The sequence below is a fragment of the Pseudoduganella sp. OTU4001 genome (genome assembly GCF_038440195.1).
Lineage (GTDB): Bacteria > Pseudomonadota > Gammaproteobacteria > Burkholderiales > Burkholderiaceae_D > Rugamonas.
In genome coordinates, this window is sequence record NZ_JASATG010000020.1 from 1 (window position 1) to 57,671 (window position 57,671).

The window sequence follows — 57,671 nt, forward strand, 5'->3', positions numbered from 1 at the left end:
GAACCTGTTTTCGCCCGGCTTATGCCGGGCTTTTTTTATTATCGGGCGGTAATAATATTTAATTCGTTTCCAACTGACAATTTATTAATAACAATTCCTGTGCAACATTAGTTAACTCTTTGATTTGACTAAAGAATATTAGTGACTACAATAACCGAAGCCAACTTTGCACAAATAATCAGATTGATTTGTATCAGGACGTAACTTTCGGGGAAATTCATTTGCCACACGGTAAAACCTGATTTACTATCGATTCAGAAGTCTGACAAAGGCAAACCACGTGAAAGCGTGGGACGCAAAGTCAACGGTCTAAGGACGCTTCGGCGCCTATGACGGCTGGACTGCCAGATACGCAGGAGACACCGAAGTCCCCGACGTAATTTTCAACCGCCCCTTGCGGGGTGGGAGGCAGTCCCTTTTTTCTGCAACCTTGAAAACAGGACTACCTCTTCAATGAAGAACCTTCGCAATACCGCTCTGATCTTCGCCGCAGCAACCCCACTCGCTTTCGCCGCACCAAACCAAGCTGATCCACAATTTATCGCCGGCCGCCTCATCGTTGAGACCCAAGCGGGCCTGACTGCCGACGAGTTCGCTAAAGAAATGAAGGTCCACGGCGCTGGCAAAGCCCGCAAGCTGGGCCAGAGCAACATCCACGTCATCGATGTGCCGCATGGCTCCGAGAAGGCCATCGCAAACAAGCTCAAGCACAATCCTCATTTCAAGTTCGCCGAGCTGGATCAGGTTGTGGAAATTGCCGCTACCAGCAACGACCCGTACTTTGGCAGCGAATGGCATCTCAGCAAAATTGGCGCAGGCACAGCGTGGGACAAGAGCCAGGGTGCGGGCGTCATCATTGCCATCATTGACTCGGGTGTCGATTCCAGCCACCCTGACCTGGTGGGCAACATCGTGCCAGGCTACAACACCATCGACAACAACACCAATAGCGCCGATGTCTGCGGCCACGGCACCCAGGTCGCCGGCACCGCCGCTGCCGCCATGAACAACGCCATCGGCGTGGCCGGTGTGGCCGGCAAGGCCAAGATCATGCCCGTGCGTACCGGTTCCCTGACGGCCAGCGGCTGCCAGGGCTCCTACTCGGCCATCGCCGCCGGCATCACCTGGGCCGCCGACCACGGCGCCCGCATCGCCAACGCCAGCTACGCCTACCTGCCAAGCAGCGCGGCCGTGATCAGCGCCTCGAACTACATGAAGAGCAAGGGCGGCCTGGTGTTCGTTGGCGCCGGCAACTACAACCGTGACGAAGGCTTCACCCCGACCGATTCCATGATCGCCGTGTCGGCCACCGACACCGTGGACGGCAAGGCCAGTTTCTCCAGCTACGGCTCCTTCGTCCAGCTGTCGGCCCCAGGCACCAACATCTACACCACCACCCGTGGTGGCGGCTACGGCATGAATGCTGGCACCTCGTTCTCCAGCCCGGTAGCTGCCGCGGTCGGCGCGCTGGTGATGGCAGCCAACCCATCGCTGACCAATACCCAGGTGCAAAACATCCTGTTCACCACCGCCACCGACCTGGGCGCGGCTGGCCGCGACATCTACTTCGGCTACGGCCGTGTGAACGCTGCTGCTGCGGTTGCAGCAGCTGGCACTGCACCGACCGCGCCAGTGGCTGATACCACCCGTCCGACGGTAGCGATTTCGAGCCCCGGCGCCAGCAGCACGGTTTCCGGAACTGCAACCGTTACCGCCAATGCGTCTGACAATGTCGGCGTGACCCGCGTGGAACTCAAAGTGAACAGCACCGTGGTGGCGACCGATACTGTGGCGCCATATAGCTTTGCGTGGGATACCAAGGGCGTGGTCAACGGCATGTCAACCCTGACGGCTGTCGCCTACGACGCGGCTGGTAACGTGGCATCGTCCACCCCAGTGTCGGTGAATGTGGCCAACGCGACCAACGTGCAGCCGACCGCTGACACGGCTGCACCGGTTGTCCGCATTACCAACCCGGTGGCGGGTTCGGTCCGTGGCAGTGTTGCCGTAGCGGTCAATGCCTCGGACAATAGCGGCAGCGCAGGTATTTCGATGTCGCTTTATATTGATGGTGGCCTGGTGGCGTCGGGCGCTGGTTCCAGCCTGTCGTACAACTGGAATACCAACAAGCTGGCGCGCGGCAACCATACGCTGCAAGCCGTTGCGCGGGATAAGGCGGGCAATACTTCCACTTCTTCGGTCACAGTAAGCCGCTAAACCGGCGAAAAAAAACGGCAGCCTCGGCTGCCGTTTTTCATTTGGGCTGTATCAAATCCACTTGTTCCGCCGACGGCGTGCGAGCGCCATGCCAAGCAGGCCGGTACCGATGATCGCCAGGCTGCCTGGCTCAGGAAGTGCGATACATGCTGGATCGGTCGGGAATTCGTCGCAGAATTCAATTACTGGAGGACCGCAGTCTTCAACAGCAGGGTCGCAAGTGCCGCCACCTAGCCAGACACTCTTACCCTGCGGCAGGCCTTGCACGTGCACCGCGCCAAGGAAGCCGCCGTCAGCTTTCGGAGGATTGTGCGACGAAATAGACTCGGCATCGAAATCGGAGGCGGAGCAACCGATGCATGTCAGGTCATACACTGCATGCAGTCCAGGAGGGATGTTATTGTTCACCGGTCCGTTATATTGGAAGAACAAGTCAAACATGCCACCCACACCGTCAGCCTTGTAGCTGTCGAGAGCAAAACCTACATCATTAACCAGATCAACCGATGGAGCCGTGCTATCTGCAGCCATGTAGGCAACATTCGAAACTTGCTTACCTGCTTTCAGCGAAAAATACCATAGCGCTACAAACTGCCCAGCGTCGAGGTTAGAAGAAACGTCCAGGGTCAGCTTGACGTGGCCAGCAGCCATGCCTGCGGTATCAAATGTCGCGGTAGCAAACAAAGTCCCGGAGATCATATCGATTGTCTGGCTACCCGAGATCAGCGGTCCATCACTATGGAACTCGATGGAAAAGACGTCGGCCATTGCTGGTCCGGCCACCCCCAGTGTCATCGCCGCAGCGGCAGCGAGCGATGCGCAGTATTTTTTAATTGACTTCATTTTCAGGCCCCCCTGAGGTTGTTATGCATGTAAAGGAGCAGAATCCGTGCCTGAAACTTCAAATTACATAAAATCAACAACTTAATCTCATCCATAATGACTGCGCAGTCAAATGCTGTAAAAATTTTCGACAGAAAATCTTTTAAAATCAAGAATTTATATGTTCCATTTAGACACTTAGGTTACCCTTAGGTCACAAACATTGCACGTGAGGCTGCGATACAATGCGGGTGTCATGAGTGCTAATACTTTCCCCTTCAAGAATTCCTTTGCCGGCCTGCCGCCAGCTTTCTACACCCACCTGATGCCGACGCCGCTACCAGCGCCGTATCTGGTCGCTGTCAGCCCCTCCGCCGCCCGCCTGATCGGCACGGACCAGTCGGCCCTGGCGCTCCAGGACAGCGTTGAAGTCCTGGTTGGCAATCGGGTCGCCGAACAATCGCAGCCTTTGGCGGCGGTGTACTCCGGTCACCAGTTTGGCGTCTGGGCCGGCCAGCTTGGCGACGGCCGCGCCATCCTGCTCGGTGAGATTGATACAGCTGAGGGGCCGGTTGAACTGCAGCTGAAAGGCGCCGGCATGACGCCCTACTCCCGTATGGGCGATGGCCGTGCGGTCCTGCGCTCTTCGATTCGCGAATTCCTGTGTTCGGAAGCCATGCACGGTCTTGGCATCCCAACCACGCGCGCACTTTCCGTGGTCGGCTCCGACCATGGTGTGGTGCGTGAGTCGATCGAGACCGCAGCGGTAGTGGTGCGGATGGCGCCGACCTTCATCCGCTTCGGTTCGTTCGAGCATTGGTATTACAACCGCAAGCCCGATGAGCTCAAACAACTGGCCGACTATGTCATCGACCGCTTTTACCCTGAACTGCGCGCAGAAGAGAATCCCTACGCCGCGCTGCTCGAAGAAGTGACCCGCCGCACCGCGCGCATGATTGCGCACTGGCAGGCGGTCGGCTTTATGCACGGTGTGATGAACACGGACAATATGTCGATCCTGGGCCAGACCCTCGACTACGGTCCTTTCGGCTTTATGGAAGGCTTCGACGCCAACCATATCTGCAACCACAGCGATGATCGTGGCCGCTATTCCTACGCCAATCAGCCGCAAATCGGCCACTGGAATTGCTACGCCCTGGCGCAAGCCCTGCTGCCGCTGATCGGCGAAGTCGAATTGACGCAGGAAGCGCTGGACATATACCAGCCCGAGTTCGCCAAACAGATCGACCAGCTGCTGCATGCCAAGCTCGGCCTCACGACCGTGCAGGACGGCGACCGCGAACTGCTCGACAGGCTGTTCGCCATCCTGCAAGCCAGCCATGCAGACTTCACCATCTTCTTCCGGCGCCTGAGCGGTTTGCGGGCCGGTGGGCCGGAAGGCGACGAACCGCTGCGCGACCTCTTCATTGACCGCCCGGCCTTTGACCAGTGGGCCGAAAGCTACAGAGCCCGTCTGCGCGCTGAAGACAGCAGCGATTCGGCACGTAAGCTTGCGATGGATCAGGTCAACCCCAAGTATGTGCTGCGAAACTATATGGCACAGGTCGCCATCGAAAAAGCGCAGAATAAAGACTTTTCCGAAGTCGAGCGCCTGCTGGCCTTGCTCGAACGCCCGTTCGACGAACAGCCGGAAAACGAACAATACGCAGGCTTCCCGCCGGACTGGTCGAACCAGCTGTCGGTAAGCTGCTCATCTTAAGAGAAGAAAATGGATAAAGTCGTCAAGACCGACGCCGAATGGCGCGCCCAACTCGACCCGATGGAATACCAGGTCACCCGCCACGCCGCCACAGAACGCGCCTTCACCGGTAAATTCTGGGACCATCATGAGCACGGCATCTATACCTGCGTGTGCTGCAACACGCCACTTTTCGAGTCCGACGCGAAATTCGACTCCGGTTGCGGCTGGCCGAGCTACTTCAAGGCCCTCGATCCCGCGAATATCATAGAGAAAACCGACCGCACGCATGGTATGCTGCGCACCGAAATCATCTGTGCAGTATGTGACGCCCACCTGGGCCACGTGTTCCCCGATGGTCCGCCACCGACCGGTTTGCGCTATTGCGTCAATTCCGCCTCGCTGCGATTCGATCCAAAGTCCGAATAAAAATATGAAATTTCTCTTCGACCTGTTTCCACTGATCCTGTTCTTTGGCAGCTATAAATATGCCGGCAGCAACCAGGAAGCTGCACACGCCCTGCTGAATGGCCACTTGAGCGGCCTGGTTTCCGGCGGCGCAATCCCCGCCTCGCAGGCGCCGATTATTGTTGCCACCATTGTTGGCATCCTGGCCACCGCGGCCCAGGTGCTCTACCTGCTGGCCCGCCGCAAGAAAGTGGACGGCGCGCTGTGGGTGTCGCTGGTGGTGTTTGTTGTATTCGGCGGCATGACCATTTACTTCCATGACGATAACTTCATCAAGTGGAAGCCGACGATTATTTATTGGGCACTGGCGACCGCCATGCTGGTGGCTTACCGCTTCTTCGATAAAAACCTGATCCGGCTGGCGATGGAAAAGCAGGTCCAGCTGCCGGAACACGTCTGGATCCGCCTGCATTTCATGTGGATTACCTTCTGGTTGGTGCTGGGTTTTGTAAACCTGTTTGTCGCCTTCGTCCTGTTTAAAGCCGATAACGACGCCTGGGTCAATTTCAAAGCCTTTGGCGTCACCGGCCTGATGCTGGTGTTCTTTATCGCCCAGGCTTTCTACCTGTCCAAACATATTAAGGATGAAGCATGACCGACCCGCGCCTGGCCAAGATCCGCGAGCGCCTGGAAGCAGCGCTGGCCCCGCAGGAAATCCAGCTGGATGATGAATCCGCACTGCACGCCGGCCATGCCGGCGCTGCATCCGGCGGCGGCCATTACCGGCTGAAAATCGTCTCTAATAAATTCGAAGGTGTGAAACTCGTCATGCGCCATCGTCTGGTGTATGATTCCGTGCACGATATGATGCATAAAGAAATTCATGCATTAGCCATTACCGCATTGGCACCGTCTGAAGTATGATATGCGCGGAGTTTTTGGGAAGACCCTCAAAGAAAACCTCAAATCTTAGAATAGTAGAGACATCTCGGCGAACCGCCCCAAATTCTTCCGCAATTCAGTAAACTTTCCCGTAGGAATTAAACTAAATGACTTTCAAGCCAGCCCGCTTGCTGCTCGCACTTATCGCCGTTGCTGCCGCTCCAGCTTTCGCCCAGAACGCCGCTGTCGTTAATGGCAAAGCCATCCCGTCCGCTAAAGTTGACGCCCTGGTCAAGCAAGTCGTTGCCCAAGGCCAGCAGCAGGATTCCCCGCAACTGCGCGAGATGATCAAGAAGTCCCTGATCGGCCGCGAAGTAATGCTGCAGGAAGCCGAGAAACAAGGTTTCTCCAAGAATAAAGAAGTAACCGCCGCCCTGGAACAGGCTCGTCAGGACATCCTGCTGAACGCCCTGGCTGCTGACTACGTGAAGAAGAACCCGGTGGCTGACGCCGAAATCAAGGCTGAATACGACCGCGCTGTGGCCGCAGAAGGCGACAAGGAATTCCACGTGCGCCACATCCTGGTGGAAACCGAGAAGGAAGCGAACGACATCATCGCCAAGCTGAAAGGCGGCGCCAAGTTCGAAGACCTGGCCAAGACCTCCAAGGACACCGGCTCTGCTGCCAACGGTGGCGACCTGGACTGGGGCACTCCAGCCAACTTCCCTAAAGTCTTCGCTGACGCGTTCACCAGCCTGCAAAAAGGCCAGGTTACCGAGAAGCCAGTGCAAACCCCAAGCGGTTTCCACGTGATCAAGGTAGACGACACCCGTCCAGTCAAGCTGCCGACCCTGGAAGAAGTGAAGCCGCGTATCGCTGACTCGCTGCTGCGCGCCAAGCTGCAGGCTTACCAGGAATCCCTGGTGAAGAAAGCCAAAGTACAATAATCCGTCACGGACCTGAACCGGCGCCCACGTGGCGCCGGATTTATTTCAACTAAGGAACACCAATGAAATTCAAACCAGCCTCCCTGCTGTTGGCCCTGATTGCAGTTGCTGCCGCTCCTGCCTTCGCACAGAACATTGCTACCGTGAACGGCAAGGCCATCCCTGCCGCCCAGATGGAAGCTGCCGTGAAGCAAGCTGCCGCCCAAGGCCAGCCAGACTCGCCACAGCTGCGCGAAATGATCAAGAAATCGCTGATCGGCCGCGAAGTCCTGGTGCAGGAAGCCACCAAGCAAGGCGTAGCTGCCAACAAGGAAGTGAAAGAAGCCCTGGAGCAGGCTCGCCAGGACATCATCGTCCGCGCCCTGCTGGTTGACTACGTGAAGAAGAATCCGGTGAGCGACGCTGAAATCAAGGCCGCTTACGACCAGTTCAAAGCTGGCAAAGGCGACAAGGAGTACCACGCTCGCCACATCCTGGTGAAGACCGAAAAGGAAGCAACCGACATCATCGCCAAGCTGAAAGGCGGCGCCAAGTTTGAAGAGCTGGCCAAGGCCTCCCAGGACCCAGGTTCGGCTGCCAATGGCGGCGACCTGGATTGGGCAGCTCCAGGCAACTATGTGAAGCCTTTTTCCGATGCAATGGTGGCCCTGAAAGACGGCCAGATCACCGACAAGCCAGTGCAATCGCAATTCGGCTACCACGTGATCAAGCTCGAAGGCACCCGTGCCGCCAAAGTGCCAACCCTGGAGGAAATCAAGCCTCAAATCGCCGAGTCCCTGACTCAGCGCAATGTCGCTAAATACCGCGACCAGCTGGTTTCCAAAGCCAAAGTGCAGTAATTCCAGGTTTGCCCTGATCAAGCGCCCTGCGGGGCGCTTTTTTATTATGCCGACTAGCAAAGACATTATTGCCGCCCTCGCCCCGCTGGCCGACGCCAGCCGTGCACCGGCCATGCGCGCTTATATGCGCGACCAATTTGAGTTTCTGGGAATTGGCACGCCAGACCGGCGCGCTGCAGTGCGCCCAATTGCACGAGAATTGCGTGCCGCGCCGGCCGGCGAATTAATTGCACTGGCCGGAGAATTATGGGAATTGCCGCAGCGCGAATATCAATATGCCGCGCTCGATATTCTGGCGCTGAATTGGCGTACATTATCAGCCGCCGAATTGCCGCCATTAATGGCGCTGGTGCGCAATAAATCGTGGTGGGATAGCGTGGACGGACTGGCCGGCATTATTGGCGATATTCTGCGCGGCGATCACCACGGCATGGACGAGGCGCTGGCGCACGACGATTTCTGGGTGCGCCGGATCGCCCTGCTCCACCAGCTCGGCTGGCGCGAGCGTACCGATGAGGAGCGCCTGTTCCGCTACGCGCTGGCCCAGTCGCACGAACGCGAGTTCTTCATCCAGAAGGCGATTGGCTGGGCGTTGCGCGACTATGCGCGGCATGCGCCGGACGCGGTGCGTGGCTTCCTGGCGGGTCCGGGTGAATGTCTCGCGGCACTCAGCCGCAGAGAAGCAGCCAAGCACCTGTAAGCTGCGCTTTGGCGCGATCATGCCAAACCCTGGCGTGAACCACGTACAAAAAAACCGGGACGGACCCGGTTTTTTTGCGTCGGCGATTTAGCCGATGAACTTGCGGGCATTGCCCCACATGCGCGCCCAAGGCGAATCCTCGCCCCAGCCGTCCGGGTGCCACGAGTTCTGCACCGTGCGGGAAACACGCTCTGGGTGCGGCATCATCACCGTGAAGCGGCCATCGGCCGTAGTCACGGAAGTCAGGCCCTGAGGTGCGCCATTCGGGTTATATGGATAGGTTTCGGTGGCAGCGCCCTTATTATCGATAAAGCGCAGCGCACCAATAACCTCATTAATATTCCCGGTCTGGCTGAAATCGGCATAGCCCTCGCCATGTGCAATGGCGATTGCGGTTTGGGTGCCGGCCATGCCTTGCAGGAAAATCGAAGGCGAATCCATTACTTCCACCATCGAGAAACGTGCTTCGAATTTCTCGGATTTATTGGTGGTGAATTTAGGCCATGCATGCGCACCTGGAATCAGCGATTTCAGGTTCGACATCATCTGGCAGCCATTGCAAATACCGAGGCCGAAAGTATCGGTGCGGTGGAAGAATTTCTGGAATTGCTCCGCCATTTCCGGATTAAACAGGATGGATTTAGCCCAGCCTTCACCCGCGCCCAATACGTCGCCATAAGAGAAACCACCGACGGCGATAATGCCCTGGAAATCATCCAGGGAAACACGGCGGGAAATCAGGTCGCTCATATGCACGTCGACGGCGCTAAAGCCGGCGCGGTGCATGGCCCATGCGGTTTCGATATGCGAGTTGACGCCCTGCTCACGCAGGATGGCAACACGCGGACGCACGCCGGTGGCCAGGAATGGCGCTGCGACGTTCTCCGCCATGTCGAAGGTGATTTTCGGCTGCATGCCTGGATCGGTTTCGTCCAGCAGGCGGTCGTATTCGGCATCCGCCGTGGCAGGATTCTCGCGCACGCGGGAAATACGCCAGCTGGTTTCGCTCCACAGGCGGTGCAGTTCGGCACGCGGCTTGTTGTAGATGATCTTGGCGTCGCGGGTGAACTCGATCACGCCACGGTCGTTTGGCTTGCCGATGATATGGCTGCAAGCGCCAAGGTTGAAGGAACGCAGCACGTCCATAACGGCCGATTTCTCGTCGGCGCGCACCTGGATCACCGCACCGAGTTCCTCGTTGAACAGGGCGGACAGGGTCAGCTCGTTGCGGCGCTCGGCCACCTGGCCGGCCCAGTTCTTGGCATCGCCGTGGTCCATGGTTCCTTCCTCGCCCAGGGTCAGCATGTCCAGGTTGATGGACAGGCCGGAACGGCCGGCAAAGGCCATTTCCACCAGGGTCGCGTACAGGCCGCCGTCGGAACGGTCGTGGTAAGCCAGGATCTTGCCCTCCTTGTTCAGCTGCTGGATCGCATTGAAGAAGCCTTTCAGGTCTTCCGGCGAATCCACGTCCGGAGCGGCATTGCCCAGCTGGCCCATGACCTGGGCCAGGGCGGAGGCGCCCATACGGTTCTTGCCGCGGCCCAGATCGATGACGATCAGCGAAGTTTCACCCAGATCGGTGCGGATCTGCGGAGTCAGCGACTTGCGCACGTCATACACTGGCGAGAAGCCGGAAACGATCAGGGATACCGGCGAGATAACCGCCTTGTCGGCGCCTTCATCCTTCCAGGTGGTGCGCATGGACAGGGAATCCTTGCCGACCGGGATCGACAGGCCCAGGGCCGGGCACAGTTCCATTCCAACCGCCTTGACGGTGTCGAACAGGGCCGCATCCTGGCCTGGCTGGCCGCAGGCCGCCATCCAGTTGGCCGACAGCTTGATGTCGGAGATGTCGGCGATCGGCGCTGCGGCCAAGTTGGTGACGGTCTCGCCCACTGCCATACGGCCGGAGGCTGGCGCGTCGATCACGGCCAGCGGGGTACGCTCGCCCATGGCCATCGCTTCGCCCACATAGCCTTCGTAGCTCAGGGTGGTCACCGCGCAGTCGGCCACCGGCACCTGCCATGGGCCAACCATCTGGTCGCGCACGGACATGCCGCCCACGGTACGGTCGCCGATGGTGATCAGGAAGCTCTTGTCGGCCACGGTTGGCAGCAGCAGCACGCGCCTGGCGGCTTCTTCCAGTTCGATACCGGTCAGGTCGATTGCCGGCAGGTCGTTCTGCACATGGTGCACATCGCGGTGCATCTTAGGCGGCTTGCCGAGCAGGACTTCCATCGGCATATCGACCGGATTATTGCCCATTTCCTGGTCAATTACCTTCAACTGGCGCTCTTCGGTCGCCACGCCAACCACGGCGAACGGGCAGCGCTCGCGCTCGCACAGGGCCTGGAACACGGCCAGGTCGCTCGGGGCGATCGCCAGCACATAGCGTTCCTGCGATTCGTTGGACCAAATCTCTTTCGGCGCCATGCCGGACTCTTCCAGCGGCACCTTGCGTAGGTCGAAAATCGCACCGCGCTTGGCGTCGTTGGTGATTTCCGGGAAGGCGTTGGACAGGCCACCCGCGCCCACGTCGTGGATCGAGATGATCGGATTCTTGTCAGCCAGCTGCCAGCAGCCGTTGATGACTTCCTGGGCACGGCGTTCCATTTCCGGATTGCCGCGCTGGACGGAATCAAAGTCCAGGTCGGCGGTATTGGTGCCGGTCGCCATCGAAGACGCCGCCGAACCACCCATACCAATACGCATGCCAGGGCCGCCCAGCTGGATCAGCAGGCTACCAACCGGGATGTCGTTCTTGTGGGTGTGGGAGGCCGAAATATTGCCAATACCACCAGCAATCATGATCGGCTTATGGTAGCCCATCACGGCGTCTTTGCCGCCGGCGAACTGCTGGCCGATATTCTGCTCGTAGGTACGGAAGTAGCCAGCCAGTACCGGACGGCCGAACTCGTTCGAGAACGCGGCGCCGCCCAGCGGGCCTTCAATCATGATCTGCAGCGCCGAGGCGATGCGCTCTGGCTTGCCGTACACCTGGCTTTCGTCGCGCTTGCCTACCGGAGCCGTCACATCGGCGGCATTTTCCCAGGCCTGCACCGCGCCAGGGATCATCAGGTTGGAGACGGTGAAGCCGGTCAGGCCAGCCTTCGGCTTGGAACCGCGGCCAGTCGCGCCTTCGTCGCGGATCTCGCCGCCGGCGCCGGTGGAGGCGCCTGGGAACGGGGAAATCGCGGTCGGGTGGTTGTGGGTCTCCACCTTCATCAGGGTGTGCACCAGCTCGGTCGAAGGCGCGTATTCCTGGCCTTCGCGCGGGTAGAAACGGGTAACTTCGGCGCCTTCGATGATCGACGAGTTGTCCGAGTAAGCCACCACGGTGCCGCGCGGGTTCTTCTCGTGCGTGTTCTTGATCATCTTGAACAGCGACTTGTCCTGGGCAACGCCGTCAATGGTCCAGTCGGCGTTGAAGATCTTGTGGCGGCAGTGCTCCGAGTTCGCCTGTGCGAACATCATCAGTTCCACGTCGGTCGGGTTGCGCTTGGCGTTGGTGAACGCCTCCAGCAGGTAGTCGATCTCGTCGTCCGACATCGCCAGGCCCAGGTCGGTATTCGCCTTTTCCAGCGCCATACGGCCGGCGCCCATCACGTCAATGGATTCCAGCGGCTTGGCTTCCAGGCTGCTGAACAGGCCGGCGGCCTGGTCAGGGTGACGCAGGACCGACTCGGTCATGCGGTCGTGCAGCAGTGCTGCCACGGCCTGCACCTGCTCCGCATCCAGCTTCTTGGCCGCGCCCAGGCCGGTGCCCAGGATGCCGCCCTTCAGGTTGATGCGGTAAGCCACGCCACGTTCGACGCGGTGGATATGGGCCATGCCGCAGTTGTGCACGATATCGGTGGCTTTGGAAGCCCACGGCGAAATAGTGCCGAAGCGCGGGATAACCACGAACTCTTCCACCACTCCATCGGCCTGCTCCGGCAGGGCTGGCTCACCATAGGTCAGCAGGCCGTTCATGCGGTTCAGGTCGTCTTCGGACAGGGCCGAAGCGGAATCCACGAAGTGGATAAAGCGGGCTTGGACCGACGTAATGGCCGGCAAAACTGCTTGGAGTTGGTTGAGGAGGCGTTGGCTACGGAAGGAGGACAGGGCGTTGGAACCCGGCAGAATCAACATGGTTGGGGCGTGAAGAATGCAGCGTAGCTGCGGATTAAAGGAATACTGTGCACGAGCTGACTGGTCTTGCTGTATTTCGATTTGGCGGCATTATACCACTTTCACAGATTGGCTCGAAAGCAACATTTGTCGCCTAAGTGCCTGATTTTTGTCGCCCCTTGGAGTATTCTCCCTCCTATGACAGCTTCCTGCCCAAAAAATGCAAGAATATAGCGCCCTGTCGGTCCTCATCATCGATCCCAACCAGCATATGCGCACTGGTTTGCACAATATGCTGACGCAATTGGGCATCTCGCGCATCGAACATGGCGTCACCGCCGGCACGGCGATCCGCCATCTCGAAAAGAAGTCGTTCGACCTGATCCTGTGCGAATACGACCTCGGCTCCGAACAGGGGCAGGACGGCCAGCAGTTGCTGGAGGACTTGCGCCACCATAAGCTGATCTTCCCCTCCACCATTTTCATCATGCTGACCACCGAAGGCGTCTATAGCAAGGTGGTGAGCGCAGCGGAGCTGACGCCGACCGATTACATCCTCAAGCCGTTCACCGTGGACGTGCTGGCGCAACGCATCGCGCGCGCCGTGGACCGCCGCACTGCCCTGCTGCCGGTGCACCAGATGATGGAACAGGGCCGCCTGCGCGAAGCCATCCTGGCCAGTGAAGTGTCGGCCGCTGCGAATCCGCGCTACGCCACAGAATGCGCGCGCCTGCGTGCCGAAGCCCATATGGGGCTGGGCGAAATGGACCAGGCGGCAGCCATCTACCGCGAAATCCTGGAGGTCCGGCCGCTGGGCTGGGCGCAGCTGGGGCTGGCGCGCTGCCAGTTCCAGCAGGACCAGTTTGAGGAGGCCGTTGAAACGCTGCAGCGCCTGATCGATGAGAATCCGAAATTCATGGCTGCCTATGACCTGATGGCGCGTGCGCAGCAGGCGCTTGGCCAGCCCGCCGAAGCGCGTGCCGCGCTGGAAGCGGCGGTGTCCATCTCGCCGCATATGGTGCGTCGCCTGCGCCACCTGGGCCAGGTGGCGTTCGACGCCGGCGATATCGAAGCGGCCGAGAAAACCTTCAAGCAAGTGGTGGCCAAGTCGAAGTATTCCGAATTCCGCGATCCGGAAGATCACGTCAACCTGGTGCGCGCCCTGGTGCAAAAAGGCGATGCGGCCGGTGCTGCCAACGTGCTGCGCGATCTTGAACGCTCGGCGCGGCCCGGTGCGGCCACAGACGCCTGCAAGGCCTTTTCCGCCGCACTGGTGCAGGGTTTGAATGGGAAGGACGAAGCTGCGCAAAAAGAACTGGCCAACGCACTGGCCGCCGTCAGCGAGGCCAAGGGGCTATCCAGCGGCCTGAAATTGGGACTGGCACAAAGCTGCCTGCAACACGGGATGGATGCGCAGGGCATGGAATTGCTTGATGCGCTGGCCAGCGATCCTTCCAGCGGCGTGTCGGAGGCTGACGCAAATGCCGTCTACGAACGCGCAGGGCGCGCCGAACTGGCGCAAAACGAAGGCGACAGCGTTGAACGCTACCTGGACGGCCTGGTGCGCCAGGCTGCCGCGCGCAGCGGCCAGGGCGACCAGCGCGGCGCCATCCAGGTGCTGCAAGTCGCGGTCAAGCGGCGGCCAGAGAATGCCGGCCTGCTTTCCGCCCTCGCCTCCGCCATGCTGCGCCTGATGGTCGATAGCGGCTGGGAGGCGGCTTTGGGCGAGCAATGCGCCGCCCTGCTGATCCGCATGCGCAAGGCAGATCCGCAACATCCGATGCTGGCTGCGCTATCATCACAGTATGTGGCCCTGCGTGGTAAACAATAGAGAAGGTTCAATGCAATCGTATAGCGACCTGTCGGTGCTGATCATCGACCCCAACCCGGCGATGCGGGGCAACCTGCACAATATGCTGAACCAGGCCTCGGTCACGCGGATCGAGTACGCCGTCAGCTCGGGTACGGCTATCCGCCAGCTCGCCAACAAGCGCTTCGATGTGATCCTTTGCGAGTTTGACCTTGGCAGTGGCAATGAGGATAGCGGCCAGGATGGCCAGCAGTTGCTGGAAGATTTGCGCCACAATAAGCTGATCGACCGCTCCACCATCTTTATCATGTTGACCTCCGAGGCGGTCCAGAGCAAGGTGATGGGCGCGGCTGAACTGGTGCCGACCGACTACGTCCTGAAGCCATTCACCGTCGACGCCCTGATGCAGCGCATTGCCCGCGCCGTCGACCGCCGTGCGGTGTTCATGCATATCTACCAGCTCATCGCCCAGGGCCAGCAGCGCGAAGCAATCGCCGCCTGCCAGGAAGCGGAAGCGAGCAACCCGCGCTTCGCGACCGATTTCGCGCGCCTGCGCGCCGAGATGCACGTTGAACTGGGCGAGCTGGCGGAGGCTGAACTCGTGTACCAGACCGCACTGGCGGGCCGCCATCTGGGCTGGGCGCAGCTCGGTGTGGCGCGCTGCCAGTTCGGCCTTGAGCGTTATGACGAGGCGATGCAGACGCTAGAGCGGGCGCTGGAAATCAATCCCAACCTGATGGGTGCCTACGACCTGCTGGCGCGCACCTACGAGGCGATGGGCCAGGCGCCGCAGGCCAAGAAGATCCTGGAAGACGCGGTCGCGCTGTCGCCGCACCTGGTGCAGCGTTTGCGCCACCTGGGCGAAGTGGCTTATGAGACGGGCGATATCAGCGCCGCCGAGAAGGCCTTCCGCCAGGTTGTGACAAAGGCGCGTTATTCGGAGTTCCGCGATCCGGAGGACCATGTCAACCTGGTGCGCGCCCTGGTGCGCAAGGGAGACGTCAACCAGGCTTCCAACGTGATCCGCGATATGGAGCGCACCTTGCGCGCCAGCGCCAATACGGAAGTCTGCAAGCATATTTCGTCGGCGCTGCTGCTGGACGTGACCGGGCATGCAACCGAGGCGGCGTCCGAATTGTCGAACGCCGTTACGGCGGTGGGCATGGCACGCGGGCTCTCCAACCAGCTGCGCCTTGGGCTGGTGAACTCCTGCCTCAAACACCGGCTGGACAAGGATGCGGCGGATGTCGTCATGCATATGATGAACGACAACGACAAGCCGATTACGATGGAAGAAGCGGTCGGCGTATTCGAGAAGGCCGGCCGCCACGACCTGGCGCGCGGCGTCGGCGACAAGATCGACAACGTCATGCAGGAACTGGTCACCGAGGCGGAAGCCATGGCGCGCCAGGGCGACCATCGCGCCGCTGTGGCGACCCTGCACCAGGCCCTGCGCCGTACGCCGGGCAACCTGAAGGTGCTGTACGCGGCGGTTGGCGCCATCCTGCGCCAGCTGGACGAACTGGGTTGGGAGGCGCCGCTGGGCGAACAGGCCGGCACCCTGATCAACCGTATCCGCCGCCTCGATCCGGACAGCCCTGCGCTGGAAACCCTGCTGATCCAGTACGCAGGGACCCAGCGCAAGTACGGTATTTCGACGACGGCTTAATCGGCCGGGCCGTAGCCGCCGCCACCGGGCGTCTCCACCACGAATATATCGCCGGGCTGCATATCGGTTTTGCCGATGTGGCCCAGCTGCTCGATGCTGCCGTCGGCGCGCAGCACGGAATTGCGTCCCAGCGCACCGGGGGCGCCGCCGGCCATGCCAAACGGGGCGTGGATACGGTTGTTGGACAGGATGGCGGCCGTCATCTGCTCGAGGAAGCGCACTTTGCGCACGCCGCCATTGCCGCCGTGCCAGCGCCCTGCTCCGCCGGAACCACGGCGGATCTCGTAGCTTTCCAACCGCACCGGGAAACGGAACTCCAGGATTTCCGGATCGGTCAGGCGCGAGTTGGTCATGTTCGTCTGCACCACATCGGTCCCGTTGAAGCCATCCCCGGCACCGGAGCCGCCGCTGATGGTTTCGTAGTACTGGTACCTGGCGTTACCGAAAGTGAAGTTGTTCATCGTGCCCTGCGAAGCGCCCTGCACGCCCAGCGCGCCATATAGCGCATTGGTGATGCAGGTAGAAGTTTCCACGTTGCCCGACACCACCGAGGCTGGATAGTGCGGGTTCAGCATCGAGCCGGGCGGGATGATGACGTGCAGCGGTTTCAGGCAACCTGCGTTGAGTGGGATCTCATCGTTCACCAACGTGCGGAACACGTACAGGACCGCCGCCATGCACACGGCGGACGGCGCGTTGAAGTTGTTATCGAGCTGGCCGGAGGTGCCGGTGAAATCGATTTCCGCGCTGCGGTCGGCGGCGTTGACGCGCACGGCGACATGGATCACGGCGCCGTTATCGAGTTTCAATTCGTAGCTGCCATCGCGCAGGGCGCTGATCACGCGGCGCACTGCTTCCTCGGCGTTGTCCTGCACGTGACCCATGTAGGCGCGCACCACATCCAGACCGAAATGCGCGACCATCCGGCGCAGCTCCTCGACGCCCTTCTGGTTGGCGGCCACCTGGGCACGGAAGTCGGCCATATTCTGGTCCGGATTGCGCGCCGGATAGCGCGCGCTGGCAAGCAAGGCGCGTGCTTCCGCGTCCCGCAACTGGCTGCCGCTGGCGCCATCGACCAGCTTGAAGTTGTTGATCAGTACGCCCTCTTCTTCGATGCTGCGCGAGTCGGGCGGCATCGAGCCGGGCGTGCTGCCGCCAATGTCGGCGTGGTGGCCGCGCGAGCCGACGTAGAACAAAATTTCGCTGCCAGTTTCGTCGAACACCGGCGTGATGACGGTGACGTCAGGAAGATGGGTGCCGCCGTTGTACGGGTCGTTCAGCATGTAGACGTCGCCGGGATGCATCTTGCCGGCGTTCTCGCGCATGACAGTCTTGATGCTCTCGCCCATCGAGCCAAGGTGCACCGGCATATGCGGTGCGTTGGCGATCAGGTTGCCATCGGCGTCGAAAATCGCGCAGCTGAAGTCGAGGCGCTCCTTGATGTTGACCGAGTAGGCAGTATTCTGCAGGCGCAGGCCCATTTGCTCGGCAATCGACATGAACAGGTTGTTGAAGATCTCCAGCATCACCGGATCGGCAGTCGTGCCGATGGCGCGGCGCGCCGGCAGCGCTTCAACCCGGGTCAGCACCAGGTGGTCCTGCGGCGTGACTTCGGCTTGCCAGCCTGGCTCCACAATCGTGGTGGCATTCGCTTCGGCGATGATGGCAGGACCTTTGATGATGTCGCCAATTCGCGTGGTGTCGCGCTTGAACAGGCCGGTGTCGTGCCACTGGCCGGCACTGTACATGCGCACCATCTGGCTTGGCGCCAGCGGTGTGTGGCGCGGGGCCTGTTGCGGCGCCGCTTCGGCCGGTGCGTCCGATTTGCCGATGGCCTCGACGGAGACTGCCTCCACAACCAGCGCCTTGGCAGGCATCAGGAAGGAGAAGCGCTTGCGGTAGGCGGCCTCGAACTGGGCCTTCATGCTATCCAGCGTGTCGTACAGAACGATCAACGCAGAATCGGTGCCCTCGTAACGCAAGTGGGCGCGGCGCACGACGCTGATGCGCGCGTCAGCCACGCCTTGCGCGTGCAGGGCGGCCACGGCATCGGCGCCCAGAGCCTGCAGGCGGGTTTCCAGCGTCGGCAAGGCTTCGGGCGACAGGCGGATTTCAACCGCGCTTTCGCGCATCGCGGTCTGGTCGGCGAGGCCCATGCCGTAGGCCGACAACACGCCGGCCAGGGAATGGATGAATACCGTCTTCATGCCCAGCGCATCCGCCACCAGGCAAGCGTGCTGGCCGCCAGCGCCGCCAAAGCTGGTCAGCGCGTATTCCGTCACGTCGTGGCCGCGCTGCACCGAGATCTGCTTGATGGCATTGGCCATATTGCCGACGGCGATATCGATGAAGCCCTCGGCAACCTGTTCGGGAGTGGACTGGATTTCCGTTGCCATGGCGGCGAACTTCTCGCGCACGGTGGCGGCGTCCAGCGCTTGCGCGCCATCGCTGCCAAACAATTTAGGGAAGAAGTCAGGCTGGATCTTGCCCAGCATGACGTTGCAATCGGTGACGGCCAGTGGGCCGCCGCGGCGGTAGCTGGCCGGGCCAGGGTCGGCTCCGGCGCTGTCCGGGCCGACGCGGAAACGGCTGCCGTCGAAATGCAGGATCGAGCCGCCGCCGGCTGCAACGGTGTGGATGCTCATCATCGGCGCGCGCATGCGCACCCCGGCGACCTGGGTTTCAAACACGCGCTCGAATTCGCCCGAGAAGTGCGACACGTCGGTAGACGTGCCGCCCATGTCGAAGCCAATGATTTTTTCGAATCCCGCCGCGCGGCTGGCGCGCACCATGCCAACTATACCGCCGGCCGGGCCGCTCAGGATCGAATCCTTGCCCTGGAAGGTGCGGGCATCGGTCAGGCCGCCGTTCGATTGCATGAACTGGAGGTTCACGCCGGGCAGCTCGGATGCGACCTGGTCCACATAGCGGCGCAGGATGGGCGACAGGTAGGCGTCGACCACCGTCGTGTCGCCGCGCGCGACCAGTTTCATCATCGGGCTGACCTGGTGCGATACCGAGATCTGCGTGTAGCCGATCTCGCGCGCCAATTCGGCCAGCGCAGCCTCGTGCGCGGTAAAGCGGTAACCGTGCATCAGGACGATGGCGATTGAGCGCAGTCCCTGGTCGTAATGTGCTTGCAGGCCGGCGCGGGCAGCGGCAGCGTCCAGCGCCCGCACGATTTCGCCGTGGGCGCCCATACGTTCGTCGATTTCTACGACGTGCTGGTACAACAGCTCGGGCAGGACGATATGGCGGTCAAACAGGCGTGGGCGGTTCTGGTAGGCGATGCGCAGGGCATCGCGGAAGCCGCGCGTGATGGCGAGCACGGTTGGCTCGCCCTTGCGCTCCAGCAGTGCATTGGTGGCGACCGTGGTCCCCATCTTGACCGCTTCCACCTGCTCGACGGGGATTGCCGCGCCTGAGCCGACGCCGAGCAAATGGCGGATGCCGGCGATCGCGGCGTCACGGTATTGCTCGGGGCTTTCCGACAGCAGCTTATGCGTGGTCAGGCTGCCGTCGGGGCGGCGAGCCACGATATCGGTGAAAGTGCCGCCACGGTCGATCCAGAATTGCCAATCCATTGCCTGCCTCGCGCTAGTCGTGAAGCCGCTATTGTAGTGCTAGAATTGCCGGCATGACGCCCTTGTATACGGTTGCCGAGATTCGCGCGATCGAGCACGCTGCGGCCCAGCGTTTGCCCGAGGGCGCCCTCATGCAGCGCGCCGGCCAGGCGGGCGCCAACGAGGCGCTGGACCTGCTGCCGTTCACCATCAATAAGGCCCGCGTGCTGGTGCTGGCGGGGCCTGGCAACAACGGCGGCGATGCACTGGAAACCGCCGCGCACCTTGGCCACGCCGGAGCGCAGGTCACCATCCTCCATTTCCCGCCTGCGGGGACGCCAGCGCAGGAACGCGTAGCGGCCTTGCAGCGGGCGCGCAGCTCCCCTGCCCGCTTTGCGGACGGCACCACCACCACCATCGCCGGCGCCGACTGGACGCTGGTTGTCGACGGCCTGTTCGGCATCGGACTGGCGCGGCCAATCACCGGCGATATGGCGGCGCTGGTGGAGGCGGTCAATGGCCTGCGCTGCCCGATCGTGGCACTGGACGTGCCAAGTGGGCTGGATGCCGACACTGGCGCGATCATCGGTGACAGCGGCGCAGCTTCAGGCGTCGCGGTGCGCGCGACGCACACGGTCACCTTTATTGCCGACAAGCCCGGCCTGCACACCGCCGATGGCCGCGACCACGCCGGCATCGTCATTGTCAGCAACCTCGATATTGACCGCGACCTGTTCCCGGCAGCGCGGGCGCGCCTGAACGACGTCGCCCTGTTCGCGCACTGCGCACGCCGCCGCAGGCATAGTTCGCATAAAGGCAGCCATGGCAGCGTGGCGGTCGTAGGCGGAGCGCGCGGCATGGCCGGGGCGCCAATCCTGGCCGCGCGGACGGCTTTGAACAGCGGCGCCGGGCGTGTTTATGCCTGCTTTGTCGGCGACCCGCCCGCATTCGATGCGGCGCAGCCGGAGCTGATGTGCCGCAGCGCCCAGGAATACGACTTCAACAGCGCAGTCCTGGTGGTCGGTCCCGGCATGGGCGCTTCCGCCGCCAGCGCCGAGATGCTGGCCAGCGCGCTGCACAGCCAAAGCGCCGCAGTGCTCGACGCCGACGCGCTCAACCTCCTGGCGGCCGGCGAAAACCTGCGCATGCAGCTGACGCAACGCCAGGCGCCATGCATCCTGACGCCACACCCGCTGGAAGCGGCCCGTCTGCTGGGCATCAGCGCAGCGCAGGTCCAGGCCGACCGTCCCGCGGCCGCACGGGCGCTGGCGCTGCAACTGGCGGCGACAGTCGTCCTGAAAGGCTCAGGCACAGTGATCGCCGCGCGCGACGGCAATATCGTCATCAACAGCACGGGCAATCCCGCGCTCGCCACTGCCGGCACTGGCGACGTCCTGTCCGGCCTATGCGGCAGCCTGCTGGCCCAGGGATGGCCGGAATGGGAAGCCGCGCTGGCCGCCGTCTGGCTGCACGGCATGGCGGCCGACGTGCTGGTGACCGAAGGCGCCGGCCCGATCGGCGTCAGCGCAAGCGAACTGATTCCCGCCATCCGCACCGCCGTCAACCGCCTGGCGATGCATCACGGCAGTTAGCCCTCCGCGATACGGCCGGCGGCGATGGTGATAATGCGGCCGCAACGGGCTGCGATGTGGGAGTCGTGCGTGACCAGCACCAGGGTTGAACCGTGCTCGCGGTTCAACTCGAACATCAGCTGGATCACGGATTCGCCGGTGGCGGCATCCAGGCTGCCGGTCGGTTCATCGGCCAGCAGCAAGGGCGGCTGGGGCACAAAGGCGCGCGCCAATGCCACGCGCTGCTGCTCGCCGCCAGAGAGGAATTTCGGATAGTGTTTCAGGCGGCTCGACAAACCAACCCGGCCCAGCATGGCTTCGGCCTTCTCGCGCGCAGCGCTGTCGCCAGCCAGTTCGAGCGGCAGCATCACGTTTTCGACTGCGGTCAGGTGCGGCAGCAGCTGGAATGACTGGAACACAAAACCCAGTTTTTCTTTGCGCAGGGCTGCGCGGCCATCTTCGTCCAGCGCGAAGATATCCACGCCATCCAGTACCACCTTGCCTTCGGTCGGCGTATCCAGGCCGGCCAGCAGGCCGAGCAAAGTGGACTTGCCGGAACCCGAAGCGCCCACAATCGCAAGCGTTTCAGCCTTTTGCACTGTAAAATCCACCCCATGCAGGATGGTCAGTTCGCCGCTGGCGTCGGCTACCCGTTTGCCAAGGCCCGACACGGAAATTGCCGCTTGCGCCAGTTGGCTCGAGGATTGAGGAATATCACGCATGGTCATGTTTAAGAATTTATACCGTTACCTTGCGGTGCTGCTGTTTATGTTCAGCGCCGCCACGAACGCCTATTCTGCATCAAAAACCGTCCTTGTGGTGGGCGACAGCCTGTCGGCGGAATACGGCATCTCCCGCGGTACCGGGTGGGTAGCCCTGCTGGAGCAGCGCCTGAAGGAGCAAAAAGTCCCCGCCAACGTGATCAACGCCAGCGTCAGCGGCGAAACCACCAGCGGCGGACGCACCCGGTTGCCGGCCCTGCTGAGCAAACATAAACCGGATATCGTAGTTATCGAGCTGGGAGCCAACGATGGCTTGCGCGGACTGCCGGTGCCGGCGGCCGAAGCCAACCTGCGCGCCATGATCGACGCTTCGCAAAAGGCCGGCGCGCGCGTCCTGCTGGTTGGTAACCGCATGCCGCCGAACTATGGCCGCGACTACGCCGACAAATTCTTTTCCATGTTCGGCACCGTGAGCAGGGATGTGAAAGTGCCTCTGGCGCCCTTCATGCTCGATGGCGTCGCGCAGAAACCCGAATTATTCCAGCCAGACCGCCTGCATCCCGTGGCGGAGGCCCACCCCATCATCCTGGGCAATATCTGGCCCCATTTACAGCCTATCCTTAAAGCCAAATGAAGTATCCCGAAATCCTTTCCATCGAAGACGTCCTGGCCCGCCTGGACGATTTCGATACCATCATCGACGCGCGCAGCCCGTCCGAATATGCGCTCGACCACCTGCCGAACGCGATCAACTGCCCGGTGCTGGACGACGAACAGCGCATCACCGTGGGCACCATGTACAAACAGGTCGGCTCGTTTGAGGCCAAGAAGGTCGGCGCGGCCATGGTGTCGAAGAATATCGGTTACCACATCGAGACGCTGTGGCTCGACAAGCCGCGCAGCTGGAAGCCATTGGTCTATTGCTGGCGCGGCGGCAACCGCAGCGGCTCGATGGCGACCGTGCTGGCAAAGATCGGCTGGCCGGTCGTGCAGCTGGATGGCGGCTACAAGGCCTTCCGCGCCGCAATCAATGCGGACCTGGAGAAGACACCGGAGCTGGATTTCCGCGTCATCTGCGGCACCACCGGCAGCGGCAAGACCCGCCTGCTTGACACACTGGAGGCGATTGGCGCCCAGGTCCTGGACCTGGAGCAGCTGGCGGCGCATCGCGGCTCGGTGCTGGGAAATATTCCATGCCAGCCGCAGCCTTCGCAAAAGGCTTTTGAAACCTCGATCTGGGATCGCCTGCGGCGCTTCGATCCGAAGCTGCCGGTGTTCGTCGAGTCGGAAAGCCGCAAGGTGGGCAGCCTGCGCGTGCCGGGCGCCCTGATGGAGCGCATGCGCGCTTCGCCGTGCGTCGCCATGAACGTCTCGCGCGCCGATCGCGTCAAACTGCTGATCGAGGATTACCAGCATTTCGCCTGCAATGCCCCTGCCCTGAACGCGCAGCTCGAATTCCTGGTGCAGCTGCATGGCCGCGAGCGCATTGAAGGATGGCAGAATATGGCCACCGCCGGCGATATGCCGCAGCTGGTCGATGAACTGCTGGTCGACCATTACGACCCGGCTTACCTGAAGTCGATCCACCGCAACTTCGTGCAATACGATAAAGCGATTGAGGTGACGCTGCCGGATATAACGCCGGAATCGTTTATCGCTGCCGCGCGCAAACTGCACGGTGCATAAAAAAGGCCCCTTTCGGGGCCTTTGGCTTATTCAGCTTGCTGCTTGGTGATCGTCGAGATCGGGCGGATGATCTTGATCTTCGCCTTTTGCTTCAGGGCGTCCAGGTAGTTGCTGAACTCCTGCTGCGCTGCGATCTGGCTGATGCGCTGCGCTTCCTGCTCGCGGCGGCTGTTATCCACTTCGGCTGGCTGGCCAACCTTGTTGATGCGGTACAGGCCGTAACCTGCACCCGGCACTTCCACGCCAACGTAGGCCGGCAGCTTGGAGGCGTCAGCCTTCATGACGGCAGCGAAAGCGGCTGGGTTGAAGCCTTCAGCCTTGGCGCGGGACACGGTCTTGGCTTCACCAAAGCCGGTTGCGTCGCCGGTTTTCTTCACTTCGGCCAGCTTTTCCTCGCCAGCTTTCTTGGCTGCCTTCACCGCTTCTTCCATCGCTACGCGCTGCTTGATCGCACCTTCCACTTCAGCCAGCGGCTTTTTGGAGGCAGGCTTGAATTCAACGATGCGGCCAGCAACCAGGGTTTGCGGAGCCACTTCAACAGCTTCGGTATTGCGCTTGTTCTTCAGGGCGTCTTCCGCGAACAGGGCGGTCAGGAACTTGTCGTTGTTGAATGGTGCTGCACCCAGCATTGGGTTCGGCTTGCGGCCCAGGCCTTCGGCGGTTTCGATTTTCAGCTTCAGCTTGTCGGCAACCGGTTTCAGGCTCTCGTACTGCGAATAGACGGTATCGGTGAACTGTTCGGACATTTCGGAGAACAGCTTGCCGGCCTTCTGCTTCTTCAGTTCAGCGGCCACTTCGCCCTTCACTTCATCCAGCGGCTTGACGTGCGCTGGCTTCAGCTCGGTGACGGTGATGATGTGGAAGCCGAATTCGGACTCCACCAGGCCGCTGATTTCGCCCTGCTTCAGTTTCAGGATCGCGTCTTCAACCGGTTTCACGAAGGAACCCTTGACCAGCACGTCCAGGTCGCCGCCGTTTTCTGCGGAGCCCGGGTCTTCCGACTTGGCCTTGGCGATCTTGGCGAAATCGCCTGGGTTCTTGCGCACTTCAGCCAGCGTTGCTTCGGCCTTGGCCTTGTCCTTGATCAGGATGTGCGAGGAACGGCGCGATTCTTCGGTAGCGAAACGCTTCTCGTTGGACTTGTAGTAAGCCGCGACTTCTTCGTCGCTGACGTTCACTTGCGGCGCAACGGATTCGGCGTTCAGCACGACGTATTCGATCTTTGCCGACTCAGGAATTTCGAACAGCTTGGCGTTCTTGTCGTAGAAGGCCTTCACCATTTCGTCGGTGACCTTCACGTCGGCCAGGTATTTGGTCAGCGGGAATGCCAGCTCCTGCACTTCGCGCTCTTGCGAACCGAAATCGGAAATCGCCTTGGCGACGGTGCGCGGGGTGAAGCCGCTTTGCTCCACGCCGCCCAGGATCTGGTTCACGACCATGTCGTTACGCAGTTGGCTCTGGTGCATGTCGACGCTGAAGCCCTGGTTCGCCAGGATCTGGCGATACTGTTCGGCGTCGAACTTGCCGTCGGCCTTGACCAGGGTCGGGAAATCGGCCCACACAGCGCGCTGTACGGCTTCATTGCTGACGGTCATATGCGCCTTGCGGATTTCAGCGCTCAGTGCGCGCTGGGCCAGCAGCTGGTCCAGTACGTTCTGCTTGAATTCAGGGGTGTCGAACATTTTCTGGTCGAACTGCGCGCCCATCTGGCGGCGCATGTTGTCCAGCTGGTTGCGCTGGGCGTTCTCCCATTCTTGCTGCGTCAGGGGATAGCCGGCCACTTTGGCGATCGTGTTCGGGTCTTCACCGAACAGCGTAACACCGCTGACACCTACCAGCACAAACGACGGCACAATCAGGAGCGCCAGGATAATCTGCATCAGCTTTTGATGCGTACGTACGAAATCAAACATGTCAGCTATTGTTTTCCTAGAGTGGAGGCTTTAAAACTGCTCGCGCGATTTTACAGGTCAGTTGCTCCAATAGCAAATGAAAAAGCCCCACAGTCTTGAGGACTTGTGGGGCTTTTTCGGAATTCTGGCGGAGCGGACGGGGCTCGAACCCGCGACCCCCGGCGTGACAGGCCGGTATTCTAACCAACTGAACTACCGCTCCAGGTAGTGATTGTCATGTGTTTGCTGGCGGAGCGGACGGGGCTCGAACCCGCGACCCCCGGCGTGACAGGCCGGTATTCTAACCAACTGAACTACCGCTCCAGCATTCACAACACAGGTACTACGATTTGTTTAAGTGGTGGGCGTTGAGAGGGTCGAACTCCCGACCTAATCCTTGTAAGGGATCCGCTCTACCAACTGAGCTAAACGCCCGCTTAAACTGCTTGGTAAGCATTACTGCTTACCGAAGGCCATTATTGTACAGCGTCTTTCAGCGCTTTACCAGCTTTAAATTTAGGAACTTTAGCTGCGTCGATCTTGATCTCTTCTTTGGTGCGCGGGTTGCGGCCGGTACGGGCAGCGCGCTCGCTCACGGTGAAGGTGCCAAAGCCGACCAGGGTGACGCTGTCGTTCTTGGCCAGGGTGGTGGTTACGCCGTCGATCATCGCGTCCAGGGCGCGTGCAGCAGCAGCCTTGGAGATGTCAGCGGAAGTCGCGATGTGGTCGATCAGTTCGGTCTTGTTCATTGCAGTCCCCGTCACAAAGGTTTATATCGTTTATACCGTTTTCTATGCTGCGTTTTCGTTTGCATAAAAATCTCAGGGCCGTATTAAACAGGGCGGGATTGCTTTGTGTCAAGGGTAAAAACGAAACGGGCGCCATTTCTGGCGCCCGTTTCGGGGTATGACTTCTTAATGTTTGACGACTTCAGAGCCGTCGGCGGTCGCCGCAACCGCTGGAACTTCCACCGGCGCGGCCGTTTCAACGATCGGTTCAGGCTGGCGTTCCAGTGCCACTTCCAGCACTTTATCGATCCAGCGCACCGGCACGATTTCCAGCTTGTTTTTCACATTGTCCGGAATTTCAGCCAGGTCCTTCACGTTCTGCTCAGGAATCAGCACGGTCTTGATGCCGCCGCGATGCGCCGCCAGCAGCTTCTCTTTCAGGCCGCCGATCGGCAGTACTTCGCCGCGCAGGGTGATCTCGCCGGTCATCGCCACGTCCGCACGGACTGGAATGCCGGTGAAGGTCGACACCATCGCCGTGGTCATCGCGATACCAGCCGATGGGCCATCCTTCGGCGTTGCGCCTTCCGGCACGTGGATGTGGATGTCCTGCTTCTCGAACACTTCGTTCTTGATGCCCAGGCGCGCCGCACGGCTGCGCACCACGGTGCGGGCAGCTTCGATCGACTCTTTCATCACATCGCCCAGCGTACCGGTGCGGATCACATTGCCCTTGCCCGGCATGCCGACCGACTCGATGGTCAGCAGATCGCCGCCCACTTCGGTCCACGCCAGGCCGACCACCTGGCCAACCTGGTTGGTTTTCTCGGCCACGCCGAAGTCGTAGCGGCGCACGCCCAGGAACTTGTCCAGGTTTTTCGGCGTCACTGCGACCTTCATGTCGGACTTCTTCAGCAGCAGCATCTTCACGACCTTGCGGCAGATCTTGGAGATTTCACGCTCCAGCGAACGCACGCCCGCTTCACGGGTGTAATAGCGGATGATGTCGCGCACAGCCGCTTCGCTGACCGAGATCTCGCCTTCTTTCAGGCCATTGTTCTTGACCTGTTTCGGCAGCAGGTAGCGCAGCGAGATGTTGGTCTTCTCGTCTTCCGTGTAGCCGGACAGGCGGATCACTTCCATACGGTCCAGCAGTGCCGGCGGGATGTTGTACGAATTCGACGTCGCCACGAACATCACATCGGACAGGTCGAAGTCGACTTCGATGTAGTGGTCCGAGAAGGTGTGGTTCTGTTCAGGATCCAGCACCTCCAGCAGGGCCGACGAAGGATCGCCGCGGAAGTCCGCGCCCATCTTGTCGATCTCGTCCAGCAGGAACAGCGGGTTGCGCACGCCGACTTTCGACAGCGATTGCAGCACCTTGCCCGGCATAGAGCCGATGTAGGTGCGGCGGTGGCCGCGGATCTCGGCTTCGTCGCGCACGCCGCCCAGCGCCATACGCACGTATTTGCGGTTGGTGGCCTTGGCGATCGACTGGCCGAGCGAGGTCTTACCCACGCCTGGAGGACCCACGAAGCACAGGATCGGCGCCTTCAGCTTGTCTACGCGCTGCTGGACTGCCAGATACTCGACGATGCGTTCCTTGATTTTTTCCAGGCCGTAGTGGTCGTGGTCCAGCACTTTCTCGGCGTTGGCCAGGTCGTTGTTGACCTTCGACTTTTTCTTCCATGGCAGCGACACCAGGGTGTCGATATAGTTGCGCACCACGGTCGCTTCGGCCGACATCGGCGACATCAGCTTCAGTTTCTTCAGCTCGGCCTGCGCTTTTTCGAGCGCTTCCTTCGGCATCTTGGCGGCGGCGACTTTCTTTTCGAGTTCGTCGATATCGGCGCCCTCTTCGCCCTCGCCCAGTTCCTTCTGGATGGCTTTGACTTGCTCGTTCAGGTAGTACTCGCGCTGCGACTTCTCCATCTGGCGCTTGACGCGGCCACGGATGCGCTTTTCCACCTGCAGGATATCGAGTTCGCCTTCCAGCTGGCCGAGCAGGTGCTCAAGGCGTTTGGAGACTTCGATGATTTCCAGGATCACCTGCTTTTGCTCAAGTTTGAGCGGCAGGTGGGCCGCCACGGTGTCGGCCAGACGGCCGGCATCGTCGATACCCGACAGCGAAGCCAGGATCTCAGGCGGGATCTTCTTGTTCAGTTTGACGTACTGGTCGAACTGCTGCACGATGGCGCGGCGCATCGCTTCGATTTCGGACTCGTCGCCCTGTTCGGATTCCAGCGGCACCAGGTCGGCCACAAAATGGGTTGGGCTATCGGTGATCTTCTTGATGCGGGCACGCTGTGCGCCCTCAACCAACACCTTCACGGTGCCGTCCGGCAGCTTCAACATCTGCAAGATGTTCGCTACGCAGCCGATTTCATAGATATCCGATGGCGAAGGTTCGTCCTTGGCGGCCGCCTTCTGTGCGGCGAGCATGATGCTCTTGCCCTGCTCCATGGCAGCTTCGAGCGCCTTGATGGACTTTGGTCGGCCAACGAACAACGGAATTACCATGTGCGGGAACACTACAACATCACGCAGTGGCAACAGAGGCAGTTGAGTTTGCTCAGTTAATTTGGTAGTTGTCATGGCGTACCTTATTTAAAAACCTGGTCCTTAAGTGGGCCCCAGCGGCCGAATCACAAGACCAGTACTGCAATTATATTTGCTTTGAGAAAATGCAGTGGCACTCTAATAAAAAGGTCGAATTCGGAACAAAAAAAGCCACGCGCGACCGCAATCGCGAGTGGCTTTTCGACTGAAGCCGGCGTTCTATTATTGAGATTGATTGTAACGCCTTGCCTCAGGGATTCAAAACCCTATTTAATTCTCCCCTGCTGCTTTAGGGGATTCCTGGTAAATCAGGAGGGGTTTTGCGCCACTGGTGATCGTATTTTCATCAATTACGACTTTGGTGACGTTCTGCTGGTTAGGCAGGTCGAACATAATATCCAGCAACGCGTGTTCCAAAATGGAACGCAGGCCACGGGCGCCGGTTTTACGGGCCAATGCCTTGCGCGCAATCGCGTGCAGTGCAGCAGGACGGATTTCCAGTTCGGCGCCTTCCATTTCCAGCAGCTTCGAATACTGCTTGACCAACGCATTTTTCGGCTCGACCAGGATTTCGATCAGGGCTTCCTCGGTCAGCTCAGCCAGGGTTGCTACCACCGGCAGACGGCCCACCAGTTCAGGGATCAGGCCGAACTTGATCAGGTCCTCCGGCTCAGCGTCCATCATCAGGTCGCTGTTCGAGCGCTGCTCTTTGCTCTTCACTTCCGCCGAGAAGCCGATGCCGGACTTTTCGGAACGGTTCGAAATGATCTTGGCCAGGCCGTCGAACGCGCCACCGCAAATGAACATGATGTTGGTGGTGTCGATCTGCACGAAGTCCTGGTTAGGATGCTTGCGGCCGCCCTGTGGCGGCACCGAAGCCATGGTACCTTCGATTAGTTTCAGCAGGGCCTGCTGCACACCCTCGCCCGACACGTCGCGGGTGATGGATGGGTTGTCGGACTTGCGGGAAATTTTGTCGATCTCGTCGATGTAGACGATGCCGCGCTGTGCCTTCTCAACATCATAGTTGCAGCTCTGCAACAGTTTCTGGATGATATTCTCAACGTCCTCACCCACGTAGCCGGCTTCGGTCAGGGTGGTCGCGTCGGCGATCACGAACGGCACGTTCAGCATGCGCGCCAGGGTCTGGGCCAGCAGGGTCTTGCCGGAGCCGGTTGGGCCCACCAGCAGGATGTTGGACTTGGCCAGCTCGACGTCGTCCTTTTTGCCCAGGTGCTTCAGGCGCTTGTAATGGTTGTACACCGCCACGGACAGGATGCGCTTGGCAGTCGCCTGGCCGATCACGTATTGGTTCAGCAGGTCGGTGATTTCCTGCGGGGTTGGCAGGTCCGACTTCGCCCCCGTGACAGATTCGATGCTGGAAGTTTCATCGCGGATGATGTCATTGCACAGATCAATGCATTCGTCGCAGATGAAAACCGACGGGCCGGCGATGAGCTTCTTCACCTCGTGCTGGCTTTTGCCGCAGAACGAGCAGTACAAGAGCTTTTCGCCGCTGGAAGATTTTTTCTCTGACATGGGACTATTCTATAAAGGTTGCAGTGCACGCAAGCAAGAAATCCTGCGCACAACCACATGCTACCCGAAATAAATGCAAAACGCCCGAACGTTGTAGCGTCCGGGCGTCGTATTGCTTGGACGCTTATGCGCGGCTGGTCAAGACTTTGTCGATCAGGCCATATTCCGCTGCTTCGTCCGAGGACAGGAAGCGGTCGCGGTCGGTATCTTTGGCGATCTGCTCGATGGTCTGGCCGGTGCGCTCTGCCAGGATGCTGTTCAGGCGGTGGCGCAGGTAGAGGATCTCTTTGGCCTGGATCTCGATGTCCGATGCCTGGCCTTGCGAACCACCGGACGGCTGGTGGATCATGATGCGGCTGTTCGGCAGCGAGAAACGCTTGCCCTTGGCGCCTGCGGCCAGCAAGAACGCGCCCATGGAGGCGGCCATGCCGGTGCACAGGGTCGACACATCAGGCTTGATGAACTGCATGGTGTCGAAGATCGCCAGGCCGGCGGAAACGGAACCGCCTGGAGAATTGATGTACAGCGAGATGTCCTTGTCCGGATTTTCGCTTTCCAGGAACAACAGCTGGGCGACGATCAGGTTGGCCATCTGGTCATTGACCGGACCGACCATGAAGATCACGCGTTCCTTCAGCAGGCGCGAGTAGATATCGTACGAGCGCTCACCGCGGCCGCTTTGTTCGATCACCATCGGCACCAGGCCGAGCATTTCCGTATCGAGTGCGGGATTACGATTCATTCCAATTCCTTGTGAAAACAACGCCGGCTCAGAGGCCGGCGTTGAATGATATCAAGCTATTAAGCTTGTACGCTTCCCATGAGTTCGTCGAAAGGAATTTCTTTCGAGACGTTCTTGCACAGGCCCAGGACGTAAGTAACGACGTTTTCTTCCAAAACAAGTGCTTCGACTTCAGCCAGGCGGCGGCGATCGGAGTAGTAGTACTTCAGCACTTCGCGTGGGTCTTCGTAGCTTTGTGCGAAATCTTCGATCTGCGCTTTTACCTGCTCTGGGGTGGCTTGCAGGTTCTGCTCGCTCACCAGGGCGGACAGGATCAGGCCCAGGCGTACGCGACGCTCAGCCTTGTCCTTGAACAGCTCTGGAGGGAATGGTACACCATCAACCTTCATGCCGCGCTGGGCCATGTCTTGACGGGTCATTTCAGCCAGGCGCTCGGTGTCTTGTGCGATCAGCGACTGTGGAACTTCCAGTTCGGCGGTCTTGACCAGGGTTTCCATCACGGCTTCCTTGTTGCGCGCCTTGACGCGGCCAGCAACTTCGCGCTCCAGGTTGACCTTGATGTCTTCGCGCATTTTGGCCAGGTCGCCGTCTGCCACGCCCAGGGACTTGGCGAACTCAGCGTCAACTTCCGGCAGGTGGGCCCATTCCAGTTTTTGCAGGGTGATGGTGAACGATGCGGTCTTACCGGCTACGTCCTTGCCGTGGTAATCCTCTGGGAATGCCAGTGGGAAGGTCTTGGACTCGCCCACTTTCAGGCCGACGGTAGCGGCTTCGAATTCTGGCAGCATGCGGCCTTCGCCCAGAACGAATGGGTAGCCTTCAGCTTTACCGCCCGGGAACTCAACGCCGTCGATGGAGCCGACGAAGTCTACGGTCACGCGGTCGCCGTTAGCAGCGATAGCTTCACCGCCGTCGCCGTGTTCGCCCTTCTCGCCCTTCACGTGGAAGTGCACGCGCTGCTTGCGCAGGATGTCGATGGTCTTGTCGATTTCTACGTCGGTCACGTTGGACTTGACGGTTTCGATCTCAACCTTGGTCAGGTCGCCAACCACGACTTCCGGGTACACTTCGAAGGTTGCGTCAAAGGACAGTTCGCCTTCAGCGGAGTCTTGCTTTGGCTCGATCTTTGGGAAACCTGCAACGCGCAGCTGGTTTTCGTTGGCAGCGTTGTTGAAGGCTTGGCCGACCTTGTCGTTCAGCACTTCGGTTTCGATCTGGTAGCCGTACTGCGCGGCAACCATCTTCATTGGCACTTTGCCTGGGCGGAAGCCAGGAGCACGTGCGGAGCGAGCCTGCACTTTCAGGCGCTTTTCCACCTCGGAACGTACGTCCGACAGTGGGAAGGAAATCGTCATGCGGCGTTCGAGTTTGCCCAGGGTTTCAACTGCAGTGGCCATTGTAAAAATCGTCCAATAAAAATAAGTGTACTTATGGTGCGAGGAGGGGGACTCGAACCCCCACACCATTGCTGGCGTCAGGACCTAAACCTGGTGCGTCTACCAATTTCGCCATCCTCGCGGCATATTTGCACAAAAGCAAAGGGCGACCTTAGGTGAAAACGGGGTCGCCCGGGGCTTTCAACTTCAACCCGGCATTCTATACGGTGTTTCTACCGTGCGGAAGTGGTTTTTTGCGTTATGCGCAACATTTGGGCATTACCGGGGTTTCGGCACGCGGAACCAGGCGGCGTAGAGGGCCGGCAGGAACAGCAGCGTGAGCGCCGTCGCCAAAATGAGCCCGCCCATGATCGCCACCGCCATCGGCCCCCAGAAGACGGAACGCGACAACGGAATCATCGCCAGCGCCGCCGCGGCAGCAGTCAGGATGATCGGGCGGCAGCGGCGCACCGCCGACTCCACAATCGCATCCCAGGCTGGCACGCCCGCCTTGATATCCTGCTCAATCTGATCCACCAGGATCACCGAATTCCGGATAATCATCCCAAACAGCGCAATAATCCCCAGGTTCGCCACAAAGCCCAGCGGCCGGCCCATGATCAGCAGCGCCATCGCCGCACCGGCCACGCCCAGCGGCCCGGTCAGGAACACCAGCAGCGAACGCGAGAAGCTATGCAGCTGCAGCATCAGCAAAGTGAAGATGATGAACACCGCCAGCGGCAGGTTGGCGGCAATCGACTCTTCCGCCGCACTGCTGTCGGAGGCCGCTCCCTTCACCTTGATCTCATAGCCCGGCGGCAGCTTGGCGCGCAGCTCATCCAGCTTTGGATTGATCTGGCTGGAGACCGTTGGCCCCTGCACGCCTTCGATCACGTCCGACTGCACGGTGATCGCCCATTCGCGGCCTTCGCGCCACACCACACCCGGCTCCCACACAAAGTGCACGCGCGCCAGTTGCGAAATCGGCACCGAGCGCCCGCTGTTGGTTGGAATATAAGTATCGTTCAGCACAGCGATCGTGCGGCGCTCATCCAGCGGCTGGCGCACCTGGATATCGATCAGGCGGATGCCCTCGCGGAACTGGCCAATCGGGGTGCCGGACAGGATGGTGTTCGCCGCACGCATCACGGTTTGCGAAGTAACGCCCAGGGCGCGCATCTTGTCCTGGTCCAGGTCCAGCCGCAGCACCTTGATCGACTCATTCCAGTTGTCGTTCACGCCCACCGTATTGGAATTTGCGCGCATGACATCCTTCACCTGGTCGGCAATCGCACGCACGCGGTCCACCTCGGTACCGGTCACGCGGAACTGCACCGCGTACGGCACCGGCGGCCCGTTCGGCAGCAATTGCACACGGCCGCGCACTTCCGGGAAGTCGGTCTTGAAGATGTCGGTAATCTTCTTGCGCAGCTCTTCCCTCGCCTTCAGGTCTTTCGCCAGCACCACCGCCTGCGACACGTTCGTCTGCGGGAAGATCTGGTTCAGCGGCAAATAGAAGCGCGGGCTGCCGGTGCCGACATAGGTCGTCACACTGGCCACCCCAGGTTCCTTGCGGATGAAGTCCTCGAACTTCTTGGCCTGGCGCTCGGTTTGCGCGAAGGCGGTACCTTCCGGCGACCACATTTCCACCATCAGTTCCGGACGGCTGGAATCCGGGAAGAACTGCTTCTCGATGAACTTGAAGCCGTACACGCCCAGGAAGAACACCACCAGCGTCGCCGCAATCGTGGTCTTGCGGTATTCAACGCACCAGTTCACGACCGCGCGGAATTTCCGGTAGCCCGGCGTATCGAACAACTCGTGGTGGCCGTCGCCTTCCGCATGCGGCTTCACCTTCAGTAGCACGAAGCCGATGTAAGGCGTGAATACCACCGCCACAATCCACGACGTCACCAGTGCAATCGCGTTCACCGAGAACAGCGAGAAGGTGTACTCGCCCGCCGCCGATGCAGCCAGGCCGATCGGCAGGAAGCCGGCAACCGTGATCAGGGTGCCGGTCAGCATCGGCATCGCAGTGGAGGTGTAGGCGTAGGTGGCCGCTTCCAGGCGCGAATGGCCCTCCTCCATCTTGCGCACCATCATTTCGACGGCGATGATGGCGTCGTCCACCAGCAGGCCGAGCGCGATGATCAGGGCGCCAAGAGAAATCTTGTGCAGGTCGATGTCCAGGATGCGCATGAACAGGAAGGTCACCGCCAGCACCAGTGGGATGGTCAGCGCCACCACCAGGCCCGGACGCGCATCAAGGCGCAGCTTCGGCTTCGAATGCAGGCCGAGCGAAACGAAACTCACCGCCAGCACGATCAGCACCGCTTCCACCAGGGTGCGCAGGAACTCTCCCACCGACGCGGTTACCGCGGCCGGCTGGTTCGATACGCGCTCCAGCTCAATGCCGACCGGCAGCTTGGACTTCATCGCATCGACAGTCTTCTCCAGGTCCTTGCCCATCTGGATGATGTTGCCGCCCTTCTCCATCGACACACCCAGGCCGATCACTTCCTTGCCGTTGAAGCGCATCTTGTCGCGCGGCGGATCCTGGTATTCGCGCTTGATGGTCGCGAAATCGCCCAGACGGAAGGCGGTGCTATTGGCGCGCAGTTCCAGCTCTTCCAGATCCTTCACGGTGCGCAGCGCGCCCGACACCCGCACTTGCAGGTTATCGGTCGGCGTCACCACCACACCGGTCGCTTCCACCACGTTCTGGGTCGCGATCTGGTTGGCGATCTGCTCGACGGTCAAGCCCAGCTGCGCGAACTTCTTGTGCGAGAACTCGATATTGATCTTCTCGTCCTGCACGCCGAACAGCTCGACTTTCGAGACCTTTTTCACGCCGAGCAGCTGCTGGCGCACCAGGTCCGCATAGTCTTTCAGCTCCGCATAGGTAAAGCCGTCGCCTGAGAGTGCGAAAATCGAACCATAGGTGTCGCCGTATTCGTCATTGAACACTGGCCCCTGCACACCGGCTGGCAGCGTGGCGCGGATATCGCCGATCTTTTTGCGCACCTGGTACCAGGCCTGCGTCACCTCCTTGGGTGGCGTCGATTCGCGCACGGTGACCAGAATCAGGGTCTGCCCAGGCTTTGAGTAGCTGGTGATCTCGTGCACATACGGGGTTTCCTGCAGCTTCTTTTCCAGCTTGTCGGTGACCTGCTCCGCCATTTGCAGCGCCGTGGCACCCGGCCAGAAGGCCTGCACCACCATGGCGCGGAAAGTGAACGGCGGATCTTCGTCCTGCCCCAGGTTTTTATACGCCAGCAGGCCGCCAATCAGCAGCACCGCAATCAGGTAGCGCGTGAGCGGGATATGTTCAAGCGCCCAGCGCGACAGGTTGAAGCCCTTCATTTGGCGGCTCCGAGGATGGTCACTTTCTGGCCTGGCTTCAGCAGGTTCACGCCGGCGGTCACCACGGTCTGGCCAGGCTTGACGCCGCTGCCCAGCACCAGATCATTACCCGACACACCGCTCACAGTGACCGGCACCAGGCGCACCGTACCATTCTCAACCACCCAGACCGAGGTGGCGGCCTTCTCGTGGAACAGCGCCGTCAGCGGCACTTTGATCTGCGGCTGCGGCGTGCGCGAGGCGAAAGCCACCAGCGCCGTCATGCCCAGCTTGGCCTCGGCCAGGCTGGCCGGGATCGACACGCGGAAAGCGTAGGTACGGGTGAACGGGTCCGCCACTGGCGACACCTCGCGGATCTTGCCCAGCACAGACTTGTCAGGGCTCGACCACAGACGCACATGCACGTCCGTGATGGCGCGCAGCGTGTCGACCTTATCTTCCGGCACGCCGAACACGATTTCCTTCTCGTCGGTCTTGGCAACGCGCACCACCGGCGTGCCGGGAGCGACCACTTGGCCTACTTCCGCATCCACCGCGGTCACCACGCCATCGATATCCGATTCCAGGCTGGCATAACCGGCCTGGTTCGTCATGCCGCGATACGCTGCCTGGGCCGAATCGACCTGCGCCTGGGCCGACTTGGCGGCCGACAGCTTGGCGTCCAGGATGGCCTGGCTGACGAAGTTCTTCTCCCGCAGTTCCTGGTAGCGCTTTAATTCAGCGTTGGCCAGGTCGCGCGTGGTTTCCGCCGCGCGCAGGGCTGCCATGGATTGCGCTTGCGACAGCTTCAAATCTTGCGGGTCGAGTTCCATCAGCACCTGGCCGCGCTTCACCACGCTGCCGACATCGACCTTGCGCGCCACGATCTTGCCGCCGACACGGAATCCCAGGCGCGACTCGACGCGCGCACGGACTTCGCCGGAGAACTCGGCATTCACGTCAATATCGCTCGCCTGCAGCACCATGGCACGCACCGGGCGGATATCTTCGGTCTTGGGGGCCTCTTTCGAGCAAGCGGCAAGCAGCAAGGCGCAGGCCGCAACCAGGGGTAGTTTTTTTGCTACGAACACGATGGAATTCCTTTTTAGTGGCTCTGGCAATTGCCGGGGGTGCATATTTGCCATTATTATTTCCAGTCTGGAACTAAATGACTTTCCGTTTAGTAAAAAATTATAGCCGGGTCAACCAGTCTTGCAAATGACTTTCGCGTCATTAATTTAGAACAGCACCTCTATGTCCGTTGACCACTACGAGAATTTCCCTGTCGCTTCCATCCTCATGCCGCGCCGTTTGCGCCCGGCGGTGGAGGCGATCTATGCCTTCGCCCGCAGCGCCGACGATATCGCCGATGAGGGGGAAGCCACGCCGGAACAGCGCCTGGCCGCGCTGACCGCCTATGAGGAGGCGCTTGGCCGTATCGAACGCGCCGAAGGCGGCCACGAACCGATGTTCGAGCGCCTGGCGGCCGCCATTGAACGCCACCAGCTGCCATTGCGTCCCTTCTACGACCTGCTGTCCGCCTTCAAACAGGACGTGCAAGTGACCCGCTACGCCAATTACGACAGCCTGCTCGATTACTGCGCCCGTTCGGCCAATCCGGTCGGGCTGCTGATGCTGCACCTGTATGGCGCGGCGGATGAGGAAAATGTCCGTGACTCCGACGCCATCTGCTCCGCCCTGCAGATCATCAACTTCCTGCAGGACGTGGCCATCGACGAGCACAAAGAGCGCATCTACCTGCCGATGGAGGACCTGACGCGCTACGCCCTGTCCCCGGCCCACCTGTCCCGCCCCGACAACAAGGCCAAATGGCGCGCCATGATGAAATTCCAGGTCGAACGCGCCCGTGCCCTGATGCTGCAAGGCGCGCCGCTGGCCTGCCGCCTGAAGGGCCGCATCGGACTGGAGTTGCGCATGGTGGTGCAAGGCGGCCTGCGTATTTTGGAGGCAATCGAGGAAGTCGATTACGACGTTTTCCTGCGCCGCCCAAAGCTTGAAAAGCGTGATTGGTTCAAGGTTTTCTGGCGCGCGCTTCGGATGAAGCCCCATTCGCTATAAAATAGCGCCTTTGTCAGCATTACCCACGCCATAAGAACATGTCCCCCGACGAATACTGCCAGCAGAAGGCCGCCGCCAGCGGTTCCAGTTTCTACTACAGCTTCCTGTTCCTGCCGCCGGAACGCCGCCGTGCGATCACCGCGCTGTACGCCTTCTGCCGCGAAGTCGACGATACCGTGGACGAATGCAGCGATGAATCGCTGGCCCGCATCAAGCTGGCCTGGTGGCGCAATGAGATCGCGCAGATGTACGAGGGCAAACAGAGCCATCCGGTGACCCAGGCGCTGCAGCCGCATATCGCGGTGTATGACCTGAAGCAGGAGCATATGCAGGCCATCATCGATGGCATGGAAATGGACCTGAACCAGACCCGCTACCTCGATTACGCCGGCCTGACCAAGTATTGCTGGCACGTGGCGAGCGTGGTCGGCATCCTGTCGGCGTCGATCTTTGGCGTGACCCGCCCGGAGACTTTGCAATATGCGGAAAAGCTGGGCCATGCCTTCCAGCTGACCAATATCATCCGCGACGTGGGCGAAGATGCGCGCAAGGGCCGCATCTACCTGCCAGTCAACGAACTGCAGCAGTTCAATGTCACCGCGGCGGACCTGCTGAACGCGCGCGAGACCGAGAACTTCGCAAAACTGATGCAGTTCCAGGTGGCGCGCGCGCAGAAAGCCTATGACGAGGCGTTTGCGCTGCTGCCGAAGGAAGACCGCCGCGCCCAGCGCCCGGGCCTGATCATGGCTGCGATCTACCGCACCCTGCTCAATGAAATCGAAGAGGATGGCTACCACGTCCTCAAACAGCGCATTTCCCTGACGCCGATCCGCAAGCTGTGGCTGGCCTGGAAGACCTGGGTTCGTGGCTAAGCAATTTGCGGTCGTAGGCGGCGGCTGGGCGGGCTTCAGCGCCGCCGTGGAACTGGCGCGCGCCGGCCATCAAGTCACCGTGTATGAAGCCGCGCGCACCCTGGGCGGGCGCGCGCGGCGCGTGGAAGTCAACGGCATGGCGCTGGATAACGGCCAGCACATCATGCTGGGCGCCTACCGCGAGTCGCTGCGGTTGATGCGCCTGGTTGGCGTGGACGCGCGCACCGCCCTGCTGAATCTCCCCTTGCAGATGCGCTATCCGCCTGGCGGCGAGGGCATGGACTTTGTCGCCCCGCGCCTGCCGGCGCCGTTCCACGTCGGCCTTGCCCTGCTGCGTGCGCGCGGCTTGTCGCGCGAAGACAAGCTGGCCCTGGCGCGCTTCAGCACCACCGCGCGCTGGATGGGCTGGCAGCTGAATACCGATTGCACAGTCGCCGAACTGCTGGAACGCTTTGACCAGACCCCGCGCCTGGTGCAGCTGATGTGGCGCCCGCTCTGCCTGGCCGCCCTCAATACCGCGCCGGAACGCGCCTCGGCGCAGGTTTTCCTGGCCGTGCTGCGCGACAGCCTTGGGGCGAACCGCGCCGCCTCCGACATGCTGTTGCCGCGCACCGACCTGAGCGCCCTCTTCCCCGACGCCGCCGCGCGCTGGCTCGAGAAAAACGGCCACCAGATCCACCTTGGCGCCAAAGTCTCCGCCCTACTGCCCAGCCCGTGTCCACCAAAGGGTCTGACCCCAAGGGGGACACGAGCTGGGCCGTCTTGGCGCGTCGAGGCGGCCGGGGTGGCGGAATTCGATGGCGTCGTCATTGCCGGCTCGGCGACAGCTGCGGCAGCGCTGCTGGAGCCGCACGCGGCAACCGCCGCGCTGGCGGCGCAATTGCGCGCTTTCGAGCCAGAACCGATCACGACCTGCTACCTGCAGTACGCGCCTGGCACCCGCCTGGAAACGCCGTTTTACGCCTTGATTGACGATCCGGCCAGCCAGCGCTGGGGCCAGTTCGTCTTCGACCGCGCCCAGCTTGATGCGCGCCAGGATGGCCTGCTGGCCGTGGTCATCAGCGCCGCTGGCGCAGCAGCCGGGTTGCCGCAGGACGAACTGGCGGCGGCCTTGGCCCAGCAATTGGCGGCCGACCTGGCACGCCCCGGGCTGGCCCAGCCCATCTGGAGCAAGGTCATCACCGAAAAACGGGCCACTTTCGCGTGCACGCCGGCGCTGGCGCGCCCGGACAATGCCACGCCATTGGACGGCCTGGCCCTGGCCGGCGATTACACCGCAGGCGACTACCCGGCAACCCTGGAAATGGCCGTCCGCAGCGGCATCCAGGCCGCGCGCGTCCTTACCGGCGCCCGGCGATGAGCAATCAGACGCCCGGCCTGTCCCGGGTTTTGGTCGCCTGCTCCCCCATTTCTGCATCCTGTCGCAAGCCAGTGGAGCGCCAGCGCGGCGCCCACTACAGTGACAGCATGGAGAAAAAGAAGGTTGAAATTTCTTATGAGCAAGAATGAGTACCTGGACGCATTGAAGAAGGCCCTCACCGGCTTGCCGCCCGACATTGCGGCCAAGACGATGGCTTACTACGAGCAGCGTTTTATCGACGAGCTGACCGCTGGCCGCTCGGAGGCGGAAATCGCCGCCGACCTGGACGAGCCGCGCAAGATCGCCATGACCCTGCGCGCCAGCACCCACCAGCAAGCATTCGAACAAAACCGCAGCCCCGCCAACCTGGCCCGGGTGGCGTTCTCCCTCATCGGCCTGGGCATTTTCAACCTGTTCATGGTGGTGCCGGCCGCGGTATTCTCCGCCCTGCTGGTTTCGGTCTACGCCAGCGCCTTCGCACTGTACGTGAGCGGCATTGCCATCACGGCAAGCGGCCTGGCCGGCGCCAATGAGCTGGTGCTCAACGGCCCGCTGCGCCACCTGGTGGTGTACGACGACGAAGGCGAGCAGATCGACGCCCGCATGCAGACCAAGATTTCGATCAGCGACCAGGGCGTGGACGTGTTCCAGGAACCGTCGCCCGGCTTGCGCAAGGAATGGGACGAAGCCCGCAGCAAATCGGAAAAATGGCTGGAAGGCGCCGAAGCGATGGCCGAAGGCGGCGTCCACATCACGTCCGACCTCGATAACGAATCGCGCGCCACCCAGACCGCCGTCGGCATCGGCCTGGTACTGCTGGGCATCGTGCTCAGTCTGATGAGCATTGTGATTACCAGGTACTCGCTGATTGGCCTGAAGCGCTACATCCAGATGAATGCCTCGTTGCTGCGCGGCCGCTGAAAGGAAAGCCAATGAATATCCGTTCCCTGTTCAAGATTGGCCTTGGCATGGCGTTGCTGGCAGTGCTGCTGACCGCCGTTTCCTACAGCATGCTGCGCGCCCAAGGCGCCGCCAATCCAACCAGCGTGGCCGGCCGCACCGCGCGCACGGAAGTGCGCGAAGTCAGCGCCACCATCTCCACCGTCGAACTGGTGGGTCCGATCGACCTGCGCCTGAAGCAAGGCGATGTGCCGTCGCTGAAAGTGCGCGGCGAGCAGCGTCTGCTGGGCAATATCGCCACCGTGCAGGATGGCTCCACCCTGCGCATCGGTTCCAAGGGCCTGCTGCTGCATCCGCGCCGCCCGATCGAAGTCGAACTGGTGCTGCCTTCGCTGAATGAACTGGTGGTCAACGGCAGCGGCGACAGCACCGTGAATGGCTTTAGCGGCGAGCACCTGAGCGTCCAGCTGCAAGGCTCGGGCAACCTGACCTTCAACGGACGCTACAAGCGAGTCGACGCAGGTGTGCACGGCAGCGGTGACCTGAACCTGAATACCGGCCACGGCGAACGCGTTTCGCTGGAAATGGTGGGCTCGGGTGCGATTACTTCCAGCGGCAGCTGCAAGGAGCTGACGGCGGACCTGGCTGGTTCGGGCGACCTGGATGCGCAGCACCTGGCCTCCGACAAGGTCACCGTGACGCTGCAGGGTTCCGGCACCACCAATGTGTTTGCGCGCCAGTCGGCCGACCTGACGGTCAGGGGTACCGGCGACATCCGCGTATTCGGCAACCCGGCCGACCGCAACGTGAGCCGCAGCGGCTCAGGCGGCGTGAGCTGGGTGCACTAAGCCAGGTAGCGCAGCACGTCGCGACCGGCGGCCAGGCCGCTGGCGAAACAGGCGGTCAGCAGGTAGCCGCCGGTTGGCGCCTCCCAATCCAGCATTTCGCCCGCCACGAAGGTGCCGGGCAGCGCCTTCAGCATCGTCCCGTCCAACGCTTCAAAACGCACGCCGCCGGCGCTGCTGATCGCCTCGTCGATGGGGCGCGGCGCGTGCAGTCTTACTGGCAGCGCCTTCAGCGTCGCCGCCACCCGCAACGGGTCGTGGAAGGCCTCCTTGTCCAGCACTTCGTGCAACAGGCCGGTCTTCACGCCTTTGATGTGGATACGGCTTTGCAGGAAGCTCGACATCGAGCGCGAACCGCGCGGGTGCGACAGCTCCTCCTGCAAGCGCGCCAGGCTCCAGTCCGGCAGCAGATCCAGCTCGATGGTTGCACTGCCTTCGGCGGCAATGCGGTCGCGGATCTGCGCCGACAAGGCGTAAATCAGGCTGCCTTCGACGCCGCTCGCGGTGATCACCATCTGGCCCTTGCGGCCGTTGATGGCGACGGTGGTCAAAGGCTGGCCGGCGTACTTTGCCGCAAAATGTTCGCTCCAGGAGGCGTCAAAGCCGCAGTTGGCGGGCACCAGCGGCGCCACGTCAACGCCGCGCGCGGCCAGCAGCGGCTGCCAGGCGCCATCCGAGCCGAGACGCGCCCAGCTTGCGCCGCCGAGCGCAAGCACCGTGGCCGCCGGCCGCAAGGCCAGCTCGCCCTGCGGCGATTGGACGCGCAGCGCGCCGTCCGCCGTCCAGCCCAGCCAGCGGTGGCGCTGGTGGAAATGCACGCCGCTCTCGCGCAGGCGATGCAGCCAGGCGCGCAGCATCGGCGCGGCCTTCATCTCGGTTGGGAAAACGCGGCCGGAGGTGCCGACAAAGGTTTCGATGCCCAGGCCATGCACCCAGGCCCGCAAGTGGTCCGGCGTAAAGGCATCCAGCATGGGCCGCAGCACGCCGGCACGGCTGCCATAGCGCGCGACAAACTGCTCATAAGCTTCCGAGTGCGTGATATTCATGCCGCCACGTCCCGCCAACAGGAATTTGCGGCCGACCGAAGGCATGGCGTCGTAGACGTCCACCCGTACACCGGCAGCCGCCAGGACTTCCGCTGCCATCAGGCCAGCAGGCCCGCCGCCAATGACGGCTACCCCTAATTGTTGATTGCTCTCCATAGGGGCTGCATTGTATGCGATTCATCGCCCTCCAGCTCAATTACCAGCATATTGCGTGGTAGTTGGTTGATATCCAGCATAACTTCGATATGCTCCACCAGGCCGTCCGTATGGAACTGGCGCGGCGACAGCCTGAGCGTCACCGGCGCAATCGAAAGGCCTGCGTCACGCCAGGCGCGTTGCTGGCGGCAGGCCTCGCGTACCAGCAAGGCGACCAGGGGTATCGCCAAGCCGCAGGACCCAGCCAGCGCCATGAGCTCACGATGTCCGATCAAGCCTCGCGCCGGATGGCGCCAGCACAGCTTGGCTTCAGCCCGGCCTGGGCCGTCGCAGAGCAGCTGCAGCTGCGCGTAATTGATTGCCCGGCGCAGTTCGACTTCCATGGCCATCCTGCGCGCGGCGCGCTCGTTCATTTCCTGTGCGCAGAAGCGGAAGCGGTTGCCGCCAAGTCCCGCAGCGTGAGCCGCCGCTACGTTGGCCAGGCGCAGCAGACCTGGCGCTTCCGCGCTGTCGCCGCTCATGGCGATGCCGATGCTGGCGGTGGTTCCCAATTCACGGCCCTGCCATTGCATGGGTTCCTTGACCGCGTCGAGCAATCTTGCCAGCAGGGGCAATATGTCGTCGTCCGCCACCAGTCCCGGCAAAATCAGGGCGAACTCGTTACCGAGCAGCCGCACCAGGGTATCTCCCTCGCGCAGGCAGGAGCACATGGCCGCCGTGACATGCTTGAGCAAGGCACAGCAGGCTTCCGGACCGAGGCTGGTCTTGATGCCCTGGTAATGGTCCAGGGTCAGCGCCACCACTGCGACCGGGCCGCCATCCTGCAGCGCCAGGTTCAGCCGCTCGTGAAAATAAGTGCGGTACGTTTCCATGGGCTCAGTCGAGGTAAGGGACGAAATCGAACGCACTCAGGATGCTGTTCACTTGTGCCGACAGGCAGAACGCGAAGAAGCTGCGCGCAACGCCCACCGGCGGCTCCTTGCTCGCCAGGGTCAGCGCGCGGCAGATCGGGTAGCTGCCATTGCGGATATTCGCCATGCTGGCCGAGATGCCGGAAATCGGCAGCAGGCACACCGACACGCCCTGGGCAATGGCACGCTCAGCGGCGCCGACGGAAACGAAGCCGATGCCGCCTTCGCAAGCGGCAATCACCGCCAGGCGCTCGGTATTCGACTCCACCGCCGCGTTGAGATGGAAGGTCTCCATCGTCTGCTTTAGGAAACGGGCGAACAAGGCGTTGGAGGCGCTGCCCGGCAAGGCGCCCACCGCATGGATCGAATTCCCGGCGCCACCAAGCACGCGCCATTCGCGCACCTGGCCGCTGAACACGTCCTGCAACTGTTCAAAGCTGAGCTGCTTGATGGGGTTATTCGCGTGCACCACCACGCCGACACCATCGCGCGCAATCGGAATGCCATACAAATCATGCTCGCCCGGCGCCAAGGCGCGCGACAGCATCGCAATCTGCGCCTGCCCCGTGCGCACCGCATCGAGGCCGCGCAGCGAGCCCCCAAGGTCGACATCGATGGTGACTTCCGGATGGTGCAAGCGATATTTGGCCGCGATTTCGCGCAATAGTGGCGCCATCGTGGTCGAGCCGGATATTTGCAGGCGCTGCGGCTGCAGCCGGCGCGGACTCGCCGTGCCGCTGGCAGCGGAGCCGTTCAGGCCAATGGCAGCAAAGACGAAACCCATTGCGACTCTCCTTGTTTCGAAGGAAGAAAGCCGCAGGGAAGAGGCGACAGGAATTCAGCAGGTGGAAGACGCGGCAAGGATTTGGGGCCGCGCTTGATTAAGTATATCGCGATGATGCGCCAGGTCAACTGTGCTCAGCATCGTGTTGCAGGGACGTCTTATCCGCCCGTCACAGGTGGGAAAAAGGCAACTTCGTCACCCGCGCTGACCGGCGCTTCGGCCTCACACATACGCTGGTTGCACGCCATGCGCAAGGCGCGCCCTTCGGACAGCGCGCTCGCCCATGGCTCGCCGCGCGCGATCAGCCAGGCGCGTACGGCGCCCACGGTCGCCACGCCAGCCGGCAGCGAAACCGTCTCGCCGCCGCCAAGCGCTTCGCGCACACTGGCAAAATATTTAAGATTGATCTGCATATCAGTACATCAATTCACTGAACGGGATGAAGCGCACCACGTCGCCGGCGGCAATCGGGTTGCCGGGAGGGTTGTCAATCAGGCCATCGCCCCAGACGGTGGAAGTCAGCACGGCCGAGCCCTGATTCGGGAACAGGTCCAGGCCGCCCTTGTCATTCAGTCTGGCGCGCAGGAATTCGTTGCGGCGGTCCGCCTTGGGCCAGTTGAAATCCGCCCGCAGCTGCATGCCGCGCGGCTGCCCCGGCACATCGGCGCCCTGGAGCCGCAGCAGGAATGGCCGCACGAACAGCAGGAAGGTCACAAAGCTCGACACCGGATTGCCCGGCAAACCGAGGAAGAACGCCTGCCCTACTTCGCCGAACGCCAGCGGCTTGCCCGGCTTGACGGCGATCTGCCACATATTCAGCTTGCCTTCCGCTTCCACGGCCGGCTTGATGTGGTCTTCCTCGCCGACGGAGACGCCGCCGGAGGTGATGATCAGGTCATTGCCATCGGCCGCCTGGCGCAGCACGGAACGCGTGGCTTCCAGCGAATCGGGCACGATGCCGAAGTCGCGCACCTCGCAACCCAGGTTTTCCAGCAAGGCGCGCAGGGTGAAGCGGTTGGAATTGTAGACGGCGCCCGGGGCCAGGGGCTCCCCTGGCATGGCCAGTTCGTCCCCAGTGAAGAACACTGCCACCCGCAGCTTGCGGCGCACCGCGAGGTCCGCCATGCCGATCGATGCCGCCAGCCCGAGCTCCTGGCTACGCAGCCGGGTGCCGGCAGCCAGGATCACGCTGCCGACGCTGATGTCTTCGCCGGTACGACGGATCCATTCGCCGGGTTTCGGCGTGTGGCGTACGGTCACGAGGCCATCGCTTGCTTCGCACTGCTCCTGCATGACCACCGCGTCGGCGCCTTCCGGGATCAGCGCGCCGGTGAAAATGCGCGCGGCGCAGCCAGGCAGCAAGGGCTGGCCGACGTGGCCGGCCGGGATGCGCTGCGTGACGGCCAGCGTGGCATCGCCGCTGGCGCAGTCGGCAGCGCGCACGGCGTAGCCGTCCATCTGGGTGTTGTCGTGGCCGGGCACATTCATGCCCGAGACCACGGCGCGCGCCAGCACGCGGCCATTGGCTTCCAGCGTCGGTACGTTCTCGATCTCCGCCACCGGACGGACGGCGGAGAGCAGGAACTCCAGGGCTTCGCGGACGGCGAGCATTGCCATGTTTTACAGTCCTGTGTTGGCGGCGATATACGCCTTCATCTTGGTGACGTCGGCCGGCATGACTTCAAAACGCTGCGGCAGCGCCTCGATATTCTCGAAACCGGCCGGGCGCTCGGCATCCTGGCCCAGTGCTTCGAGGATGGTCTCATTGAACTTGGCTGCCAGTGCAGTTTCCAGCACGATCATCGGCACGCCCGGCTGCATGTGTTCCTTGGCGACTTTGATGCCGTCGGCGGTGTGGGTGTCGATCACGATGCCGTAATCATCCGCCACGTCGCGGATGGTCTGTACGCGGTCGTCGTGGGTCGACTTGCCGGACTTGAAGCCGTACTTCTCCACCAGCTTGAACTCGTCGCCATCGCTGCCCGGCGCGCCGGACAGGTCGAAGCCGCCTTCGGTCTCCACTTTTTTGAACAGCTCGCGCACGCGCTTGCCGTCGCCCTTCACCAGGTCGAACACGAAGCGCTCGAAATTGGACGCCTTCGAGATGTCCATCGACGGGCTGGAGGTGTGGTAGGTCTCGGCCGATTTGCGCACGCGGTACACGCCGGTGCGGAAGAACTCGTCCAGCACGTCGTTTTCATTGGTCGCGACGATCAGTTTGTCGATCGGCAGCCCCATTTGGCGGGCGATATGGCCGGCGCAGATATTGCCGAAATTACCCGATGGGACGGTGAAGGAAACCTTCTGGTCGTTACTCTTGGTCGCTGCCAGGTAGCCGCGGAAGTAGTACACCACCTGCGCCACCACGCGCGCCCAGTTGATCGAATTGACGGTGCCGATCTTGTGGCGGGCCTTGAATTCCAGGTCGTTCGAAACGGCTTTCACCATATCCTGGCAGTCGTCGAACACGCCTTCGACGGCGATGTTGAAGATGTTCGGATCCTGCAGGGAGAACATCTGGGCGGTCTGGAACGCGCTCATCTTCTTGTGCGGCGACAGCATGAAGACCTTGATGCCTTTCTTGCCGCGCATTGCATATTCAGCCGCCGAACCGGTGTCGCCGGAGGTGGCGCCGAAGATGTTCAGCTGTGCATCCTGCTTGGCCAGCGCGTATTCGAACAGGTTGCCCAGCAACTGCATGGCCATGTCCTTGAATGCCAGGGTCGGGCCATTGGACAGCGATTGCAGCACGAGTTTCTTGCCGTCGGTTTCTTCCAGCACGCGCAGCGGCGTGATATCGGAGGCTTTCTCGCCTTCACGGACGTTGCGGTACACGTCGGCGGTGTAGGTCTTGTGCGCCAGCGCACGCAGGTCCGCTTCCGGAATGTCGCCGGCGAACTTCTTCAGTATCTCTACCGCCAGGTCGGCGTAAGACATGTAGCGCCACTTATTCAGCTCTTCGCCGGTGACTTGCGGGTACTCGACAGGCAGGTAAAGGCCGCCGTCAGGCGCCAACCCACCCAGAAGGATGTCGGAAAATTGCTGTGGGGAGTGCGATGCAGCCGACGCGTCGGCCCGGGTAGACACGTATTGCATAGAGTAGAGAATCCGGTTGGCAGGTGAAAACGGACATTTATTATAGTGCCAACCGAATATTCGTGGGGAGAACCCCCACGAAAGCCATTTTTAGCAGGCTGCGTGGTTCACGGTCACCACGTGGATTGCCAGGCCGCCCAGGGAGGTCTCCTTGTACTTGGCCTGCATGTCGGCGCCGGTCTGGCGCATGGTTTCGATCACGTTGTCGAGGGTGACGAAGTGGGTGCCGTCGCCCTTCATCGCCAGCGAAGCAGCGGTAATCGCCTTGACCGCGCCCATGCCATTGCGTTCGATGCAAGGAATCTGGACCAGGCCGCCGATCGGGTCGCAGGTCATGCCGAGGTGGTGTTCGATGCCGATCTCGGCCGCGTTTTCGATCTGCGCATTGGTGCCGCCCAATGCGGCCACCAGGCCTGCTGCGGCCATCGCACAGGCCACGCCCACTTCGCCCTGGCAGCCAATTTCAGCGCCGGAAATCGAGGCATTGCGCTTGCACAGCATGCCAATCGCAGCAGCGGTCAGCATGAACGCGCGCACGCCGGCCACCGGGTCGACTGGTTTACAGTCTTCCGCATAATATTTCAGCACAGCGGGAATGATGCCTGCAGCGCCATTTGTAGGCGCCGTTACAACACGTCCGCCTGCCGCGTTCTCCTCATTGACCGCCATCGCGTACAAAGTGACGCCGTTCAGCGCATCGTGCGGCAGCTGGTTGGCGCTGCCGCCCGACTGGGCCTGGCGCCACAAATCGGCCGCGCGGCGTTTCACATTCAGGCCGCCCGGCAGCTGGCCGGAGGTTTCCAGGCCATGCTGGATGCAGTCGCGCATGACGTGCCAGATGCGGTCCAGGCCTGCATCCAGCTCGGCTTCGGTCATGCGCTTCAGCTCATTCTCGCGCAGCATCTGCGGGATCGACTTGCCGCTGCTGACACCGTGGCCCAGCAGTTCCGCCATGGTGCTGAACGGATAACGCAGGCGCACAGGAGGCTTGTTGTCGGTGGCGTTCTGCTCGCCTTCGGCGACGATAAAGCCGCCGCCGACGGAGTAATAAACCTTGGTAACGCTGCTGCCATCGTTGCGCTTCAGGGTGAAACGCATGCCGTTCGGGTGTTCCGGCAGGTTCTCCTTCATATGGAACACCAGGTGCTCCTTGCGGGTGAACGGCACGGTCTTTTCACCCAGCAGGCGCAGTTCCCCATCTACATCGGCAGCGGCCAGCATATCGTCCACCGCATCGGGGTCAACACCCTGCGGCGTTTCGCCCATCAGACCAAGCAGCACGGCCTTGTCGGTGCCGTGGCCGACACCGGTCAGCGCCAGTGAGCCAAACAGCTCGGCAGTCACGGAGGCGACATCGTCCAATGGACTGTTCTCGACCAGGAAGCGGCGCGCCGCCACCATTGGGCCCACCGTGTGGGAGCTCGACGGGCCAATGCCAATCTTGAAAAGGTCGAAAACACTCATGTCCATTGTTACTTGTCTCTTTCTCGTTATGCGGCCTCGCTGAGGCTCACGTCAATATTCGCCAGCATGTCCTTCACCATCTCGTCCACGCCGATGCTTGCTTTCCAGCCCCAATCCGCGGTCGCCTTGGAATCGTCCAGGCTGCGCGGCCAGCTGTCTGCAATGGCCTGGCGGCTATCCGGAGTGTAGGCAATTTTGAACTCGGGCAGCGCTTTGGTGATCGCTGCGGCCAATTGTTCCGGGTTGAAGGAAACGCCGGCGACATTGTACGACGAACGGATCTTAATTTGTGAGGCCGGAGCGTCCATCAATTCAATGGTTGCGCGAATTGCGTCGGGCATGTAAATCATCGGCAGCGTGGTCTGCGGACCGAGGAAGCAATCGTAGCGCTCACCGCGCAGCGCCGCGTGGAAAATCGCGATCGCGTAGTCGGTGGTGCCGCCGCCTGGAGGCGATTTGTAGCTGATGATGCCCGGGTAGCGGATCGAGCGCACATCCACGCCATACTTCAGGAAGTAGTATTCGCACAGTCGTTCGCCGGCCAGCTTGGAAATGCCGTAAATCGTGGTCGGGTCCATCACGGTGAACTGCGGCGTATTCTCGGCCGGGGTGTTCGGGCCGAAGGCCGCGATCGACGATGGCCAGAAGATGCGCAGTGGCTTGCCCTGCTCGCCGCGGGCGCGCGCCACTTCCAGGATGTTCAGCAGGCCGTCCATGTTCAGGTCCCACGCCTTCAGCGGCGCCGCCTCGCCGGTGGCCGACAGCATCGCCGCCAGCTGGTACACCTGGGTGATGTTCTCCGATGCGATCAGCTGTTCCAGCGCCGCGCGGTCCATCACGTTCAGCAGGGAGTAGCGCTCGGCGTTGTACTTGTTGACCGGGCTGATGTCGGTGGCAATCACATTGTGGGCGCCGTGCTGTTTCGCCAGCGCTTCCACCAGTTCGCTACCAATTTGGCCGTTTGCGCCGATGACGAGGATGCGTTCCATGTTTCTGTTCCTTCTTAGTTCTTGATGATGCCGAGTTCTTTGCCTGCCTGTTCGAATGCCGCCAGGACTTTGTCCAGCTGCTCACGGGTGTGGGCGGCGGACAGCTGCACACGTACGCGCGCCTGGCCCATCGGCACGACCGGGTAGAAGAAGCCGGACAGCAGCACGCCCAGTTCGTACATGCGGGCGGCGAACTTTTGCGCTACCGGCGCTTCGAACAGCATCACCGGCACAACCGGATGGGTGCCTGGCTTGATGGTGAAGCCGATACGCTCGATCTCCTTGCGGAAGTAGGCGGTGTTTTCGTGCAGGCGGTCGCGCAGTTCGGTCGAAGCGGACAGGCGCTTCAGCACTGCCAGCGAGGCGCCGGCGATGGACGGGGCCAGGGTGTTGGAGAACAGATATGGACGCGATTTCTGGCGCAGGGTGTCGATCACTTCCTTGCGGCCGGAGGTGAAGCCGCCCATGGCGCCGCCCAGGGCCTTGCCCAGGGTGCCGGTGATGATGTCGATCTTGCCCAGCACATTGTGGTGCTCGTGGGTGCCGCGGCCGGTCTTGCCCATGAAGCCGGATGCGTGGCATTCGTCGATCATGACCAGGGCGCCATATTTCTCTGCCAGTTCAACCACCTTGTCCAGTTGGGCGATGGTGCCGTCCATCGAGAACACGCCGTCGGTCACGATGATCTTGTGGCGCTTGTCGGCTGCAGCCTGCAGCTGCTTTTCCAGGTCGGCCATATCGTTATGGGCGTAGCGGAAGCGCGCAGCCTTGCACAGGCGGATGCCGTCGATGATGGAGGCGTGGTTCAGCGCATCGGAGATGATGGCGTCGTTTTCGTCGAACAGCGGCTCGAATACGCCGCCGTTGGCGTCGAATGCCGCTGCGTACAGGATGGTGTCTTCGGTGCCGAGGAAGTCGGAAATCGCCTTCTCCAACTGCTTGTGCACGGTCTGGGTGCCGCAGATGAAGCGCACCGAGGACAGGCCGTAGCCGTACTTCTCGGTCGCGTCGATGGAGGCTTGCGCCACCCATTCCTGGCCCGACAGGCCCAGGTAGTTATTGGCGCACATATTAATCAGGGTACGACCGTCTTCCGATTGCACTTCGCTGCCCTGGCGGGAAGCAATTACGCGTTCAGGCTTGTACAGACCTTCGCTGCGCAGCTTTTCCAGGTTCTGTTGCAGGCCACTATAAAACGCATTCGTCGCTTGGCTCATGGTCGTCCTCTGAGGTAAAGTTTACTCTTATTTCACTAATCCGATTGGAATTCACTATATTGAACGTAAATTCGATATGCTGAATACTACTTTACTATATTGAACTCTGCAAGCGTGAAGCCGACCCTGTCCACCAATGCTCCGCCGGAAGTCGGCGCCGCCCTGCAACGTTTGCGTCTGGCGCGCGGCCTGACGCTGGAAGACCTGTCCCGCATTGCGGGGGTTTCCAAATCCATGCTATCGCAGATTGAGCGCGAAAAAGCCAATCCGACCATCGCCATTACCTGGCGCCTGGCCAATGCCCTGGGCGTGCAGATCGGGGAGTTGCTGTCTGACGTCGAAAAAGATGTCGAAACGATAAAGCTGATAGATGCACACGAAACGCCTACCCTGCCGGGCGCGCATGCCGGTTATGTGCTGCGTATCCTGGGACCGATGGAGCTGGCAGGTAAGTTCGAGTGGTATGAGCTGACGCTGGCCCCAGGCGGCGAACTGGTGTCGCAGCCGCACGACCCAGGCACCACCGAACACCTGACCATCCTGCACGGTTCGATGGAGCTGGAGGTCGGGTCGAACAAGAAGAAGATCAAGATCGGCGGCACGGCACGCTATGCCGCCGATATCCACCACGCCATCCGCAACCCGGGCAAGGCCGAGGCGAAAGCGCTACTGGTGGTGATGCACCGTTAAGGGTGACGCTCCGCCCCCGGTGGAGGAGCGACCCACGAATGCATGCGCTCTTCATAAACCGAGACGCCCGGCGCCGGGAACGATGGGTCGGCGAACGCACCGACCGGGATACCGACGAAGTCCGGCAACGCCTCCGGTTCGTAATACACCGTGGCGCCGCAAGTCGGGCAGAAATGGAAGTTCGCACCGTTGCCCGAGTCGCCGACGATGCGGTACACGGTCGAAGTTCCCGACACCTTCACATTCTCGCGCGGAAAACGCGCTTGTTCGCCAAACGGACCGCCTGTGCGTCGTTGGCAATTCAGGCAATGGCAGATCGAAATCCGCACCGGCTCACCGCTTACTTCGGCTTTCAGCTGGCCGCAGCTGCACGCGGCAACACGTTTTGTCATGATTGATTCTTCCCTTTGACTTTGCACGGCGGAGCGCCCAGTACGCGCGGGGCTGCCGTGGGAAATCGCTCCAGCACGCATCGCTCTACGTCGGTTTGGCGGCCGGAAGATACGAATCGCAGGCTGCGCAGGCCACCGCCCTTTGCGTATTCAATATGCATGCGGGTCTGGCTATCCGCTGCGGGCAACTCCGGAATGACGCCGTCCGGGCGCAGGCTCAGGATTCTATCCCTGTGCGCCAGGGCGGGCGCCGCCAGGAGCGAAAGGACGAAAAAAAGACCGGCCCGTTTCATCGCCACTATCAGATCGGGGCGCCCGGCGGGATTTCCGGCATGGGGCGTAGTTTGACGCTGCGCGGGTCGGCCAGGTAGCGCGTGACATGGTCGGCGGCCTGGGCGCGGCTGGAGGCGGTGGTGCCTTTGCCGGGGTTGGCCTTCAACCATGCGACGAGGCTGCGCAGGTGCTGGCGCAGGTCGGCGTCGACGTTGGCGTGCAACTTGCCGCCTTCCAGGGCTTGCAGCAATCCGTCGAGCACTACCCAGTTGGCCGCCAACTGGACGGCTTCGCCGCCGGCGACGCTGGACGGGACGGCGGCGCGCTTCCAGGTGGCGGCCAGTGCGGCGTCGAGCACGTCGCCGGTGCCTGGCATGGCGGCGTCGCGCGCGTGCTGCCAGTACAGGCGGTTCAGGCGGCTGGCGTCGAACAGGAAGCCGGCGGTCTGTGCGGCGCCGGATTCGGCGGCGGAGAGCGCGTCGAACACGGCGTTCATGCGGGTGCTGAAGTATTCCTTGCTGCGCTCAAAGCCTGCGGAGGGTGGGGAAAGCTGGTCCAGTACGCCGGACGGCAGCGCGAGGTATTCGGCGCGCAGGGTGTCGGCCAGCCGAGCCAGTGCGGCACGCTGGGTTGCTGCGGGAATTGCCTTGACGCCTGCGGCGGCCCGGCCGGCACGGATGTCGGCGCTGATGGCGGATTCGTACTCGCCGCCGGCCAGCAGCCGCGCGACTGCTTCGCCCTGGTAGCGCTGCAGCAGGTAGACCGGCACCAGGCGGGCCTCCAGTTCGCCAGTCTGGCGCTCATCCGGCAAGACATCGAGCGAGAAGCTGTCCAGCGCACGGCGGCGGATCGCGCCCAGCTGGTCCCAGGTCTTGAGCGTGTCGGGACCAAAATCCCACAGCAGGCCATTCGGGTGCGCGGCGCCCGGCGCGCGGGAGTCGCCGTCGGAGACGTACTGCAGGCCGGCGCCGCGGGCGTCGCTGCGCAGTTTGGCCAGCGCTTCGGCCTCGGCGCCTGGATCGCTGCCGAAATCGCCGTAGACGTGTTTGACGATGTAGTCGTCCCACGCACCCACGCCGACGCCATAGGCATCCTGCAGGTCGATGCCGCCGTTTGCGCTTAGCTTCAGCACGGGATGCGGGTAGTCCATGACGGAGCCGTTGCCATGCCGGCTGGCGGCGAAGTTGTGGGCGAAGCCGAGCGTATGGCCGACTTCGTGGGCAGACAACTGGCGCAGGCGCGCCAGCGCCATTTGCTCGGCAAGCTTGCGGCGCTCGGCGGGGGCGGATTTGCCGTACGGCGCCAGCAGCGCCTCGGCGATCAGGATATCCTGCCGCACGCGCTGCGAGCCAAGTGTGACCGCGCCGCGGATGATCTGGCCGGTGCGGGGATCGGTGATTGCATTGCCATACGACCAGCCGCGCGTGGCGCGATGCACCCAGGTGATCATGTTGTAGCGCACATCGGCGGGGTCGGCGCCTTCCGGCATCAGCTCAACACGGAAGCCATCCTTGAAGCCCGCCTTTTCGAACGCAGCGGACCACCAGCGCGCCCCCTCCAGCAAGGCGGAACGAACCGGCTCGGGCGCGCCGCGATCGAGATAGTAGACAATCGGCTTGCCGCCCTTTTCCAAGCGGTGCCGGACCTGCCAGCGCACATCAAGGCTGCTGGCCAGCGGCGTGGCGAAGTCGTAGTAGCCGGTGTCAAAGCCACCGGAGAATGGATGGTAGCGGCGCGGCTTGTAGCCGTTGTCCGGCAACCGCACCATGGAAATATGCTGGCGCATGGTCAGGCTGGCCGGATCGGCAGCCACCTGGCGCACGTACTCGCCGCTGCCAGGTCCGGCGAAGGTTAGCAGCGCCTCGAGTTCAACGTTATCGGGAAACGCCTTCGCCTCGGCCGGAAGGACCGCGCTGCGCTTCTCGTCAACACGGTAAGCGCCCTGCTTCGTGTCGGCCAGCCGCTGCACCACGCCATGCTGGTCGGCCAGCAGGAAGCTGGAAAAATCGACCAGGTGGCGGCCGCCATCGCTGGCGATGATATCGCCTGACCACAGCACGGCGCCGGCAAACGACTCGGCTACCGCATTGCGTTCATCGGCATCGGCCGAACGCGCAACGAAGCGCGTGTTCTCCTGCACCAGGAACAGGCGCGGGCCGAACTTCCGGAAACGCACCAGGCGCGCTTCGCCGGCCTGCGCGCGGTCCAGGCCAACGTCGTTCGATCCCAAAGCATACGGCAAGGAAGTCGTCAGCAGGAACGGCTGGTCCAGCTCACGCACGGACAGCAGCACCTTGCCCTGCTCCGCATCGCGCCACAGCTCGATGAAACCGGGCTGCGACACGAGGGAACGGGTATGGTCGGCGAAAGTCTTCGGCGCCTCTGCTGCCGTGGCCGGCGCAATCAGGGCAGCCCACAGCAGCAGCGCGCGCATGGCTTACTGCCCGCCGGTGGTGGATGCAGCCGGTGCGGCAGGCTGCATATCCAGGGCGCGCGACAGGAAGCCCCAACGGTCCGCCACTTCCTCGATCTGCTTCGCGGTCGGCTTGCCGGCGCCGTGGCCGGCTTTGGAATCGATGCGGATCAGAATCGGTGCGGCGCCGGATTGTGCAGCCTGGGCGGCGGCAGCGAACTTGAAACTGTGTGCTGGGACTACGCGGTCATCGTGGTCGGCAGTCAGCACCATGGTCGCCGGATAGCAGCCGCCCTTCTTCAGGTTATGCAGCGGCGAGTACTTCACCAGCGCCTTGAACTCCTCGGCGTTGTCGGACGAACCGTAGTCCGAAGTCCATGCCCAGCCGATGGTGAATTTCTGGAAGCGCAGCATGTCCATCACGCCTACAGCCGGCAGCGCGGCGCCGAACAGTTCCGGACGCTGGGTCATCGCAGCACCCACCAGCAGGCCGCCATTGGAGCCGCCGCCGATCGACAGCTTGGCTGGCGAAGTCACCTTGTTGGCGACCAGCCATTCAGCCGCGCCGATAAAGTCGTCGAACACGTTCTGCTTTTGCAGCTTAGTGCCGGCCTTGTGCCATGCTTCGCCGTATTCGCCGCCGCCGCGCAGGTTGGCTACGACATAGACGCCGCCCATTTCAACCCATGCCAGGTTGGATACGGAGAAGCTTGGGGTCAGCGAGACGTTGAAGCCACCGTAGCCGTACAGGTAGGTCGGGTTGCTGCCATCCAGCTTCATGCCCTTTTTGGACACGATGAACATCGGCACCTTGGTGCCATCCTTGGAGGTGTAGAACTGCTGGCGCACGTCGAACGCGTTCGGGTCGAAGTCGACCTTAGGCTGGCGGTAGATGCTCGACTTGCCGGTCTTCATATCCAGGCGGTAGATGGTGGTCGGCGTGGTGAAGCTGGTGTACGAGTAGAAGGTCTCGGTGTCGGTTGCCTTGCCGCCAAAGCCGCCGGCGGAGCCCAGGCCCGGCAGTGCGATCTCGCGTACCGGCTTGCCTTTCAGGTCGACGATCTTGACGGCGCTGTGCGCGTCGCTCAGGTAGTTCAGTACCAGCTGCTTGTTGACGATGCTGGCGCCGGTCAGGGTTTGCGCCGACTCGGCCACGATTTCTTTCCAGTTTTCGCTGCCTGGCTTGCGGATATCGATCGCAATCACGCGCGAGCGCGGTGCGTTCTTGTCGGTCAGGAAGTAGAACACCGGGCCATCATTGTCGATGAAGTTGTAGGAAGCGTCGAACTGCTCCAGCAGGCCAACCACTTGCGCGTCCTTGGCTTTCAGGTCCTTGATGAAGACGCGGTTTTTCTGCTCGGTGCCGTGGGAGCCGTTCACGATCAGGTAGCGGCCGTCGTCGGTCACTTCGGCACCGAAGCCCCATTCCTTCTGGTCTGGGCGGTGGTAAACCAGCACGTCGGCATCCTGCGCGGTGCCCAGCTTGTGGAAGTAGACCTTCTGAAAGTAGTTCACGCCGGACAGCTTGGCGCCTTCGGCCGGCGCATCGTAGCGGCTGTAGTAGAAACCGGAGCCGTCGGCGGCCCAGGCGGTGTTGGAGAACTTGACCCACTTGATGTGGTCGGCCATGTCCTTGCCGGTTTCAATGTCGCGCACCTTGATCTCGTTCCAGTCGGAGCCGGAGGCAGCGGTGCTGTAGGCCAGGAACTTGCCGTTAGGGCTGACGGCCATGCCGGCCAGCGCCACGGTGCCGTCGGCAGCCAGGGTGTTCGGGTCGAGCAGCACGCGCGGGGTTTCGCCCAGGGACTTGGCGGTGTACAGGACTGCCTGGTTCTGCAGGCCGTCATTGCGGCTGTAGAAGTAGCGGCCGCCCTTCTTCGAAGGCACGCTGTAACGCTCGTAGTTCCACAGCTTGGTCAGGCGCGCCTTGATCGCTTCGCGCTGCGGGATCTGCGCCAGCCAGGCTTGCGTCACCTTGTTCTGTTCCGCCACCCAGGACTTGGTCTCGGCGCTGTTGTCGTCTTCCAGCCAGCGGTATGGGTCGGCGACCATGGTGCCGTGGTAGTTGTCCTGCTGCTCAACGACCTTCGAGATCGGGTAGGTCACAGGGGCGGAGCCTGCCGGGCAGGTCTGGGCCAGGGCTTGGCCGCTGAAGGCGGCGATCAGGGAAATTGCGAGGGTGGCGCGCTTGAATGGCATTTGTCGTCCATAGAGTAGTTATGAATGCGGCAGCGATCATAACGTGGATTTTGACAAATAAGTAACTATCCGAAGCACCCCACGCCAAGTATTATTCGGCCAATGCCGGTGCGCGCCACTTCTCGACCCACGCAGCCATGTCGGAAGCCGGCATCGGACGGC

At 61.7% G+C, this 57,671-nt stretch carries 44 protein-coding genes, 4 tRNA genes and 1 riboswitch (1 of these 49 running past the window's edge); of the genes, 19 read left to right on the forward strand and 29 right to left on the reverse strand.

Annotated elements, in window-relative coordinates:
- Positions 1-260 precede the first annotated feature (260 nt).
- Positions 261-349: riboswitch (cyclic di-GMP riboswitch) on the forward strand.
- 104 nt (positions 350-453) lie between these two features.
- Positions 454-2,217, forward strand: a complete 1,764-nt coding sequence (locus tag AAHE99_RS17640; RefSeq protein ID WP_342118652.1) for a S8 family serine peptidase — start codon at positions 454-456, stop codon at positions 2,215-2,217.
- Between the two features lie 51 nt (positions 2,218-2,268).
- On the opposite strand, the gene AAHE99_RS17645 is transcribed toward AAHE99_RS17640, so the two are convergent.
- On the reverse strand, positions 2,269-3,060 hold the full coding sequence (locus tag AAHE99_RS17645; RefSeq protein WP_342118653.1) for a PEP-CTERM sorting domain-containing protein: 792 nt from the start codon (positions 3,058-3,060) through the stop codon (positions 2,269-2,271).
- Between the two features lie 235 nt (positions 3,061-3,295).
- Between AAHE99_RS17645 and AAHE99_RS17650 the strand changes: the two genes are divergently transcribed.
- The 7 genes from AAHE99_RS17650 (at position 3,296) to AAHE99_RS17680 (ending at position 8,514) form a co-directional block, all read left to right on the forward strand.
- Entirely contained in the window at positions 3,296-4,759 is a 1,464-nt protein-coding gene (locus AAHE99_RS17650) for a protein adenylyltransferase SelO (RefSeq protein ID WP_342118654.1), read from the forward strand.
- Between the two features lie 9 nt (positions 4,760-4,768).
- On the forward strand, positions 4,769-5,167 hold the full coding sequence (gene msrB / locus AAHE99_RS17655) for a peptide-methionine (R)-S-oxide reductase MsrB (RefSeq protein ID WP_342118655.1): 399 nt from the start codon (positions 4,769-4,771) through the stop codon (positions 5,165-5,167).
- A 4-nt stretch (positions 5,168-5,171) separates the two neighbouring features.
- Positions 5,172-5,801 carry a septation protein A gene (locus tag AAHE99_RS17660; protein WP_342118656.1) on the forward strand — a complete coding sequence of 210 codons (630 nt, stop codon included), beginning with the start codon at positions 5,172-5,174 and terminating at the stop codon, positions 5,799-5,801.
- On the forward strand, positions 5,798-6,070 hold the full coding sequence (locus AAHE99_RS17665) for a BolA family protein (protein ID WP_342118657.1): 273 nt from the start codon (positions 5,798-5,800) through the stop codon (positions 6,068-6,070). Before AAHE99_RS17660 ends, AAHE99_RS17665 begins: the two co-directional genes overlap by 4 nt.
- A gap of 125 nt (positions 6,071-6,195) precedes the next feature.
- Complete coding sequence (locus AAHE99_RS17670; RefSeq protein ID WP_342118658.1) at positions 6,196-6,975, forward strand: peptidylprolyl isomerase; 780 nt, start codon at positions 6,196-6,198, stop codon at positions 6,973-6,975.
- Between the two features lie 62 nt (positions 6,976-7,037).
- Positions 7,038-7,814, forward strand: a complete 777-nt coding sequence (locus AAHE99_RS17675) for a peptidylprolyl isomerase (protein ID WP_342118659.1) — start codon at positions 7,038-7,040, stop codon at positions 7,812-7,814.
- A gap of 46 nt (positions 7,815-7,860) precedes the next feature.
- Positions 7,861-8,514, forward strand: a complete 654-nt coding sequence (locus AAHE99_RS17680; protein ID WP_342118660.1) for a DNA alkylation repair protein — start codon at positions 7,861-7,863, stop codon at positions 8,512-8,514.
- A gap of 87 nt (positions 8,515-8,601) precedes the next feature.
- On the opposite strand, the gene purL is transcribed toward AAHE99_RS17680, so the two are convergent.
- Positions 8,602-12,645 carry a phosphoribosylformylglycinamidine synthase gene (purL, locus tag AAHE99_RS17685; RefSeq protein WP_342118661.1) on the reverse strand — a complete coding sequence of 1,348 codons (4,044 nt, stop codon included), beginning with the start codon at positions 12,643-12,645 and terminating at the stop codon, positions 8,602-8,604.
- Between the two features lie 199 nt (positions 12,646-12,844).
- Here purL and AAHE99_RS17690 point away from each other — a divergent pair, with 199 nt between their 5' ends.
- Both AAHE99_RS17690 and AAHE99_RS17695 read left to right on the forward strand, forming a co-directional pair.
- Positions 12,845-14,455, forward strand: a complete 1,611-nt coding sequence (locus tag AAHE99_RS17690; RefSeq protein WP_342118662.1) for a tetratricopeptide repeat protein — start codon at positions 12,845-12,847, stop codon at positions 14,453-14,455.
- Between the two features lie 10 nt (positions 14,456-14,465).
- The gene (locus AAHE99_RS17695; RefSeq protein WP_342118663.1) at positions 14,466-16,103 is read left to right on the forward strand and encodes a tetratricopeptide repeat protein; all 1,638 of its coding nucleotides are present in this window, start codon (positions 14,466-14,468) and stop codon (positions 16,101-16,103) included.
- On the opposite strand, the gene AAHE99_RS17700 is transcribed toward AAHE99_RS17695, so the two are convergent.
- Entirely contained in the window at positions 16,100-19,687 is a 3,588-nt protein-coding gene (locus tag AAHE99_RS17700; protein ID WP_342118664.1) for a hydantoinase B/oxoprolinase family protein, read from the reverse strand. The two genes, AAHE99_RS17695 and AAHE99_RS17700, sit on opposite strands and share 4 nt — an antisense overlap.
- A gap of 53 nt (positions 19,688-19,740) precedes the next feature.
- Here AAHE99_RS17700 and AAHE99_RS17705 point away from each other — a divergent pair, with 53 nt between their 5' ends.
- Entirely contained in the window at positions 19,741-21,258 is a 1,518-nt protein-coding gene (locus AAHE99_RS17705) for an NAD(P)H-hydrate dehydratase (RefSeq protein ID WP_342118665.1), read from the forward strand.
- On the opposite strand, the gene AAHE99_RS17710 is transcribed toward AAHE99_RS17705, so the two are convergent.
- Complete coding sequence (locus AAHE99_RS17710; protein WP_342118666.1) at positions 21,255-21,959, reverse strand: ABC transporter ATP-binding protein; 705 nt, start codon at positions 21,957-21,959, stop codon at positions 21,255-21,257. The genes AAHE99_RS17705 and AAHE99_RS17710 overlap by 4 nt on opposite strands.
- A 4-nt stretch (positions 21,960-21,963) precedes the next feature.
- Here AAHE99_RS17710 and AAHE99_RS17715 point away from each other — a divergent pair, with 4 nt between their 5' ends.
- Together AAHE99_RS17715 and mnmH are read left to right on the forward strand one after the other, a co-directional pair.
- The gene (locus tag AAHE99_RS17715; RefSeq protein WP_342118667.1) at positions 21,964-22,593 is read left to right on the forward strand and encodes an arylesterase; all 630 of its coding nucleotides are present in this window, start codon (positions 21,964-21,966) and stop codon (positions 22,591-22,593) included.
- The gene (gene mnmH / locus AAHE99_RS17720) at positions 22,590-23,645 is read left to right on the forward strand and encodes a tRNA 2-selenouridine(34) synthase MnmH (protein WP_342118668.1); all 1,056 of its coding nucleotides are present in this window, start codon (positions 22,590-22,592) and stop codon (positions 23,643-23,645) included. Before AAHE99_RS17715 ends, mnmH begins: the two co-directional genes overlap by 4 nt.
- Positions 23,646-23,671: 26 nt before the next feature.
- Here mnmH and AAHE99_RS17725 read toward each other — a convergent pair whose 3' ends face one another.
- The 12 genes from AAHE99_RS17725 to AAHE99_RS17780 all read right to left on the reverse strand — a co-directional run bounded on the left by AAHE99_RS17725 (position 23,672) and on the right by AAHE99_RS17780 (position 36,959).
- A complete protein-coding gene (locus tag AAHE99_RS17725; RefSeq protein ID WP_342118669.1) occupies positions 23,672-25,558 on the reverse strand; it encodes a SurA N-terminal domain-containing protein in 1,887 nt (628 codons plus the stop codon).
- Between the two features lie 125 nt (positions 25,559-25,683).
- Positions 25,684-25,760 (reverse strand) — tRNA-Asp (locus AAHE99_RS17730).
- A 24-nt stretch (positions 25,761-25,784) separates the two neighbouring features.
- Positions 25,785-25,861: transfer RNA gene (locus AAHE99_RS17735), tRNA-Asp, on the reverse strand.
- 35 nt (positions 25,862-25,896) lie between these two features.
- Positions 25,897-25,972, reverse strand: a tRNA-Val gene (locus tag AAHE99_RS17740).
- A 41-nt stretch (positions 25,973-26,013) separates the two neighbouring features.
- The gene (locus tag AAHE99_RS17745) at positions 26,014-26,286 is read right to left on the reverse strand and encodes an HU family DNA-binding protein (RefSeq protein ID WP_342118670.1); all 273 of its coding nucleotides are present in this window, start codon (positions 26,284-26,286) and stop codon (positions 26,014-26,016) included.
- Between the two features lie 165 nt (positions 26,287-26,451).
- Positions 26,452-28,860, reverse strand: a complete 2,409-nt coding sequence (lon, locus tag AAHE99_RS17750) for an endopeptidase La (RefSeq protein WP_342118671.1) — start codon at positions 28,858-28,860, stop codon at positions 26,452-26,454.
- 234 nt (positions 28,861-29,094) lie between these two features.
- Entirely contained in the window at positions 29,095-30,363 is a 1,269-nt protein-coding gene (clpX, locus tag AAHE99_RS17755) for an ATP-dependent Clp protease ATP-binding subunit ClpX (RefSeq protein ID WP_342118672.1), read from the reverse strand.
- A gap of 124 nt (positions 30,364-30,487) precedes the next feature.
- A complete protein-coding gene (gene clpP / locus AAHE99_RS17760; RefSeq protein ID WP_342118673.1) occupies positions 30,488-31,105 on the reverse strand; it encodes an ATP-dependent Clp endopeptidase proteolytic subunit ClpP in 618 nt (205 codons plus the stop codon).
- Between the two features lie 59 nt (positions 31,106-31,164).
- Positions 31,165-32,502, reverse strand: a complete 1,338-nt coding sequence (gene tig / locus AAHE99_RS17765) for a trigger factor (RefSeq protein WP_342118674.1) — start codon at positions 32,500-32,502, stop codon at positions 31,165-31,167.
- 34 nt (positions 32,503-32,536) lie between these two features.
- Positions 32,537-32,623: transfer RNA gene (locus AAHE99_RS17770), tRNA-Leu, on the reverse strand.
- Positions 32,624-32,760: 137 nt separating this feature from the next.
- Entirely contained in the window at positions 32,761-35,844 is a 3,084-nt protein-coding gene (locus AAHE99_RS17775; protein WP_342118675.1) for an efflux RND transporter permease subunit, read from the reverse strand.
- Entirely contained in the window at positions 35,841-36,959 is a 1,119-nt protein-coding gene (locus AAHE99_RS17780; RefSeq protein ID WP_446728936.1) for an efflux RND transporter periplasmic adaptor subunit, read from the reverse strand. The genes AAHE99_RS17775 and AAHE99_RS17780 overlap by 4 nt, the downstream gene beginning before the upstream one ends.
- Before the next feature lie 118 nt (positions 36,960-37,077).
- Between AAHE99_RS17780 and hpnC the strand changes: the two genes are divergently transcribed.
- The 5 genes from hpnC (at position 37,078) to AAHE99_RS17805 (ending at position 41,882) form a co-directional block, all read left to right on the forward strand.
- Positions 37,078-37,902, forward strand: coding sequence for a squalene synthase HpnC (gene hpnC, locus AAHE99_RS17785; protein ID WP_342118677.1), 825 nt, complete (start codon positions 37,078-37,080; stop codon positions 37,900-37,902).
- Between the two features lie 38 nt (positions 37,903-37,940).
- Positions 37,941-38,774, forward strand: coding sequence for a presqualene diphosphate synthase HpnD (gene hpnD, locus AAHE99_RS17790; protein WP_342118678.1), 834 nt, complete (start codon positions 37,941-37,943; stop codon positions 38,772-38,774).
- Positions 38,767-40,134, forward strand: a complete 1,368-nt coding sequence (hpnE, locus tag AAHE99_RS17795) for a hydroxysqualene dehydroxylase HpnE (protein ID WP_342118679.1) — start codon at positions 38,767-38,769, stop codon at positions 40,132-40,134. The genes hpnD and hpnE overlap by 8 nt, the downstream gene beginning before the upstream one ends.
- A 135-nt stretch (positions 40,135-40,269) precedes the next feature.
- Positions 40,270-41,055, forward strand: a complete 786-nt coding sequence (locus tag AAHE99_RS17800; RefSeq protein WP_342118680.1) for a DUF1700 domain-containing protein — start codon at positions 40,270-40,272, stop codon at positions 41,053-41,055.
- Positions 41,056-41,066: 11 nt separating this feature from the next.
- Positions 41,067-41,882 (forward strand): head GIN domain-containing protein, encoded by an 816-nt coding sequence (locus AAHE99_RS17805; RefSeq protein WP_342118681.1) that lies wholly within the window; start codon positions 41,067-41,069, stop codon positions 41,880-41,882.
- Here the strand turns inward: AAHE99_RS17805 and AAHE99_RS17810 are convergent.
- From AAHE99_RS17810 to kbl, 9 genes are all read right to left on the reverse strand, one after another.
- Positions 41,879-43,081: an NAD(P)/FAD-dependent oxidoreductase gene (locus AAHE99_RS17810; RefSeq protein WP_342118682.1), complete on the reverse strand. Its 1,203-nt coding sequence runs from the start codon at positions 43,079-43,081 to the stop codon at positions 41,879-41,881. The genes AAHE99_RS17805 and AAHE99_RS17810 overlap by 4 nt on opposite strands.
- Positions 43,060-43,953, reverse strand: a complete 894-nt coding sequence (locus tag AAHE99_RS17815; RefSeq protein ID WP_342118683.1) for a diguanylate cyclase domain-containing protein — start codon at positions 43,951-43,953, stop codon at positions 43,060-43,062. The genes AAHE99_RS17810 and AAHE99_RS17815 overlap by 22 nt, the downstream gene beginning before the upstream one ends.
- Positions 43,954-43,957: 4 nt before the next feature.
- Positions 43,958-44,776 (reverse strand): substrate-binding domain-containing protein, encoded by an 819-nt coding sequence (locus tag AAHE99_RS17820; protein WP_342118684.1) that lies wholly within the window; start codon positions 44,774-44,776, stop codon positions 43,958-43,960.
- A gap of 158 nt (positions 44,777-44,934) precedes the next feature.
- The gene (gene moaD / locus AAHE99_RS17825; RefSeq protein ID WP_342118685.1) at positions 44,935-45,189 is read right to left on the reverse strand and encodes a molybdopterin converting factor subunit 1; all 255 of its coding nucleotides are present in this window, start codon (positions 45,187-45,189) and stop codon (positions 44,935-44,937) included.
- Position 45,190: 1 nt separating this feature from the next.
- Positions 45,191-46,387, reverse strand: a complete 1,197-nt coding sequence (locus tag AAHE99_RS17830) for a molybdopterin molybdotransferase MoeA (RefSeq protein WP_342118717.1) — start codon at positions 46,385-46,387, stop codon at positions 45,191-45,193.
- A gap of 9 nt (positions 46,388-46,396) precedes the next feature.
- Positions 46,397-47,872 (reverse strand): threonine synthase, encoded by a 1,476-nt coding sequence (gene thrC / locus AAHE99_RS17835; RefSeq protein WP_342118686.1) that lies wholly within the window; start codon positions 47,870-47,872, stop codon positions 46,397-46,399.
- A 90-nt stretch (positions 47,873-47,962) separates the two neighbouring features.
- Positions 47,963-49,342: an L-serine ammonia-lyase gene (locus AAHE99_RS17840; RefSeq protein WP_342118687.1), complete on the reverse strand. Its 1,380-nt coding sequence runs from the start codon at positions 49,340-49,342 to the stop codon at positions 47,963-47,965.
- 20 nt (positions 49,343-49,362) lie between these two features.
- A complete protein-coding gene (locus AAHE99_RS17845; RefSeq protein WP_342118688.1) occupies positions 49,363-50,325 on the reverse strand; it encodes an NAD-dependent epimerase/dehydratase family protein in 963 nt (320 codons plus the stop codon).
- A gap of 14 nt (positions 50,326-50,339) precedes the next feature.
- On the reverse strand, positions 50,340-51,542 hold the full coding sequence (gene kbl / locus AAHE99_RS17850) for a glycine C-acetyltransferase (protein ID WP_342118689.1): 1,203 nt from the start codon (positions 51,540-51,542) through the stop codon (positions 50,340-50,342).
- A 114-nt stretch (positions 51,543-51,656) separates the two neighbouring features.
- Here kbl and AAHE99_RS17855 point away from each other — a divergent pair, with 114 nt between their 5' ends.
- Positions 51,657-52,232 carry a helix-turn-helix domain-containing protein gene (locus AAHE99_RS17855; protein ID WP_342118690.1) on the forward strand — a complete coding sequence of 192 codons (576 nt, stop codon included), beginning with the start codon at positions 51,657-51,659 and terminating at the stop codon, positions 52,230-52,232.
- On the opposite strand, the gene AAHE99_RS17860 is transcribed toward AAHE99_RS17855, so the two are convergent.
- The 4 genes from AAHE99_RS17860 to AAHE99_RS17875 all read right to left on the reverse strand — a co-directional run.
- On the reverse strand, positions 52,229-52,624 hold the full coding sequence (locus AAHE99_RS17860) for a GFA family protein (protein WP_342118691.1): 396 nt from the start codon (positions 52,622-52,624) through the stop codon (positions 52,229-52,231). The two genes, AAHE99_RS17855 and AAHE99_RS17860, sit on opposite strands and share 4 nt — an antisense overlap.
- A 301-nt stretch (positions 52,625-52,925) precedes the next feature.
- A complete protein-coding gene (locus AAHE99_RS17865) occupies positions 52,926-55,331 on the reverse strand; it encodes a zinc-dependent metalloprotease (protein WP_342118692.1) in 2,406 nt (801 codons plus the stop codon).
- A 3-nt stretch (positions 55,332-55,334) separates the two neighbouring features.
- Complete coding sequence (locus AAHE99_RS17870; RefSeq protein ID WP_342118693.1) at positions 55,335-57,509, reverse strand: prolyl oligopeptidase family serine peptidase; 2,175 nt, start codon at positions 57,507-57,509, stop codon at positions 55,335-55,337.
- 91 nt (positions 57,510-57,600) lie between these two features.
- Positions 57,601-57,671: the 3' portion of a putative bifunctional diguanylate cyclase/phosphodiesterase gene (locus tag AAHE99_RS17875; protein WP_342118694.1), read on the reverse strand. The gene runs 2,305 nt beyond the window's last position; the window shows 71 of its 2,376 coding nt (coding positions 2,306-2,376); the start codon falls outside the window, past its right edge; its stop codon occupies positions 57,601-57,603.

What these genes read in the sequence shown, in the direction of transcription:
- AAHE99_RS17665 (WP_342118657.1), top strand. Translation starts at nt 5,798, where the DNA reads ATGACCGACCCGCGCCTGGCCAAGATCCGCGAGCGCCTGGAAGCAGCG.
- AAHE99_RS17830 (WP_342118717.1), bottom strand. Translation starts at nt 46,387, where the DNA reads ATGCTCGCCGTCCGCGAAGCCCTGGAGTTCCTGCTCTCCGCCGTCCGT.
- moaD (WP_342118685.1), bottom strand. Translation starts at nt 45,189, where the DNA reads ATGCAGATCAATCTTAAATATTTTGCCAGTGTGCGCGAAGCGCTTGGC.
- AAHE99_RS17710 (WP_342118666.1), bottom strand. Translation starts at nt 21,959, where the DNA reads ATGCGTGATATTCCTCAATCCTCGAGCCAACTGGCGCAAGCGGCAATT.
- clpX (WP_342118672.1), bottom strand. Translation starts at nt 30,363, where the DNA reads ATGTCAGAGAAAAAATCTTCCAGCGGCGAAAAGCTCTTGTACTGCTCG.
- mnmH (WP_342118668.1), top strand. Translation starts at nt 22,590, where the DNA reads ATGAAGTATCCCGAAATCCTTTCCATCGAAGACGTCCTGGCCCGCCTG.
- AAHE99_RS17820 (WP_342118684.1), bottom strand. Translation starts at nt 44,776, where the DNA reads ATGGGTTTCGTCTTTGCTGCCATTGGCCTGAACGGCTCCGCTGCCAGC.
- AAHE99_RS17815 (WP_342118683.1), bottom strand. Translation starts at nt 43,953, where the DNA reads ATGGAAACGTACCGCACTTATTTTCACGAGCGGCTGAACCTGGCGCTG.
- AAHE99_RS17800 (WP_342118680.1), top strand. Translation starts at nt 40,270, where the DNA reads ATGAGCAAGAATGAGTACCTGGACGCATTGAAGAAGGCCCTCACCGGC.
- AAHE99_RS17870 (WP_342118693.1), bottom strand. Translation starts at nt 57,509, where the DNA reads ATGCCATTCAAGCGCGCCACCCTCGCAATTTCCCTGATCGCCGCCTTC.
- AAHE99_RS17805 (WP_342118681.1), top strand. Translation starts at nt 41,067, where the DNA reads ATGAATATCCGTTCCCTGTTCAAGATTGGCCTTGGCATGGCGTTGCTG.
- AAHE99_RS17745 (WP_342118670.1), bottom strand. Translation starts at nt 26,286, where the DNA reads ATGAACAAGACCGAACTGATCGACCACATCGCGACTTCCGCTGACATC.
- AAHE99_RS17650 (WP_342118654.1), top strand. Translation starts at nt 3,296, where the DNA reads ATGAGTGCTAATACTTTCCCCTTCAAGAATTCCTTTGCCGGCCTGCCG.
- msrB (WP_342118655.1), top strand. Translation starts at nt 4,769, where the DNA reads ATGGATAAAGTCGTCAAGACCGACGCCGAATGGCGCGCCCAACTCGAC.
- AAHE99_RS17645 (WP_342118653.1), bottom strand. Translation starts at nt 3,060, where the DNA reads ATGAAGTCAATTAAAAAATACTGCGCATCGCTCGCTGCCGCTGCGGCG.
- AAHE99_RS17660 (WP_342118656.1), top strand. Translation starts at nt 5,172, where the DNA reads ATGAAATTTCTCTTCGACCTGTTTCCACTGATCCTGTTCTTTGGCAGC.
- AAHE99_RS17845 (WP_342118688.1), bottom strand. Translation starts at nt 50,325, where the DNA reads ATGGAACGCATCCTCGTCATCGGCGCAAACGGCCAAATTGGTAGCGAA.
- hpnD (WP_342118678.1), top strand. Translation starts at nt 37,941, where the DNA reads ATGTCCCCCGACGAATACTGCCAGCAGAAGGCCGCCGCCAGCGGTTCC.
- clpP (WP_342118673.1), bottom strand. Translation starts at nt 31,105, where the DNA reads ATGAATCGTAATCCCGCACTCGATACGGAAATGCTCGGCCTGGTGCCG.
- hpnC (WP_342118677.1), top strand. Translation starts at nt 37,078, where the DNA reads ATGTCCGTTGACCACTACGAGAATTTCCCTGTCGCTTCCATCCTCATG.
- AAHE99_RS17695 (WP_342118663.1), top strand. Translation starts at nt 14,466, where the DNA reads ATGCAATCGTATAGCGACCTGTCGGTGCTGATCATCGACCCCAACCCG.
- AAHE99_RS17775 (WP_342118675.1), bottom strand. Translation starts at nt 35,844, where the DNA reads ATGAAGGGCTTCAACCTGTCGCGCTGGGCGCTTGAACATATCCCGCTC.
- AAHE99_RS17670 (WP_342118658.1), top strand. Translation starts at nt 6,196, where the DNA reads ATGACTTTCAAGCCAGCCCGCTTGCTGCTCGCACTTATCGCCGTTGCT.
- thrC (WP_342118686.1), bottom strand. Translation starts at nt 47,872, where the DNA reads ATGCAATACGTGTCTACCCGGGCCGACGCGTCGGCTGCATCGCACTCC.
- AAHE99_RS17715 (WP_342118667.1), top strand. Translation starts at nt 21,964, where the DNA reads ATGTTTAAGAATTTATACCGTTACCTTGCGGTGCTGCTGTTTATGTTC.
- AAHE99_RS17840 (WP_342118687.1), bottom strand. Translation starts at nt 49,342, where the DNA reads ATGGACATGAGTGTTTTCGACCTTTTCAAGATTGGCATTGGCCCGTCG.
- kbl (WP_342118689.1), bottom strand. Translation starts at nt 51,542, where the DNA reads ATGAGCCAAGCGACGAATGCGTTTTATAGTGGCCTGCAACAGAACCTG.
- AAHE99_RS17640 (WP_342118652.1), top strand. Translation starts at nt 454, where the DNA reads ATGAAGAACCTTCGCAATACCGCTCTGATCTTCGCCGCAGCAACCCCA.
- purL (WP_342118661.1), bottom strand. Translation starts at nt 12,645, where the DNA reads ATGTTGATTCTGCCGGGTTCCAACGCCCTGTCCTCCTTCCGTAGCCAA.
- AAHE99_RS17865 (WP_342118692.1), bottom strand. Translation starts at nt 55,331, where the DNA reads ATGCGCGCGCTGCTGCTGTGGGCTGCCCTGATTGCGCCGGCCACGGCA.
- AAHE99_RS17705 (WP_342118665.1), top strand. Translation starts at nt 19,741, where the DNA reads ATGACGCCCTTGTATACGGTTGCCGAGATTCGCGCGATCGAGCACGCT.
- AAHE99_RS17810 (WP_342118682.1), bottom strand. Translation starts at nt 43,081, where the DNA reads ATGGAGAGCAATCAACAATTAGGGGTAGCCGTCATTGGCGGCGGGCCT.
- AAHE99_RS17680 (WP_342118660.1), top strand. Translation starts at nt 7,861, where the DNA reads ATGCCGACTAGCAAAGACATTATTGCCGCCCTCGCCCCGCTGGCCGAC.
- AAHE99_RS17860 (WP_342118691.1), bottom strand. Translation starts at nt 52,624, where the DNA reads ATGACAAAACGTGTTGCCGCGTGCAGCTGCGGCCAGCTGAAAGCCGAA.
- AAHE99_RS17675 (WP_342118659.1), top strand. Translation starts at nt 7,038, where the DNA reads ATGAAATTCAAACCAGCCTCCCTGCTGTTGGCCCTGATTGCAGTTGCT.
- AAHE99_RS17780 (WP_446728936.1), bottom strand. Translation starts at nt 36,959, where the DNA reads ATGCACCCCCGGCAATTGCCAGAGCCACTAAAAAGGAATTCCATCGTG.
- lon (WP_342118671.1), bottom strand. Translation starts at nt 28,860, where the DNA reads ATGACAACTACCAAATTAACTGAGCAAACTCAACTGCCTCTGTTGCCA.
- tig (WP_342118674.1), bottom strand. Translation starts at nt 32,502, where the DNA reads ATGGCCACTGCAGTTGAAACCCTGGGCAAACTCGAACGCCGCATGACG.
- AAHE99_RS17690 (WP_342118662.1), top strand. Translation starts at nt 12,845, where the DNA reads ATGCAAGAATATAGCGCCCTGTCGGTCCTCATCATCGATCCCAACCAG.
- AAHE99_RS17725 (WP_342118669.1), bottom strand. Translation starts at nt 25,558, where the DNA reads ATGTTTGATTTCGTACGTACGCATCAAAAGCTGATGCAGATTATCCTG.
- AAHE99_RS17700 (WP_342118664.1), bottom strand. Translation starts at nt 19,687, where the DNA reads ATGGATTGGCAATTCTGGATCGACCGTGGCGGCACTTTCACCGATATC.